Raw genomic sequence first — 55,817 nt, forward strand, 5'->3', positions numbered from 1 at the left:
CCGAGGCGAGGGTCGGAGTAGAGGAGGTGGGCGGAGCGGTGCAGCGCGACGACGGTCTTCCCCGTACCCGGGCCGCCGTCGACGACGAGCGCGCCGCGGGAACCCGCGCGGATGATGGCGTCCTGGTCGGCCTGGATGGTGCCGAGCACATCGCGCATCCGGGACGACCGGTTGCCGCCCAGGCTGGCGACGAAGGCGGACTGGTCGTCGAGCGCGGCATGTCCCTCGAGCCCGCCGGTGAACACGTCGGTGAACACCTCGTCCCAGTAGTCGCTGATCCGGCCGCCGGTCCAGCGATATCTGCGGCGGCTCGCAAGCCCCATCGGGTTGCCGTGGGTGGCCCCGAAGAACGGCTCGGCCGCGGGCGAGCGCCAGTCGAGCAGCAGCCGACGGCCCGCGCTGTCCGTGAGGCCGAGGCGGCCGATGTAGACGGGCTCGGGGTCGTCCGCGCTGACTATGCGCCCCAGGCACAGATCCAGACCGAAGCGGCGCAGGGTGCGCAGCCGCGCGCTCAGCCGGTGCACCTCGATGTCCCGGTCCATGGCCTCCTGGCCCGTACCGCCGGGTGCCTTGAGCTCGGCGTCGAGGCGGTCGGACAGTTCGGCGATGGTCTGCTCGAGGCACTCCGCGATGGCCGCGAAGTGCTGCTCGTCCCGGTCGATCAGCGCCGGGTCGGCCTTGGCGGCGAGGCGGTCGGGCAGGTCAAAAGCGCTGGTGGTGCTGGTGGTGCTGGTGGTGCTGGTGGTCAGGGAAGTCCGGGAAGTCAAGCCATCATCTCCGTTTCTCGGCCGGCTGTGCCGACCATGTCCAGCAGCAGCTTCGCGGCCACCGCCGCCCCGTCGGTGCGGATCGTTCCGGCCACGGCGGTCGCTCGTGCGCGGGTCTCGCGGGTCAGGGCCGTGCCGAGCGCGGCCGACAGGGACGCGAAGGTCGGCGTCGGGCCGTCGTGCGCCGCGCCGATGCCCAACTCGGCCACGCGGCCCGCCCAGTACGGCTGGTCCGCCAGCTGGGGCACCACCACCTGAGGCGCACCGGCCCGGGCGGCCGTCGTCGTGGTGCCCGCGCCACCGTGGTGCACGACGGCGGCAACGCGGCCGAACAGCGCCTGCTGGTTGACCTCGCCGACCACGAAGCAGTCGTCCCGGTCGTCGATCAGGTCCAGGTCGGCCCAGCCGCGGGCGACGACCGCGCGGCGGCCCTGCGCGCGGACCGCCTCGATGGCCACTTGTGCGGGGTCCGTCGACGTATGCATGGGCATGCTGCCGAAGCCCACGTACACCGGTGGTGTTCCGGCGTCCAGGAACGCCAACAGCTCGTCCGGGAGCGGCCGTTCATCGGGCAGGATCCACGCGCCGGTCTGCACGACATCGAGCTCCGCCGGTTCCCGCCACGGGTCGAGGACCGGGTCCGTCGCCAGCCACGGCCGGTCCCCGAAGACGTAGTCACGGACGTGCTCCACCGGCGGCAGTCCGGCCGACGCCCGGTTGGTGTTGAGCGCCTCGCCGAACAGCGCGTCGATGCTCTCGGCGTCCAGGTCCCAGAGCGCCCGGTTGTCGGTCACCTCCGGCGGGAACGGGCGGCCCGGATACGGAATCGGCGCGTGGTACGGCGACGGCAGGGTGACCTGCTGGAAGGTCACGGACACGGACGGGATGCCCAGCTTCTCGGCCACCGACCGGGCGCCCGCCGCGGCCGGCATCATGCCGGTCGCCACCAGGACGTCGCATCCCTCGGCCGCCGCGGTGACCGCTTCGAACTGCGCGGCGATCAATTCGGCCGCGCGCTGGGGCAGCCCAGCCGCGGGCGGCGGCGCCCCGGCCGCCAGGGCGCGCGCCGACCGGCCGACCGGCACCAGCGGCACACCGACCCCGGCCAACCGCTGCGCGAAGTCCTCATCCGGCGGCGCGCACACCCGTACGTCCGCGCCCAGGGCCCGCAGCTCCACCGCGAGCCCCACCAGTGGTTCAACGTCCCCCCGGGACCCATACGTTGACAACACAACACGCACTTCGCGAATCTCCCCATTTCCGCAGCTTTTTGGCGTCGGCCGGCAATTCTGCGGTATGAGGGGGGCCTTGCCGCAAGGCCCCCAGTGCGCTATACGTTGAGAGTGGCAAGGAGAAGAACTCCTTGCCGTTTCGCTTTTTCAGGGCGCCTTCCAGCCTCAGTCCCGAGGCCGCATCGCCCCACGGGCCAGCCCGAACAGTCCCTGCGCCACGAGCACCGCCCCCGCCACCACCCACCCGGCACTCCGCCGTCGTACGCCCCAGACCGTCAGCGGCAGACCGGCCGCGAGCTGGGCCATGGCGAAGCCCCGGGGCTGGACCGCGCCCCCGCGCGGTCCGAGCGGCCGGGCCCCCACCGCGCCCAGCTCCGCGCGTACCGCCTCCCGCCAGCCCGTCCACTCGACCTGCCGCACCTCCGGCCGACCGCGGAGCGCCGCGCACAGCTGGTCCGCGGGCGCGCCCGGCGTGAGGCCGTCGGGCAGGGCGAGGCCGGTGCGGGCCAGGACCGCGAGCAGGCCGAGCAGCCGCGCGCGGGCGTCGGACCCGGCGGCCGCGCCCGACGTGCGGGTCAGGTCCTCCAGGGCCTGTACGTCGAGCACGGGGTCGAGGCCGAGCCGCGCGGCGAGCGTGACCATCGCCTCCAGCTCGCCGACCGGGGTGCCGTCGGCCAGCCACTCGTACCCGACCGTGCGGCGGAAGCCGGATGCCAGGGTGCATCCGGCGTGGTCGGCGTCCCACCACAGGGCGAGCACCGGCCAGGCCGTGCCGACGGCCAGGGCGGCGGTCCAGCCGTTGAGCACGCGGTCGACCGGGGCCTGCCCCAGGAGCCACGGCCGCCCCTCGGGCACGAGCACGCTCCAGTCCGGTCCGGCCGGGGCAAGCAGGAGCCGTTCACGCAGCAGTTGGGCCATGGGCCCGACGGCCGCGGGCTCGGCCCGGCAGAGCAGCAGCGCGCCGACGGGCTCGGGCGGCGTTGGAGCCTGATTCGATGAGGGCGGCGAGGGCGACGACGTGGACGACACAGCCCCACGCTAGGGCACTTTGTCCCGGTTGGCCCGGGTACGGCCGTTCGCGATAGCCGCCGACTCGGCGACGGTCCCGCGGCGGTCCGGCGGCGGCTCGACGGCGACCCGGCCGTCGGCGACTTGACTTCCCGTATCCGCGATATAGCGTGTATCGCGGAGGACGCGATATGGCGCGTTCAGTCGGGACCCAGGAGGTCAGCACCATGACAGAGCCGCCGGAGACGTCCTGGCAGGTCGCCGAGCCACGCACGCTCACCTTCGAACGGCCGCCCGCCCTGGTCAGCGTCCGCGTCGCCAATGGCGCGGTGAACGTCGTGGGTACCGACGACACCACCGCCCGCCTGGAGATCTCCGAGGTCGTCGGCACCCCCCTGACCGTCACGCACGAGGGCGCCACGCTCACCGTGGCGTATGACGACCTGCCCTGGAAGGGCTTCCTCAAGTGGCTCGCCCCCAAGGGCTGGCGGCGCAGCGCCGTCGTCTCGCTGGCCGTCCCGGCGGGCACCGCGGTCGAGGTCGGCGTGGTCAGCGCGCACGCCGTGGTCTCCGGCATCACCGGCCGCACCTCGGTGAAGGGCGTCAACGGCGACACCACGCTCGTCGGGCTCTCCGGCGACGTACGCGCGGAGACCGTCAGCGGCTCCATCGAGACCCAGGGGACCGCGGGCGAGCTGCGCTTCAACACGGTGTCGGGCGGCCTGACCATGCTGGACACGGCGGGGGCCGCGGTCCGGGCCGAGTCGGTCAGCGGCCCCATGGTCGTCGACTTCGCGCCGCGGGTACCGGCCGCGGACGTGCGCCTGCACACCGTCTCCGGCGAGATCGCGGTACGGCTTCCGGACCCGGTGGACACGATCGTCGAGGCGGACTCGGCGAGCGGCCGGATCTCCAGCGCGTTCCCGGAGCTGCACTCCGGGCGCGGTGGCGAATGGGGCACGTCGTGGCGGCTGTCCGGGCGGCTCGGCGAGGGCACCGGACTCCTTCACGCGTCCACCGTCTCCGGCTCGATCGCGCTGCTCCGCCGCCCGGACGACGACGATGACGCCCCGGCCGACGGTGACACCTCGGCCGACGGCGGCGCCACGACCGGGAAGGTGCTCTGACATGGCCCCCGTCTTCGCCCACGGCCGACTCCGCCTCTACCTCCTCAAGCTGCTCGACGAGGCGCCGCGGCACGGCTACGAAGTGATCCGGCTTCTGGAGGAGCGCTTCCAGGGCCTGTACGCGCCGTCCGCGGGCACGGTCTATCCGCGCCTGGCGAAGCTGGAGGCCGAGGGCCTGGTCACGCACACCACCGAGGGCGGCCGCAAGGTCTACTCGATCACCGACGCGGGCCGCGCCGAACTGGCCGCGCGCAGCGGCGAGTTGGCCGATCTGGAACTGGAGATCCGGGAGTCGGTGGCCGAACTGGCCGCCGAGATCCGGGACGACGTGCGCGGCGCCGCGGGCCATCTGCGCCGCGAGGTGCGGGCGGCGGCGCACGAGACCCGACGGCGCGGCGGTCCGCGGGCCGCCGCGGGCTCCTCCGCCTCGGACCAGGAGAACTGGCGTACGGCGAAGGAGGAGCTGCGCCGCGCCAAGGAGGAGTGGAAGGAGCAGACCCGCCGCGCCAAGGACGAGTCGCGGCGGGCCCGCGAGGAGGCCAGGGAGGCGCACCGGCTCGCGAAGGAGGCGCAGGACGAGGCCCGCCAGGAGGTGCAGCGGATCGCCCGCCGGGTCCAGGAGCAGGTACAGGACCATTTCGCGCGCGGCGACTGGCCGACGGGCCTGCGCGAGGGTCTCTCGGAAATCTCCCGCGAGTTCGCCCGCTTCGGCGGCCGCACGGAGACGACCGCACCCGCGGACACCGCGGGCGCGGCCACCGAAGGCTCCGCCACACCGGACGAGCCCACCTGGGCCCACGAGCCCCCGACCGGAAACCCGGCCCGCGACCTGGACCGCCTGCTCGACCGCTTCCGCGACGACATCCGCGACGCGGCCCGCGACCACGGCGTGACGGAGGACCAACTCCGCGACACCCGCCGCCATTTGTCGGCGGCGGCGGCCCACATCGGCGCCATTCTGCGGAGCTGACCTCTCCCCTGCCAGGCCCTGGACCGTCACACGGTCAGCACGATCTTGCCGAACTGGCCGCCCGACTCCATCCGTTCGAAGCCCTCGCGGGCGCGGTCGAGCGGCAGGATCTCGTCGATGACGGGGCGTACGCCGGTGGCGGCGCAGAAGGAGAGCAGGTCCTCCAGTTCGTCCTTGGAGCCCATGGTCGAGCCGACCACCTTCAGCTCCAGGAAGAAGATCCGGGTCAGTTCGGCGTGCGAGGGCTTGTCGCCGCTGGTCGCGCCGGAGATCACCAGGGTGCCGCCGGGGCGCAGGGACTTGATCGAGTGCGACCAGGTGGCCGCGCCGACCGTCTCGATGACGGCGTCCACGCGCTGCGGCAGCCGGGCGCCGGTCTCCACGGCCTCGACGGCGCCGAGTTCCAGCGCCCGCTTGCGCTTGGCCTCGTCGCGGCTGGTGGCGAAGACCTTCAGACCGGCCGCCTTGCCGAGGACGATCGCGGCCGTGGCGACGCCGCCGCCCGCGCCCTGCACCAGGACGGAATCACCGGGGCGTACGCCCGCGTTGGTGAAGAGCATCCGGTACGCCGTCAGCCAGGCGGTCGGCAGACAGGCGGCCTCGGCGAAGCTCAGCTCCTTCGGCTTGGGCAGCACGTTCCAGGTGGGCACGGAGACCTGCTCGGCGAAGGTGCCCTGGTAACGCTCGGTGAGGATGGAGCGGGGTTCGTCCGGGCCGACGCCGTGGCCCGACTGGCCGATCACGGAGTGCAGGACGACTTCGTTCCCGTCGGCGTCGACACCCGCGGCGTCACAGCCGAGGATCATCGGCAGCTTGTCCTCGGCGAGGCCGACGCCGCGCAGGGACCAGAGGTCGTGGTGGTTGAGCGAGGCGGCCTTGACGTCGATGGTGCTCCAGGCGGGACGCTCCTCGGGGGCCGGGCGCTCCCCCAACTCGAGGCCACTGAGCGGCTGGTCACGGTCGATACGGGCGGCGTATGCAGCGAACATGGCCCGACGATAGGGCGCGGGCGCGGCTTTGCGGAACAGGCACCCGGTGTGACGCCGACTGCACCGGGTGCCGCTCCCGAACCCGTGCTGTTAATCCCTCCGGTACTGCGCGGGCGACCCCTTGGTCGCCTCGTCCTCGTACGACCCGACCTTGCCCCGGTCCACGTGGAACGTCGTCAGCGTCGACACCGGTGACTTCGGGTCCCGCCGGTCCTCGATCACCCGCATATGCGCGCTGAACCGTTCCGGCGTGACCTCGTACACGTCGTAGCCGTACCGGTTGCCCTCGAAGTACTTCAGATGCGGGTTGGCCTTGCCCATCAGCGGGCCGTTCGTCTCGTTCCAGCTCGCGCTGTACGCGCCCGACGTCACCGAGTGCGCCGTGAACTCCGTACCCACCAAAGGAGAATCGGTGTCGTCGAAGTCCACGCGCACGTCGTCCACGAACGCAGAGTGCCAGTCACCCGTCAGGACCACCAGGTCCTCCAGACCGGCCTGGTGGACGTGCCCGAGGACCTCCTTGCGCTCCGCGAGGAAGCCGTCCCACTGGTCGGTGAACATGTACGAGCCGCCGGGCTTGCCGCGCAGCTGGCTGAGCATGATCGAGTTGGCCCAGACGTGCCACGCGTCGGGAGCCTCGCTCACGCCCTTCTTCAGCCAGGACTTCTGCTCGGTGCCGAGGATCGTGCCGTCCGGGAGGTTCTGTGCGGAGCGGTACGAGCGCAGGTCGAGGACGGTGAGTTCGAGCAGGTCGCCCCAGCGGCGGACGCGGTGGATCTCCGGGTCCGGAAGGGCCGAGCCGCCGAAGCTGTCGCGGTGCGGCATGTGCTCGAACCACGCCTGGTACGCGGCCGCGCGCCGCTGCAGGAACGGCGCCCCGCCGCCCGTACCGCTGTAGTCGTTGTAGACCTCGTGGTCGTCCCAGGTGAGGAACCAGGGGTGGGCGGCGTGCGCCTCGCGCAGCGATGGGTCGCCCTTGTAGAGGGCGTAGCGCTTGCGGTAGTCGGCGAGGGTGAGGGTCTCCGGGCCGTCGTGGTCGCGGACGTGGTCCTCGGGGACGCCGCCGACCTGGCCGTGCTCGTAGATGTAGTCGCCGAGGTGGATGACGAAGTCGACGTTCTCGCGGGCGATGCCGCGGTGGGCGGCGTAGTAGCCGTCGTGGAACGCCTGGCAGTTGGCGGTGGCGAAGCGGACGGTGGCGAGCTTGCCGACAGCGGCCGTCTTCGTACGACCGACGCGTGAGGTCTTCCCCAGGGCCTTGAACGCGTACCAGTAGTGGCGGCCCGCGGTGAGCCCGCCGACGGGGATGTGCACACTGTGGCCGAGCGTGGCGGATGCGGGGGCGGTGCCCTTGGCGACCACATCGCGCAGTTGCTCGTCGCGGGCGACGACCCACTCGACCTCGACGATCTCGGGCAGCTCCTGTTCGGCGGCGAACGGCTCGGGGGCGAGCTTGGTCCAGAGCACCACGCTGGTGGGCTGCGGGTCGCCCGAGGCGACGCCGAGCGTGAACGGCGCCGGGTCGTACGTGGCGCCGAGCGCCTCGGCGGCGGTACGGGCCTGCGCGGGCGAGAGGCCGACGCTCAGCGGCCAGGCGGCGCCGAGGGCTCCGGCGGCGCCCGCGGCCTTCAGCAGATCGCGGCGGTTGAGGGTCATCGGCGGGCTCCGGTGGCAGTCGCGGCGGTGGCGGTGGCGGTCAGGGTGAGAGAGAGGGCGTCGGCGTAACCGTCGTTGGAGGTTCCGCTTCCGGTCCGGGTGAGGACGAGGAGGACGCGGGCGGTGCGCGCGCCGGGCGGCACCGCGGCCTCGGCGGTCCGCTTCACCATCCCCGTGGCGCCGGACCGTTCAGCGGCGGTGACGGGGCCGAGCACGCTCAGCGCGACCGGGGTGCCCTTGGCGTCCCGGAACTCCACGGAGAGCCGGGCCCCGTCCTCCTGCCCCGCGTAACCGCCGAGCCAGCCGGTGACCGCGTAGCGCACCTTGCCCGCGTCGACGGCGGCCCGACCGGTGGCGCCGTCCTTGGGCAGCTCGATGTCCTGGAGCAGGGCGGTACGCGGGGAGTTCCCGCCGGAGAAGAACCGGCTGCCGCGCCGGTCCGGGCCCGGGTCGGACGGGCTCGGGTAGCCCCCGCCGAAGCTGTAGTCGATCAGGGCGGGCGCACCCTGCACGACCTGCCAGCCGGTCACCGAGCCGACCGGGTCCGCGGTGCCGCCCGGACCGCTCTCGGCGTCTCCGTTCACGACGAGATTCACGCACGCCTCCTGGTGCAGAGAGGGAAGTTGGCGCGTGGCATCACATCAGCACCAGGTGAACCCGGGGAAGAGCTTCCGCGAATCTTTCGCATTCAGTTGTACAGACAAGTTGCCCTGCGGGCGGAGGTTCCGGACACACAAAGGGGCCCTGCCATCAGGCAGGGCCCCTCAGCGGCTATACGGCTTCTACGCTCAGCGGCGCGCAACGCCCTCCGCCCGCGCCGCCGCGGCCACGGCCGCCGTCACGGCCGGAGCCACCCGCTCGTCGAACGGCGACGGGATGACGTACTCCGCGGACAGGTCGTCACCGACGACCTCCGCCAGCGCCTCGGCCGCCGCGATCTTCATGCCCTCGGTGATCCGGGAGGCACGGACCTGGAGCGCGCCCGCGAAGATGCCGGGGAACGCGAGCACGTTGTTGATCTGGTTCGGGTAGTCCGAGCGCCCGGTGGCGACCACGGCCGCGTACTTGTGCGCGACGTCCGGGTGGACCTCGGGGGTCGGGTTGGCCATGGCGAACACGAAGGAGTTCGGCGCCATCGAGGCGACGGCCGGCTCCGGGACCGTACCGCCGGAGACACCGATGAACACATCGGCGCCGTCCAGGGCGGCCTCCAGGGAGCCGGACAGGCCCGCCTTGTTGGTGAGCTCGGCGAGCTCCCGCTTGACCGGGGTGAGGTCGTCCCGGTCGGCGCTGACGATGCCCTTGCGGTCCGCGACCGCCACGTCCCCGATGCCCGCTTCGAGCAGGAACTTGGCGATGGCGACGCCCGCCGCACCGGCGCCGGAGATGACCGCGCGCAGTTCGCCGAGGGTCCGGTCGGTGAGCTTGGCCGCGTTGCGCAGCGCCGCGAGCGTCACGACCGCCGTGCCGTGCTGGTCGTCGTGGAAGACCGGGATGTCCAGCTCCTCCTGGAGCCGCTTCTCGATCTCGAAGCACCGCGGTGCCGAGATGTCCTCCAGGTTGACGCCGCCGAAGGAGGGCGCCATCCGGACCACGGTCTCGACGATCTCGTCCACGCTGGTCGTCTGCAGCGCGATCGGCACCGCGTCCACGCCGCCGAACTGCTTGAACAGAATGGCCTTGCCCTCCATCACCGGGAGGGAGGCGGACGGACCGATGTCGCCGAGGCCGAGCACGGCCGTGCCGTCGGTGACGACCGCCACCACGTTCGAGGTCCACGTGTAGTCGTGGACGAGCTCCGGCTGCTCGGCGATGGCGCTGCACACCTTGGCAACGCCGGGTGTGTACGCGAGGGACAAGTCGTCCTTGTCACGGACCGGCACGGTGGCCTGCACGGCCATCTTGCCGCCGCGGTGCAGCGCAAAGGCCGGGTCGAAGGGCTCGTCCGCGCCCTCCGTCCCGCCGGCCTCGCTGCGAGGATTGACGATCTCCGCTGCCACTTTTCTCTGACCCCTTAAGTCTTATTCATTGAGGGTGTCCACTCCTGGTTGAGAGTGGGCGGGCACCGCGTCCGTGCCTTGTATCGGCGGTTGGCCCGCCTCCACAAGGGGAGGTACGGACGCGCGGGCGCGCCGCACACGCGCCCTGAGCCCCTGATGAGGGGTGTAACCGTCTTTTCTACAGGATGGTCCAGGTCACCGACGAGCCGGATTCGGCTCCGCTCTAGGCCGACCCTAGGCCGAATGCCCGGATTTACCGAAAAGTTCGGACGCTCTGTCCGCATAGCGAGATGCGCCGTCTTTGCGGCGAAAAGAATTGGTTTGCCGGTTACCGTGCGGTATCCGGAATGATCCGTTCCACACGCTCCGACCAGCGCCCGTTATCCGATTTTGACATAGCGGGCCCCCTGATTCGGGCCGTCCGAATGGCAAGATGCGGTCCACACGAGGGCGCTTCACCCAAAGGCGCGTGCCCCACCCTCCACTCAGTACGACGTCCCCTTCACCTGCGGAGGAACCCACCATGACCGCAAGCACCACCCGCCGACCGGCCACCAAGAGGTCCCGAATAGCCGCGGTCGGCGCTGTCGCGGTCGCGGGCGCCCTGCTGCTCTCGGGCTGCGGGGACCAGACCAAGGACGCCAACGGCAGCGACAAGGTGAACAACGCCCCGCTCGCCGACAAGCTCCCCAAGGACATCCGGAACGCCGGAGTCATCAAGGTTGGATCGGACATCGCCTACCCGCCGGTGGAGTACAAGGACAAGTCGGGCAAGGTCGTGGGTATCGACCTGGACCTGGCCGAGGCCATGGGCAAGCAGCTCGGCGTGGAGTTCAAGTTCGAGAACGGCACCTTCGACACCCTCCTGGGCGGCCTGCGCTCCAACCGCTACGACATCGCTATGTCGGCCATGACCGACACCAAGGAGCGCCAGGAGGGCATCGACCCGGACAAGGGCAAGAAGGTCGGCGAGGGCGTCGACTTCGTCGACTACTTCTCGGCCGGCGTCTCGATCTACACCCGCAAGGGCGAGACCCACGGCATCGAGTCCTGGTCCGACCTGTGCGGCAAGAAGATCGTGGTACAGCGCGGCACCGTCTCGCACGACCTCGCCAAGGACGAGTCCAAGAAGTGCGAGAAGGACGACAAGAAGAAGATCAAGATCGAGACGTACGACAACGACCAGCAGGCCCAGACCCGGCTGCGCTCGAAGGGCGCGGACGCCGGCTCTTCGGACTTCCCGGTCGCCGCGTTCGCCGTGAAGACCTCCGGCGGCGGCAAGGACTTCCAGCTCGTCGGCGAGCAGGTGCAGGCCGCTCCGTACGGCATCGCGGTCCCGAAGTCGAAGACCGAGCTGCGGGACGCCCTCAAGGCCGCTCTCGACGCGATCATCAAGAACGGCGAGTACGAAAAGATCATCGCCAAGTGGGGCGTCGAGGACGGCATGATCGAGAAGGCCGAGATCAACGGCGGCAAGTAAGCGAATTCGCTCAGTAAGCGCACATTCGCTCACGCGCACTGTTCGCTGTTGAAAGGCACTACCCGTGACTGTTGACACCAGCAAGACGGACGCCGCGGAGACCCCTGCGGCCGCGCCCGTCCCCATCAAGGCCATCCCCGTCCGGCACTACGGCCGCTATCTCTCGGCCGTCATCGCCCTGGGCTTGCTGGCCGCGATCGTCCTCGCCTTCGCCAGGGGCAAGGTCAACTGGGCGATCCTGCCCGACTACTTCTTCGACAGCCGGATCCTGCACGGTGTGCAGGAGACGCTGATCCTCACCGCGCTCGCCATGGCGATCGGGGTGGTCGGCGGCATCATCCTCTCGGTGATGCGGATGTCGAAGAACCCGGTCACCTCGTCGATCGCCTGGTTCTACGTCTGGTTCTTCCGGGGCACCCCGGTCCTGGTCCAGCTCATGGTCTGGTTCAACCTGGGCTTCGTCTTCGAGTACATGAACCTCGGGCCGATCTACAAGGACGAGTGGTCCGACTTCATGACGCCGTTCCTGACGGCGCTGCTCGGCTTCGGCCTCAACGAGGCCGCGTACATGGCCGAGATCTGCCGGGCCGGCCTGGTCTCGGTCGACCAGGGCCAGACCGAGGCGGCCAACGCCCTGGGCATGAGCCACGCCAAGACGCTGCGCCGGATCGTGATCCCGCAGGCGATGCGGATGATCGTGCCGCCCACCGGCAACGAGGTCATCAACATGCTGAAGACGACCTCGCTCGTCTCCGCGGTGCAGTATTACGAGCTCCTCAAGGAGTCCACGGACATCGGCCAGAGCTCCGGCGCCCCGGTCGAGATGATGTTCCTGGCCGCCGCCTGGTACCTCATCATGACCACGGTCTTCAGCATCGGCCAGTACTACCTGGAGCGGTACTACGCCCGGGGCTCCACGCACGCCCTGCCGCCGACGCCGCTGCAGAAGCTCAAGGCCAACCTGTTCTCCTTCTCCACTCGCTCGCCGGAGGCCCGCCGATGAACGCCATGGTGAAGGCCGAGGGCGTCCACAAGTCCTACGGCCATGTAGAGGTCCTCAAGGGCATCGACCTTGAGGTGGACCCGCGCTCGGTGTTCTGCCTCGTCGGCCCGTCCGGCTCCGGCAAGTCGACGTTCCTGCGGTGCATCAACCACCTGGAACAGATCAACGCCGGTCGGCTCTACGTCGACGGGGAGCTGGTCGGCTACCGGCAGAAGGGCGACAAGCTCTACGAGCTCAGGGACAGCGAGGTCGCGCTCCAGCGCCGGGACATCGGCATGGTCTTCCAGCGCTTCAACCTGTTCCCGCACATGACGGCCCTTGAGAACGTCATGGAGGCACCGGTCCAGGTCAAGAAGGAGACCAAGGCGACCGCGCGGGAGCGCGCCGAGCGGCTGCTCGACCGGGTCGGCCTCGGCGACAAGGCGGGCAACTACCCGTCCCAGCTCTCCGGCGGCCAGCAGCAGCGGGTGGCCATCGCCCGCGCCCTGGCCATGGAGCCGAAGCTGATGCTCTTCGACGAGCCCACCTCGGCGCTCGACCCGGAGCTGGTCGGCGAGGTCCTGGACGTGATGGGCGACCTCGCGGAGTCCGGCATGACGATGATCGTCGTCACGCACGAGATGGGCTTCGCCCGGGAGGTCGGCGACAACCTGGTCTTCATGGACCAGGGCGTCGTGGTCGAGTCCGGTCACCCCAGGGACGTACTGACGAACCCTCAGCACGAGCGCACCAAGGGGTTCCTCTCCAAGGTTCTCTGACGGACGTGTCCAAGGTCCCCTGGGGGACGTGGAAACAGGGCGGCCCGATCATCGTTGCGGCGGTGAACGGGCCGCCCCGCCGGTGCGGCCAGCCCGCTACTTCAGCGCAAGCACCAGCGCGTCCGACGGCGAGGCCCACACCGTGCGGGCCTCCGCGAAGCCCTGCTCGCGCAGTACGCGCGCGTGCCACTCGGCGGGCGGGGTGTCGCCGTCCGCGTGCTCGCCGTAGATCTCGAACCGCCGCGCGGTCGGCTCCGCGAGCACCGGGTCCTTGGCGGCCACCTGCCACCACTCGGCCCAGTCCAGGGCGCCCTCGGCCTTGGCCGCTGCCTGCCGCGCGTGCCGCTGGGTGCGGTCCGCGGCGTTGATCCGCGGGGTGGCCGGGTCGGGCATATGGTCGGCGTTCATGAAGACCCCGCCGTCCCGTACGAGTCCGGCCAGCTGCCCGTAGAGCACCTCGAGGTCGGTACTGTGCAGCCAGTGCAGCGCGGTCGCCGTGAGGATCGCGTCATAGCGGTCGTACGGCAGCTTCGCCGGCCAGTCGGGGTCCTTCAGATCGGCCGTGACGAAGGTGACCCGGTCGTCCCCGGCGAAGGTGCCCTCGGCGATGGCGAGCAACGCCGGGTCGAGGTCGACCCCGGTGCTGCTCGCGTCCGGGAACCTCCGAAGGAGGCGGTCCGTAATACTCCCCGTACCGCAGGCAAGATCCAGAACCCTGGCCTCGGGCCCCACAAGGGCCTCGACCATGTCCAGCATCACGCGGAACCGTTCCTCGCGGTCCGGCATGTACCACTCCTGCTGCCGGTCCCAGCTGTCCTGCCAGGCCCGCCAGTCCGTTGCTCCGGCAGCGGTTCCGACGTTGTTTCCGGTCACGGGAGCCCCTCCACTGCGTAATACCCTGGTTAGATAGAAGCCCATTACAGGCTTGCCCCGACGATAGCCCGCACGCGTAAGGACTACAAGTGGAACTGGCCTATTACTCGGACTATGCCGTGCGCTTGGTCAACAGCGAGGAGCCGGCCCGTAACAAGGACGCCCTCACCTCGGTCGAGGCGGTCCGCGATCTCTTCGGCAAGGACTCGACGGGCGGCCGCCGCGCCACGGACTCGGACCTGACCCGGTTCCGTTCGGTGCGCGCCCGCCTGCGCGCGGTTTTCGAGGCGGCGGACAGCGGCGACGAGACCCGAGCCGTGGACCTGCTGAATTCATTGCTGCTCGAATTCCCGGTGAGCCCGCAGATCTCCGGGCACGACTACCGGGACGAGGACGGCCGCCCCCTGTGGCACATGCACCTGGCCGACCACCCGTCGAACGCGACGGCGGGCTACGCGGCCATCGCCTCCATGGGCCTGGCCTTCCATCTCACCGAGTACGGCGTCGACCGGCTCGGCCTGTGCCAGGCGGCCCCGTGCCGCAACGCGTACCTGGACACGTCCACGAACCGCTCCCGGCGCTACTGCTCGGACCGCTGCGCGACCCGCGCCAATGTGGCGGCCTACCGCGCCCGCAAGCGCGAGGAGGCGACCCAACGGGAGCGCCGCGACCGCCCGGACCGCCCGGACCGCCGGGAGAACACCGGCCGCACGGCGGAAAGCACCCAGAAGGCGGTACCGGCGAACGACCGCTGACCGGCCCCGCGCGGCCGGAACCGCCCAAGCACCCGAGCGAGCACGAACTCCTCGGGCACCACCCCGTAATCCGTACTGTCGCCCCCGGCATACGGGTTGTCCCCGAGCACCCACCACCCACCATCACGCCGCTCAACGGCCCGCTTGACGATGAGTAGATCCTGCTGAAAGGGATGCCGGAGCACGACCACGTCACCGGGACGCACCCGCGCGCCGTACCGGACGAGCAACTGATCGCCGTGGCGCAGCGTCGGCACCATCGACGGCCCGTGCACCTCGGCGATCCCCAGGGGCACCCGCGCCACTTGCTCCCGCATCAGCCCTACACATCCTCGCGTCCTCGTCCGGCGACAGGGCCTAGTGTGCCCGTCCCATCCTCCACCGGTCGCACTCTGCCCCTGGACTTTTGTCCTAAGCCCAAGGGGCCACTGGGAGAAACACCGCAATCACGGAGTAGGGTCCCGTCTTGAGAAGACGATCACGAGGAAGGATTGCTCCATGCTTTCCCGCCTGTTCGCCCCCAAGGTGAAGGTCAGCGCCCACTGCGACCTGCCCTGCGGCGTGTACGACCCGGCCCAGGCCCGCATCGAGGCGGAGTCCGTCAAGGCCGTCCAGGAGAAGATGGGGGCCAATGACGACCCCCACTTCCAGGCTCGCGCCACCACCATCAAGGAGCAGCGCGCCGAGCTCGCCAAGCACCACGTCTCGGTGCTGTGGAGTGACTACTTCAAGCCCCCGCACTTCGAGAAGTACCCGGAGCTGCACCAGCTGGTGAACGAGGCCCTGAAGGCCCTCTCGGCCGCCAAGGGCTCCACGGACCCGGCGACGGGCCAGAAGGCGCTGGACTACATCGCCCAGATCGACAAGATCTTCTGGGAGACCAAGAAGGCGTGAGCCTGCGCACCGCGCTTCCGCGCTGTGCGTCCTTACAACACCCGACAGCACCCGGCATCCGCGCGGAGCCGGGTGCTGTCGGCGTTCCTACGGCTTGCCGTGCCTGCTGGGCGTGCGTCCCGAGACCCGAGACCCGAGACCCGAGACCCGGGGAAGCAACTCACCGCCCGGGCACGGCGGCGCCGTCCTGTCTCATGTCTGCGGGCCGCCCGCCGCACGCGGCCGGAGACAGCAGGAACGAGAGTGTCATCAGTGCGGCGGCGACCAGGGGAAGGTACGGAACGCCGAGCGTGCCGATGACCGCACCGCCTGCCGCGGCCGCGATGCCCGTGCCCAGGTAGAGGCCGGAGATGTTCAGGGACAGTGCGGTCATTCCGGCGGCCGGACCGGCGGCGGCCAGGATGCTGCCCTGCACCGGAGGGGTGAGCGCCCAGGCGAAGACGGCCCAGCAGGCGATGACGGCGGTCAGCGCGTAACGGTTGGTCACGCCGCTGAAGACGAGCCCTGCGGCCAGGGCAAGCGTGATCGCATGCCCGGCGAGCACACGGCGCAGGCTCCGCTGCGGCCCCCACGCATCCGCCGCCCTGCCCGAGAGGAGCGCCCCTGCCAGTCCCGCGGCACCGACGAGGAGCAGAACGAACGACAGCAGTCCGTACGAGCCTCCCGCGACCTCGGCCGTGTACGCACCCAGGTAGGTGTAGAACATCAGCCCGCCACTCGCCGCCAGGAACGTCACCGTCACCAGGCGCAGCACGCCCCGGTCCCGCAGCGGCGCAAGACGCTCGCGCAGCGGCGCCGGTGCGCCGCCGGGTACGGCCGGGGCCGTGGCAAGCAGTCCCAGCGCCGCGACCGTCCCCACCGCGGCGATCAGCCAGAACGTCGCGCGCCAGCCGAACGCACCGCCCAGCCATGAGCCGAGCGGAACGCCGCTGAACAGCGCGGTGGTCATTCCGGCTGTCACCACACCCAGGTAGCGGCCTTGGGCGCCCTCGGGGGCTCCGGCCGCGGCGGTGGCGAAGGCCGCCGAGGCCACCACGGCCGCGCACAGCGCCGCGGCGACGCGTGCGGCAAGAAGGAACCAGTAGCCGGGCGCGACCGCCGCCGCCACATTGGCCAGGACGAACAGCAGAAGTCCGGCCACCAACACCGTCCGCTTCGGGAACCGTTCGCACACCACGGACAGCGTGGGGGCACCGACCGCGTACACGACGGCGAAGGCGGTCACCAACTGCCCGGCCGCGGAGACACTCACCTCCAGGTCGGCCGCAACGGCCGGGAGCACACCGGCGATGACGAACTCGTCGGTGGCCGTGGCCAGCAGGGTCAGGAACAGGACGTACAGCCAGCCCGGCAGAGACACACTTCTCATCAGACTTCTCATCGGTCTGCTACCTCCGTGGAACGGAACGCGATGCGTCCGCCGCACGCTAGGTAGTGACACCGGTGTCAAGGTCAAGCGCCGGTGCGCAGCAGCCGTTCGAAATCCTCCGCTCCAGTCGCACCGGCTCGGAGCGTGGCAATGCGCTCGACGAGTTCGGCACGGTGCCGCTGCAGTTCCGCGGACTTGGCCTCCACGGCGGCAAGCCGTTGCTCATACATGGCGACCACTTCGTCCGGACCGCCCTCACAGGCCAGGAATTCCTCGGTCTTCGTGTCCAGGCACGGCACCACGACACGGATGTCCTCCACCGTGAGCCCTGCCGCGAGCAGTTCCCGGACGTTCAGGACGCGATGGACGGCCCGCTCGTCGTACGCCCGCCAGCCCTTGCTGGTCCGCGCCGCTTCCAGCAGACCTTGCTGCTCGTAGTAACGAATCGAGCGACGGCTCGCGCCAGTGCGCTCGGACAGCTCACCAATCTGCATGGCCCTCCTTGCTGGTTTCCTTGCTGGTTTCCTTGCTGGTTTCCTTGCTGGTTTCCTTGCTGGTTTCCTTGCTGGTTTCCTTGCTGGTTCACTGCCCGAGCTTGCTGGTTCAGTGCCCGGGCTCGGCGTGCGCACCGTGGTCGCCCAGCTGCGCTTCGAACCAGTCGTGCAGCGCGCCGACCAGTGCGGAGTCCTTTGCGGTGTAGGTCAGGGTGGCCCCGTCGGCCCGTTCCTTGTAACGCACCTCGATACGGTCGTACCCGTCCCGCAGTTCGGCGAGGCCGGGCATGTCGGCGCCGTGGATCCGGGCGGGGTCGGCGAAGTCCCCTCGGCTGAACGCCTTGGCTTCCTTGCGCAGGTGAGCGCGTATCAGGTTGATCTGCTCGGTATCGCCGCGCTGATCGGCCACGACATCCTGGGTGCCGCCCGTCGCGGTGGGGGTGAACCGGTGGGCGGTCTCCTCCAGATCGAAGGGCATCACGGTTTCGCCGCGCTCGGCCACCGCCTCCTGCCGCTCGGTCCGGTCCTGACCGGGACCCTCCTGTGAGCCACCACCGACCACCAGGGCGACCGCCGTCACCGCACCGGCGGCCAACACCCCCGCGCCCGCCACCAGGACCCGGCGCTTGCCGCTACTCATCCAGTGCCTCCACCATCACCTCAAGGGCGTGCAGTACACCTGCTCTTTCATGGGCCGGGATCGCTTCCAGGAACCGGGAGAACCGCTCCCGTCGCGCCTCGGCCAGGTTCCGCGCCACGCGCCGCCCCGAAGGGGTGAGCCGTAGGACGACGCCGCGTCCGTCGTCGGGCGCTGGGGCGCGTTCCACCCAGGCACGGACGGACATCTGCCTGACCAGCCGACTCACGGTGCTCTTCTGCAGCCGCAGCCGCCGACCGAGTTCGACCTGCCGCAGTGCGGCTTCCTGCGCCAACTCGCTCAAGGCATGCGCCTCGGAGACGGAGATCGGCTGACCACAGGGGGTTGCATCCGGCTGGTGCAGCCCGAAAGCGCGAACGAAACTCCCCAGAGCCTCCTGAAGCACAGCCGGGTCATCGGCCCTGTGGTCCCTCGACTGATCCCTCGACTGATCCTTCGACTGACACCTCGACTGACCCTTCGACATGGTTCGACAGTACAACCAGAAGGTTCGACAGAACAACCAGTTTCGGGGTGGGGGGCGCGTTGGTGGCGTGGCGTCGAGCGGCCGTTTCGCACCAGTGCGGTCACGATCCCCGCCCCGGCTTTGGCACCCGTCACGCCCGTGGTGTGGGATGGCCGGAAGCAGCCGTAACGCTGCGCAGATCAAGAACGCAAGAGCAGCAGACCGACAACGCAAGAGCGGAAAGAGGGGGAAACGTGGCGCGAGCGCGGGCACAGAGCGTGCGGCGCATGGCCCAGGCCGTGGCCTCGGGGACCGACCCGCGGCAGGTGGCCGAGGAAGAGGTACGGCGGCGCGCCGGTCTCTCCGGTGGTCAGGGCCAGGGCGGCGATCCGGGGCAGCAGCGGCAACAAGGCGGTGACGGGCGGTACGAGGCGCAGGAAGACGGCATGGACCCGGCCGACTTCCCCGCCGCCCGGGAACAGGGCGGCTCCATCGCCACCGTCATGACGCAGAAGACCGTCTCGCTCGACGACGCGGGCGAGGCCCTCGGCCGCAGCGAGCAGCAGCGCGAGGGCGGCGAAAAGGTGCACTCCATCTGCCCGATGGTGCTGCCCAAGGGCCGCTCGTTCCTGAGCATGTTGCCGGTCCTTTCGCTGCTCGTGATCGGCGCGGTCGGCACCGCCGTGGTGTCCGCGACGGATGACGAGCCGCTCACCAACCCGCTCTTCGGCATCCACTACTGGGTGCTCGCGGTGCTCGCCGTCGCCTTCGTCTGGTGGCGCCAGGGCATGGTCATGGTGCCGGACGGCAGCCAGGCCCTGATCACCCGCTTCGGCAAGCTGGAGAAGATCGTCGGGCCCGGCCGGGTGGTGCTGCTCAGCCCGTGGAAGCGGGTCTCGTACATCGTCAATACGACGCGCGAGTACCCCTTCAACGCGCCGGTGCGGGAAGCCCCGACCAAGGGCGGCGTGAAGGCGTCGATCGACCTGTTCATCCAGTTCCGGATCAGTGATCCGACCGAGTTCGTATACACGCTCGGCGCGGTGCGCGGCTTCGAGGAGAAGCTCAGCAACGCCGTCAGCGAGACGATCCGTTCGCTCATCTACGAGCAGGAGGCGGCCGGGATCTACGACATGGTCGGCGAGGACACCGGGCGGCTCCTGGAGCAGCTGAACCAGCAGTTCCGCCCGGCGGTCGAGCTGACCAACGCCAACATCACGCACGCCGAGCCCGCCGACCGCAGCTACCGCATGGACCTGGCCGCCCCGGAGATGGTCCGGGTCGCCAAGGAGGCGTACACCCACGAGTACGCGCTTCAGCTGCGCAAGGAGCAGGACGAGGGTGACCTGAGCAAGGAGCTGGCGAGCAGCCAGGAGACGCTCTCCGCGATCCAGGCGGACATCGCCCAGTACCAGGCGCAGATGGACACGGCCGTGGAGCGCGAGACCAACCGTGCCGAGGCCCTGGCCCGGCAGCGGTACGTGCAGGCCGAGTCGGAGGCCAAGGCGAACGCGGCGCTCCTGGAGGCGCAGGCCCTGGACATCCGCGCGGTGACCGCGGCCGAGGCGCCGGAGATCCTGGAGTACCGCTACCAGCAGCAGGTCCTCGACACCCTGGAGCAGGTCGCCGACCACCTGCCGCGGCTCGTGCGGATCGGCGGCTCGCCGGACGGCGCGGACGGCACCCCCGGCGCCGCCGGGGTCGACTTCCTGCAGCTGGCCCGGGAGTTGGTGGGCGAGCGCGGCTCCGAGCTGTTCTCGGACGCGGACATGGCGGCGGTGCGGGCCCGGCTCGGCGAGGTCGCGGACCGGATCGCGGCGCGCGAGGCGGAGATCAGCGCGCTGCTCACGGCGGTGGAGTCGGACCGTCCGACGGTTCCGGCCGCGCGGGCGGAGGACACCGGCGTACCCGCTCAGGCCGATGTCGCCGCCGTACGTCCCGACGAGAACGACCCGTCCGAGGAGGCCGGAGCATGAGCAGCGCACGTACCCAGCACAGGTCGGTCATCTCGGAGACGGTGGCCTCCTGGGGCGATATCGCGCAGATCCTGCGCGGCGGCGAGGCGGGCACCCTCATCCCCGTGATCATCCCGCGGCACCGTCGCAAGCTGTGGTGGATGCTGCCGCTCTGGCTCGGCGTCTTCGCCCTGCTCACGGCCGTGATGCTGAGCCTGCGGGCGGGCGACGAGGGCAGTGTCTCGGATGTCGCGCACGACGCCCTCGCCACCGTCGGATACGTCGTCGGGGCGCTGTTCCTGCTGATCGGCGTGGCGTGGTGGTGGCGGTCCTCGATCGTCGAGATCGAGCAGGGCACCAACGGCGTCCTGACCCGGTACGGCGCCGTCACCCGCACCCTCGACGCGGGCCGTCACTACCTCTGGCACCCGTGGTCCCGGGTCGACTTCGTGGTCGACGTGGCGACGGAAATCCCGTACTCGGCGCCGGTGATGGCCTGCCCGACGCAGGAGAACGTGCCGCTCCGCTCGATCGAGTTCTTCCTGAAGTTCCGCATCACGGACGCCGTGCACTTCGTACGGACCATCGGCGCGGGCAACTTCGACCTGGTGCTCTCCAGCGCGGTGCAGGACGCGATCCGGCAGCGGGCCCGCCTGATCCGTACCGAGCGGGCGTACGACCTGCGCGGTTCGGACGTGGCGGACATGCAGGAGCTGCTCAACCGCCAGCTGTCCCGGTACGGCGTCCGCATCACGGGCAGCAACATCCCGGACGTCCAGCTCCCGTCCCAGTACCAGCAGCACCTGGCCACGCGTGAGCAGGTCGCCAAGGAGCGCACGGCGTACGAGCAGGAGTGGGGCCTGATCCGCAAGCGCCGGATCGACCAGCTCGGGATGGACATCGAGCGCGCCAAGAAGGTGCGGGACGCCCGCATCGTCGAGGTGAAGGCGGCGCTCAACAAGGCCCGCGAAGAGGTCGCCCAGCTGCTCGAGGAGCAGGAGACCAACGCCCAGCGGGTCCGCTTCGAGATCGAGACCCGGGGCCGCAGCGGCCTGATCGCGGCCGAGAACGAGGCCCGCGCCCAGCGCGCCCTGGCCAAGGCGTACCGCGACAACCGCGCGGTGCTCCAGTACGAACTGGCCCGCCGCCGCCTGGACGTGGGCGCCGAGCTGGCCACGAAGGCCCCGCAGCCGCTGGTCGTCCGCACCGACGGCGGCGGCGACACCTCGGCCCTCTCCACCCTCCTGACCGCCCAGCTGCTGCCCCGCCTGACCGGCTCCTCGGGCCCGGCGGCTTTGGACGCGGCGCGGGAGCGGTACGAGGGGCACGAGGGGTACGAGAGGTACGACGCCTCGGAGAACTGACCCACACCGTTACGCGGTTACGCGGTTACGCCCTGGGCCTCGCCGGCCGGACCTTCGGGTACGTCCAGCGGGGCCCGGGTCAGCCGGTTCGCCAGGGTCGACATCGTGTACGTGCCGATGCCCAGGACGACTTCGAGCGCCTGCTCCTCGGTGAACCCCTGGTCCAGAAACGCCCGCACCCCGGCGTCGTCCACGCCCCCGGCCGTGGCAAGCACCGCGAGCACGAACGTCCGTACCGCCTCCAGGCGCGGCTCGGCCAGCTCCCGCTGCTCGCGCAAGGCGCCGATGAGCCCTTCGTCAGCGCCGAGTTGCCGCAGCTTGGCGGTGTGCAGGGCGACGCACACATGGCACTCGTTCCGCGTCGCGACGGTCATCACGACGACCTCGCGGGCGAGCGGATCGAGGGTGGTCTGCTCGAAGATGCCGCTCAACCGCAGGAATCCGTCGAGGAGTTGGGGCGAGGAAGCGAGTCGGGCCACCGCCGACGGCAGAAACCCCATTCGCTGCGTCACCTGCTCCATCGCGCGGCGGGACGCCACGGGGGCGGAGTCAAGTGTGTGTTCCGCGAATATGGCAGGTACGGCAGGCACGGCGGTCATGGCAGCCCCTAACGGCAGACTAACGACGGACGTAGGATGGACAACGTGGTTGACGAAAAGAAGGTAAAGCAGGTTGTCGATCCCGGCAAGGGCTTCGAGCTGCCGCTCCTGCTCTTCAACGGCTTCCGCAAGATCATCGATGATCTGCACACCGAGCTGGCCCGCCAGGGCCACCCGGACATCCGCCCCGCCCACGGCTTCGCTCTCCAGGCCATCGGCTGGGACAACGACTCCGGCACCGGCACCGGCTCCGGCCCCGGCGGCACGAGCACCAGCGAGATCGGCCGCCGCCTCGGCGTCAGCAAGCAGGCCGCGGGCAAGACCGTCGACCGCCTGATCGAACTCGGCTACGCGGAACGGTCCGACGACCCCCAGGACGCACGCCGCAAACTCGTCCGCCTCACACCACACGGCCTCGACGCGCTGCGCCGCTCCGCCGCCATCCTCGACGACCTGCACGCCGAGTGGGCCACCCACCTCGGCAACCGCCGCTTGAGCGCCCTGGAGGACGCCCTACGCCACAGGGCCCCGTTGGACTCCTTCCGCCTCGACGCCTCCGCCTGGCTACGCGGCTGATCCGCGCAAGCCGTCAGGCCAGAGCCGCCGCGGCGAGTTCAGGGGTTCCGGGGAGCGGCACGTCGGCCTCGGGCAGCAGATAGGTCCGCGGAATCTCCAACTCCATCAGGAGCTGCCGCATCGTCGGCTCCGTACCGCGGATGAGGCCGGTCGCACTGCGGTGCAGGGCCTCGAGCTCGGTCGGGGGCAACCACCAGCCCGTCCGGCGTTTGCGGACGAGCGCGTTCAGCGCGATAAAGCGGGGGTCTGGGGGCCGCAGGCCCCCAGAAGACGGTCACCGAGCCGACGGCACCGACGCGTGATCCGCAAGGCAACCCTCGAAGCGCGCAGGCCGGTCGCTGTGCCCGTGGCCGAGCAGGTCGACCAGGAGCGAGCGGCGCCCGGCGAGCAGTGGATGCAGGGCGACCTCGGTGTAGTACGCGGGCGACGTGGCCCCCAGGCCATGCACATAGACCCGCGGCGGCTCCGCGGCCCCCGGCAGCTCGACCCAGCGGATCACATCGCCCTCAGGCGTCACGCTTGCCGCACGCACGCTCAGCGCACCTCGCCCTTGAGTACGTCCGCCGTCCAGGCGGCCACACGGCGGTCGAGCGGTTCGGTCCCGTCCAGGACGTGCCGCGTGAACGCGTCACGTTCGTGCGCGAGGATCGCCGCCTCCCATACGCAGGGCGAGAGCCCCACGCGCCCGGGGCGCAGTTCGTCCAGGCGTCCGCGCGGGCCCGTGAAGATGCCGAGGCTGGACATGTCGCCCTCGATCCAGCTGTGCACCAGGACGTAGTCGCCGTCGCCACCCGCGTGGACGATCAGCACTCCGAGACCCAACGAGCCCTGCTGGATGCCCAGTTGCGGCTCGGCCACGCGTATCGCCGTATCCACGTCCGGCGCGGTGATCGTGCGGCCCGGCGCCTCCAGGGCGTACGTCTTCACCAGGTGGCCGGCGATCTCGCGCGGACCCAACGGCCTTACCGCGCGGGCGTGATGGCCCTCGGAGAGGGCGAGCACAGCGGCGCGGTCGACCCCGGCGGGCAGATCATGTTCCGTCATGCCGCCATCTTGGCATCCCGCTCAGGGCGACTCGGGATGTTCAGTGAGGCTTGCGGTGCCTGGTGCGGTGACGCTGCGAGCGCGACTCACCGGCCGCCTCACCCTCCTCGGCGTGCGACGGGCAGTCCTCATGCCGACACGGTCCCGGGCCCCATACGGGAACGAAGGCGCCCAGCACCTTGCGACGGTGTACGACCGTTTCCACCGGGCGCTTGCAGGTCGGACAGACGTACTGTCGCTCCTGCGCGGGCTCGGTACGGCCCGTGTCCTTGGCCATGTATCCAGGGTATTCCCGCTGAGCGGCCCCGGCCAGATACGCGACGCCATGGGCTGGCTACGGTCTGCTGCTGCTTCCGCGAGTACGTGGTGATCATGGCGTGATTGCCTGGCTATTGCCTGGCAATTGTCGGGCGCATGCCCCGCACCGTGGTCCGTACGACCGTGTGCGGGGCAGCCCTTACTCAGGTCACCTCAGGTCTCCTCAGGTCTCAGACGTGCGGCCCTCCCCCCTTTCTTCTCTCAGTACGCCCGTCGCGTCACGAACTCCGCCAGGGCGAGGAGGCCGCCCGCCGCCTCCGGCTCCGGTACCGCGCGGGACAGCTGGGCCACCGCGCGGGACATCCGGTCGGCCGCGTGGGCCTGGGCCCAGTCGCGGCCGCCCGCGCGGTCGACGGCATCCGCCGCGCGCTCCGGGTCGGCGAGGGCCGATCCGGCGTACAGGGCGGCGAGTTCGGACCCGGCGGCCGTGCCCGAGGTGAGCGCGGCGACCACCGGCAGGGACTTCTTGCGCGCCGCGAGGTCGGCCCCGGCCGGTTTGCCGGTGCGGCGCGGGTCGCCCCAGATGCCGATCACGTCGTCGATCAGCTGGAAAGCGAGCCCGGCCTCGCGCCCGAAGGCGTCGAGCGCCTCCACCTCCTCCGCGCCCGCGCCCGCGTACAGCGCCCCGAGTGCGCAGGCGCAGCCGAGCAGCGCCCCCGTCTTGGCCTCGGCCATGGCCAGGCACTCCGTGAGCGTCACCTCGGCGGCGTCCCGCTCCTCCAGGGCGGTGTCCGCGTGCTGCCCCTCGCAGAGCTCCACGACACAGGCGGCGAGCCGGGAGGCCGCGGCCCGGGACGCCGGGTGCGCGTCGTCCGCGAGCACCCGAAGCGCCAGCGCCTGTAGCGCGTCCCCGGCCAGGATGGCGTCCGCGTCCCCGAAGACCGTCCACGCGGTGGGGCGGTGCCTTCGGGTGCGGTCCCGGTCGATGACGTCGTCGTGGAGCAGCGTGAAGTTGTGGGTCAGCTCCACGGCCGCCGCGGCCCGCACCGCCACAGCCGGCTCTCCGCCCAGGGCGCGTGCCGCGGCGAGCACGAGCCCCGGGCGGATGGCCTTGCCGCCGCCCCCGGCGGCCGGGCGGCCGTCGGCGTGCTCCCAGCCGAAGTGGTAGTTGGCGATCCGCCGCATCGAGCCGGGCAACGAGGCGACCGCGCGGCGGAGTTCGGGGTCGACGGCCTGCCGGGTGCGTTCCAGGAGGCCGACGGCCTCCTGGCCGTCCGTACTGACCTCGGCACTCAACGCCAGCGGCCGATCTCTACGTTCTCCAGGACGCCGAGCGCGTCGGGCACCAGGACGGCCGCCGAGTAGTAGGCCGTCACGAGATACGACATGATCGCCTGCTCGCTGATGCCCATGAAGCGGACGGACAGGCTCGGTTCGATCTCGTCCGGGATCCCGGCCTGGCGCAGGCCGATCACGCCCGCGTCGTCCTCGCCGGTACGCATGCAGATGATCGAGGTCGTACGGGCGTCGCTGATCGGAATCTTGTTGCACGGGAAGATCGGCACGCCGCGCCAGGCGGGCACGTGGTGGCCGTTGACCTCCACGGCGTCGGGGTAGAGGCCCCGCTTGTTGCACTCGCGGCCGAAGGCCGAGATGGCGCGCGGGTGGGCGAGGAACAGCTTCGATCCGCGCCTGCGGCTGAGGAGTTCGTCCATGTCGTCCGGGCTGGGCCCGCCGTCGTGGGGCTGGAGCCGCTGGTCGTACTCGCAGTTGTTCAGAAGGCCGAACTCGCGGTTGTTGATGAGCTCGTGCTCCTGGCGCTCCTTCAGGGCCTCGACGGTGAGCCGCAGCTGCTGCTCGGTCTGGTTCATCGGCTGGTTGTAGAGGTCCGCCACGCGCGTGTGGATGCGCAACACGGTCTGCGCGACGCTCAGTTCGTACTCGCGCGGAGACGATTCGTAGTCGACGAACGTGCCGGGGATCTCCGGTTCACCGACGTGCCCGGAGGCGAGGTCGATCAGCTTCTCGCCGTACTTGTTGGTGCGCTGACCCGGGACGGCACGCAGCCCTTCGAGATGGGTCTGCAGCGACTCGGCACGCTCACTGACCTGCTGGAAGGCGGTCCTGGGCAGCACGAGCACCGTGCAGGTCGTCACCGCACGCGCGCTGTACTCCCAGATGGCGTCCGGGTCGATCAGGCACTGGTCGCCGAAGTACGCGCCGTCCGCGAGCACCCCGAGTACCGAGTCGTCGTCGTACGGGCCGCTGCCCACCTTCTCGGCGCGGCCGTGCGCGAGCAGGAAGACGCCGTCGATCGGGCTCCCGAAGGAGGTCAGGGTCTCGCCGGGGGCGAACTCCCGCTGCTCGCACCGGCGGGCGAGCTCGCTCAGCACCTCTTGGTCCGCGTAGTTGCGCAGCGCGGGCAGCTCGCCCAGCTCCGCGGGGATGACCTGCACCTGGGACCCGGTCTTCACGAACGTCACCCGGCCGTCGCCGACCGAGTAACTCAGCCGCCGGTTCACGCGGTATGTGCCGCCCTGCACCTGGACCCAGGGCAGTTGGCGCAGCAGCCAGCGGGAGCTGATCTCCTGCATCTGCGGAGTCGACTTGGTGGTGGTGGCCAGGTTCCGCGCGGCACCCGTGGCCAGGCTCTTCTGCGGGGCCTGCTCCGTGCGGATCTCTTCGCCTACCGACATGTAAGTGCCCTCTCAGCAAAGCGACTTGGCGGGACGTACGACTCCTGCCGCCGTCCCGATTTTCCGTGCGTCGCCAGCCTTCCCTGCGGAAGGTGATCGCGTCATCACACAAACGAGCGGGAATGGATCAACGTGGCCGGGGAAGCGGGGCGGAATAACCCGTTCGAATCAACTCGCAAAGAGAACCCGGCGGGCCGGAACCCCAAGATCTGCCCATCCGTTCACACACCACGACCAACCGCACATCCGCAGCCCCGTGCGCTACGGGACCGCACCACGAACAGGAGAGACCAATGGCAGGCTTCCTGGACCGCGCCAAGGAGCAGGCGCAGAGCGCCCTGACGCAGGGCAAGCAGAAGGTCGACGACGTGCAGCAGCAGCGCGCCGGTAACGACCTGTTGAAGAAGCTGGGCGCCGCGTACTACGCGGAGCGGCGTGGCAGCGGCAGCCCCGATGCGACCCAGCAGGCCCTCTCGGCGCTTGAGGCCCACATCGCCACGCACGGTGACGGGTTCCTGCGCGGCTGACCACGCGGGCCCGGGGCGACCGGGCCCTGCCGGGCCGACCGGTTCGACTCGCACGCCACGTCGAAAGCGGACGAACTCCTGGATCAGGACCGCGCATTCGGGTACAAGCGGCATGAGAGGCGGCGGGCAGCCGGCCACCGCCGAATCCCGTTACGGAGGAGTCATGGCCGAGCCCATGTCTGCGGGAACGTTCCTTGCTGCCCTGAAGGACGAGGGCCTGACGGTCGTCGAAGTACGCGAGTGGCGCACCCACAACCGCAACCACGTGGGGCCGTGGGGCCCGGTGCACGGCGTGATGATCCACCACACCGTGACCCAGGGCAGCGAGGAGACGGTGAACCTCTGCTACGACGGCCACGCCTCGCTGCCCGGCCCGCTCTGCCACGGCGTCATCACCAAGGACGGCCGGGTCCACCTGGTCGGCAACGGCCGCGCCAACCACGCGGGCCTCGGCGACGACGACGTACTGCGCGCCGTCATCGCCGAAAAGCGCCTGCCACCGGACAACGAGGCGAACACCGACGGCAACCGCTACTTCTACGGTTTCGAGTGCGAGAACCTCGGCGACGGCGAGGACCCCTGGCCCGAGGCCCAGTTAGAGGCCATCGAGAAGGCGTCCGCGGCGATCTGCCGCCACTACGGCTGGAACGAGCGCTCGGTGATCGGCCACCTGGAATGGCAGCCGGGCAAGGCCGACCCACGCGGCTTCACCATGGACGCGATGCGCCAGCGCATCGCCGAACGCCTCAAGTAGCACCCCCGCCGCGCGCACCGCGGACAATGGGGGTGTGAACGGGATACATGGCGGTGTGAACGTACCCGACCTCGGCCTGCTGCGGCCCCGACTGCCCTCCCCGCTGCGGGAGGTCGAGGACGACCGCTTCGCCCGCCACGGGGTGCGGCTGCTGCTCAAGCGGGACGACCTCATACACCCGGACCTGCCCGGCAACAAGTGGCGCAAGCTCGCGCTCAACCTCCGGGCCGCCACGGGCCGCCCCGTGCTGACCTTCGGCGGCGCCTACTCCAACCATCTGCGCGCCACCGCCGCGGCGGGCCGCCTGCTCGGCTTCCCCACGGTCGGGGTCGTACGGGGCGACGAACTGGCCGACCGGCCCCTGAACCCCTCGCTCGCCCGATGCGCGGCCGACGGGATGCGGCTGCACTTCGTGACCCGCTCCACGTACCGCCGCAAGACCGAACCGGAAACCCTGGCCGACATCCTGACCACCATCGGCGCCGAGGACGCGTACGTCGTGCCCGAGGGCGGCAGCAACTCCCTTGCCGTACAAGGCTGCACGGCCCTCGGCGCAGAGCTCCGCGACACCACGGACATCGCCGCCGTGGCCTGCGGCACCGGCGGCACCCTGGCGGGCCTGGCGGCGGGGCTCGGCCCCGGGCAGCGCGCCCTCGGCGTCGCCGTACTGAAGGGCGGCTTCCTGGCCGCCGAGGTGGCCCGGCTACAGACCGCCGCGTTCGGCGGTCCGCGCGGCGACTGGCACCTGGCGGACCGTTTCCACTGCGGCGGCTACGCCCGTACGACCCCGGAACTGGACGCCTTCGCCGCCGACTTCGAGGACCGCCACGGCCTGCCCGTGGAACGCGTCTACGTCGCGAAGCTGCTGTACGCCCTGACCACCCTCACCGAGGAGGGCGCGTTCCCCCGAGGCACCCGCCTGACCGCCGTGATCACCGGTCGACCGGACGAACCCGACCGAACGGATCGACCCGACCGGCCGGCCGAATCGCCCTGACCGACCGGCCTACACGGACTCGTCCCGGTAAGCCGCCGCCTCCTCCAGATCCAGCCTGCGCTGGAGCGTGCGGAGCATCTCGTCGTCGATCCGCCGCTCGTCCCGGAGTCGTACGAAGACCTCGCGCTCGGCGGCGAGCGTCTCCCGGGACAGGCGCCGGTAGGTGTCGTCGGCGGACTCCCCGGTGACCGGATTCGCCGCCCCGAGCCGCTCCCACACGGAGTTCCGGCGCCGCTCAAGGACCGTGCGCAGGCGGTCGGCGAGCGGCTGCGGCAGCGCGTTGCGCTCGTCGGCGAGGAGCTCCTCAAGGCGGGCCTCCGCCGCCCCCGACGCCTCGCTCTGGGCCTGCGCCTCCACCAGCGTCTCGGTCTGCGCGTCCCGCCCGGCCACGGGCAGTACGCGGATGAGCCCGGGCAGCGTCAGGCCCTGCACCACCAGCGTGCCGATGACCGTGGTGAAGGTCAGGAAGAGCACCAGGTTCCGGCCCGGGAACGGAACGCCACCATCCACCACCTCCGGGATCGAGAAGGCGATGGCGAGCGAGACGACCCCGCGCATCCCCGCCCAGCTCACGATCAGCGGCCCCGTCCAGGCCGGCTCGGTCTCCCGCACCGCGCCCTCCGCGGAGCGGCGGAACAGCAGCCGCGGCAGAAACGTCGCCGGATAGACCCAGACGAACCGCGCCACGACCACCACCAGGAAGACGGCCACCGCGTACCAGACGGCGCGGACCCCCTCGTACTCCCCGAGATCGCGCAGCACAACGGGCAGTTGGAGCCCGATGAGCGCGAACACAGCGGACTCCAGGACGAACGCCACCATCCTCCAGACCGCCGCCTCCTGCAGCCGCGTCGCGAAGTCGACCTGCCAGGAGCGGTGCCCCAGATAGAGCGCGACGACCACCACCGCGAGCACCCCGGAGGCGTGCACCTCCTCGGCCGCGGCATAGGCCACGAAGGGAATGAGCAGCGAGAGCGTGTTCTGGAGCAGCGCCTCCTTGAGCCGGGTGCGCAGCCAGTGCAGCGGGACCATCAGAACGAGGCCGACCCCCACGCCGCCCACGGCCGCGACCAGGAACTCCGCGACCCCGCCCGACCAGCTGGCGCCCTCGCCGACCGCGGCGGCAAGCGCCACCTTGTACGCCGTGATCGCGGTCGCGTCGTTCACCAGGGACTCGCCCTGGAGGATCGTGACGAGCCGGGACGGAAGCCCCACCCGGCGAGCGATCGCCGTCGCCGCCACCGCGTCCGGCGGCGCCACCACCGCCCCCAGAACGAGCGCCGCGGTCAGCGGCAGATCCGGGACGATCAGGTGCACCGCCCACCCGACGGCAAGCGTTGCAAATAGCACATACCCGACGGAAAGCAGCGCCACAGGGCGCCAGTTGGCCCGTAGGTCCAGATACGAGCTCTCCACCCCGGCCGTATACAGAAGCGGCGGTAGCAGCAGCGGCAGGACGATATGAGGGTCGAGCTCGTACCCCGGAACGCCCGGCAGATAGCTGACGGCGAGGCCCGCGGCGACGAGCAGCAGCGGCGCCGGGACGGGCGTGCGGCGGGCGAGTCCGGCGACCGCGGCGCTGCCCGCGACCAGTGCAAGCAGTGGCAGGACATCCATCGGCTCGAGCCCGTCCCCTTGTTCGTGGTGCTGATAGATCGATGTGTCCACAGATCGACTGCCGTGGACCGTGGACCGGCAGTCGAGGGTGGTTGTCACAGGTGCGTCGTAATCTGGCAAGCATGAACGACGAGTGCGCCCACGTCTCGCTTCTTCCGCGCCCCGAGCCCAAGCCGCTGACCGGCACCTGCCCCGCGTGCGAGGCGGCCGGCAGCCACCCCGTGCAGCTGCGGCTCTGCCTGAGGTGCGGGCACGTGGGGTGCTGCGATTCCTCGCCGTTCCAGCACGCGACACAGCACTTCAAGGACACTGGACACCCGGTCATGCGAAGCTTTGAACCCGGTCAGAACTGGCGGTGGTGCTTTGTCGACGGTTCGATCGTCTGACGTCTGGGTACGTCAATCCGGCGCCCGCTCTTTCCAATTGGGACCCGCACAACCCTAGCCACTGTCCGTATCCTTAGTCTTACTATGAGTGACAGATGCGAGCCGGGGTCCCCGGGACACCGAACTTGGGAGCGCGATAGCGTCACCGCTGAACCACACAGCGCGTTTCCCGTGCGACGCTGTGCCGGGCCACCGCAGGGGCGGCGGGCCGGAACCCCGAATGGCTTGTACCACCTTGGAGGTGAGGGTGTCCCAGATCGCAGGCGAGCCCGGGACTCAGGACTTCGTAGAAGTCCGGCTGCCGGCTGCGGGTGCCTACCTGTCCGTGCTGCGGACGGCCACGGCCGGTCTCGCGGCACGCCTTGACTTCACTCTGGACGAGATCGAGGACCTGCGCATCGCGGTCGACGAGGCCTGCGCGATTCTGCTGCAGCAGGCCGTCGCCGGCTCCGTGCTCAGCTGCGTCTTCCGGCTCGTCGACGACTCGCTCGAGGTGACGGTCTCGGCACCGACGACCGACGGCCACGCCCCCGAGCGGGACACCTTTGCCTGGACGGTCCTGTCCGCCCTGGCGGGCAAGGTCGACTCCCATGTCGCGGACGACAAGACCGTCTCTATCAGCCTGTACAAACAGCGCGGCGCGGGTCCCGGGCCGGCGTGAGGAACGGGGACGGGCCGGTGCGGGACGAAGAGCGCAGCGCATGGGGTCTCCCCGCCGAGAGCACCGACGGCAGGGGCGAACCGGGCATGCCCGAGCCGGGGCGCACAGCCCCCGCGGATCCGGTGCTCGCACCGGGCATCCCCGAGCAACAGCCCCGACCACACCCGGAGGAAGCGGAACCGGACGCGCCGGTGCAGGACGCGCCGGATCCGGATCCGGCGGAGCAGGCACCACAGGGCGATGACAGGGGCGAGCGCCAGGTCGGCGGCGGGCGACGGGCGGGACACATGACAGAGCACGGGCACCACCACGATCCGCAGGACCGCAGCGGCGCGCGGGCGCTCTTCCTCGAGCTGCGCAAGCTGCCCTCCGGCAGCCCCGAGTACGCGGAGCTGCGCAATCAGCTCGTCCGCATGCATCTGCCGCTGGTCGAGCACCTCGCGCGCCGCTTCCGCAACCGCGGCGAGCCGCTCGACGACCTGACCCAGGTCGCCACCATCGGCCTGATCAAGTCGGTGGACCGCTTCGACCCGGAGCGCGGCGTCGAGTTCTCGACGTACGCCACCCCCACGGTCGTCGGCGAGATCAAGCGGCACTTCCGCGACAAGGGCTGGGCCGTGCGCGTCCCGCGCCGCCTACAGGAACTGCGTCTCTCCCTGACCACGGCGACGGCGGAGCTCTCCCAGCTGCACGGCCGCTCCCCCACGGTGCACGAGCTCGCCGAGAAGCTGGCGATCTCCGAGGAGGAGGTCCTGGAGGGCCTCGAGTCGGCCAATGCGTACTCCACGCTCTCCCTGGACGTCCCGGACACGGACGACGAGTCCCCGGCGGTCGCGGACACCCTGGGCGCGGAGGACGAGGCCCTTGAGGGCGTCGAGTACCGCGAGTCCCTCAAGCCGCTCCTGGAGGACCTGCCGCCCCGGGAGAAGCGCATCCTGCTGCTCCGGTTCTTCGGGAACATGACGCAGTCGCAGATCGCCCAGGAGGTCGGCATCTCCCAGATGCACGTCTCCCGGCTGCTCGCCCGCACGCTGGCGCAACTCCGCGAGAAGTTGCTCGTCGAGGAGTAACCAAACCAGCCCGTCCGGCGTTTGAGGACGAGCGGGCCCACCCGTCTCCAGACGCGCCCTGGACCTACACGTCCCGGGGCCCGATCCCCAGCGCCTCCGTCGTGGCCGGGTTCACCAGAAGCACCAGGGCCGTGACCGCGACGACCGCGAGCGCGATCCCGGCCGGGATGGCCACGCTGTCCGCCTGGAGCAGCTGCCAGGCCACCGGAAGGGCCAGGATCTGCGTGATGATCGCCGGTCCCCGGCTCCAGCGGCGCAGCTTGAGCAGCCCGCGCGCGGCGAGCAGCGGAATCGCCGCGAGCACGATCATGGTCACGCCGCCGGTCACCGCCTGCTCGACGCTGTCCGCCTTGCCCGCGAACCCCTGAAGCGACATGGCCACGCCGCCGACGACGAGCGCGATGCCCTCCAGGGCGGCGAGCGCCGCGGCGGCGGTCAGCCGCCCGGGACGCGGTTGTACGGGGCCGGATGTCTGCTCAGCACTGCTCACCCCAGCAGGGTAGCCCGGCCCCGGCGGCGTACCCCGCCCGGTACGCAGACCTACGGGCCCTCGGTCTGGGCCACATAAAGGGCGGTAGGTACGCTGCTGCGCATGCGCGCACTCCTCGTGGTCAACCCGGCGGCAACCACCACCAGTGCCCGCACTCGCGACGTACTGATCCACGCCCTCGCGAGCGAGATGAAGCTCGAGGTGGTGACCACGGAGTACCGCGGCCACGCCCGCGACCTCGGCCGACAGGCGGCGGAGAGCAAGGCCGCCGGGGGCGAGGGCACCGAGCTGGTGGTCGCCCTCGGCGGCGACGGCACCGTCAACGAGGTCGTCAACGGCCTGCTGCACGACGGCCCCGACCCGGACGCTCTGCCCGGCCTCGCGGTCGTCCCCGGCGGCTCCACCAATGTCTTCGCCCGCGCGCTCGGCCTGCCCAACGACCCGGTCGAGTCGACCGGCGCTCTGCTCGACGCCCTGCGCAGCGGCAGCGCCCGCACGATCGGGCTCGGGCTCGCCTCCGGCACCCCGGGCAGCGAGGACGAGGGGGTCCCGGAGCGCTGGTTCACGTTCTGCGCGGGGCTCGGTTTCGACGCCAGCGTGATCGGCCGGGTCGAGCAGCAGCGGGAGCGCGGCAAGCGCTCGACCCATGCGCTCTACGTACGCCAGATGATGCGCCAGTTCCTGGACGAGCCGAACCGACGGCACGGCACGATCACCCTGGAGCGCCCCGGCCAGGACCCGGTCGACGACCTCGTCCTGTCGATAGTCTGCAACACCTCCCCCTGGACCTACCTGGGCAATCGCCCGGTCTACGCCTCGCCGCAGGCGTCCTTCGACGACGGCCTCGACCTGCTCGGTCTGAGCCGACTCTCGACTCCGGCGATGGCCCGCTACGCCACTCAGCTGCTCACGTCGACGCCCGAGCGCGGCCCGCACGGCAAGCACGCACTCTCGCTGCACGACCTCACGGACTTCACCTTGCATTCGAAGGCTCCACTTCCGTTCCAGATGGACGGTGACCATCTGGGGCTGCGTACGAGCGTGACGTTCACAGGCGTACGCCGTGCACTGCGTGTGATTGTGTGAGCGGAAGGCGCAAAACTCCTTTCAGTCGAACGTTTAGGCCAGGATCCACCCCATGGAAGTACGGCTGTGACCTAGTCGACACCGAGGAATCAAAAAAAACTTGCCGGAAGGGGTTGTATCCGCCGCCGAGGTTTGCGAATCTCTTCTTGGCGCTCACGGCGGCCCGCAACACCGGCCCCATAGAGAGCCCGAACCCCCTCCTCACGCACAGGACCTACACCAGGTAACTGGTGGTCGGCCCTTCCCTTGCGGAGGGATTCGTGAAAGCGTTCACATTCACAAGCAACTTGCACGTAATACCAAGGAGAGGTAGCAGCCATGGACTGGCGTCACAACGCCGTTTGCCGCGAGGAAGACCCCGAGCTGTTCTTCCCCATCGGCAACACCGGTCCTGCGCTGCTGCAGATCGAGGAAGCCAAGGCCGTCTGCCGCCGCTGCCCCGTTGTGGAGCAGTGCCTGCAGTGGGCGCTCGAGTCCGGCCAGGACTCCGGCGTCTGGGGTGGCCTCAGCGAGGATGAGCGTCGCGCAATGAAGCGCCGCGCCGCCCGCAACCGGGCCCGCCAGGCCAGCGCCTGACACCCACGCCCCGTACGAGCCTGAGCCCGGCGGCGCGTACAGCGAGTACGCATCTCCCGCCCCCGAGCCGCAGCGCGCAGTACCCCCCGATGCGCTCAGCAACGTGAGCTCTGAGCCCCGGACCGCACCTAGGTCCGGGGCTCATTGCTGTGCGCGCGCAGGCCGATGCCGTCGTACGCGCTACTTCTCGGCGCGGACCGGGATGTCCAGGAGGACCTGGGTGCCGCGCTCGGGGGCCGGGACCATGTCGAACGTGCCGCCCAACTCGCCCTCCACCAGGGTGCGGACGATCTGCAGGCCGAGGTTGCCGGCGCGGTGCGGGTCGAAGTCCGGGGGCAGGCCGATGCCGTCGTCCTGGACGGTGATGAGGAGGCGGGCGTCCTTGGTGGTGCCGCCGCGGACGGCGGAGACCTCGACCGTGCCGTGCTCGCCCTCGCGGAAGCCGTGCTCCAGGGCGTTCTGCAGCACCTCGGTGAGGACCATGGACAGCGGGGTCGCGACCTCGGCGTCCAGGATGCCGAAGCGGCCGGTGCGGCGGCCGGTGACCTTGCCCGGGGAGATCTCCGCGACCATCGAGAGGACCCGGTCGGCGATCTCGTCGAACTCGACCCGCTCGTCCAGGTTCTGCGAGAGCGTCTCGTGCACGATCGCGATCGAGCCGACCCGGCGCACCGCCTCCTCCAGGGCCGCGCGGCCGCGCTCGGATTCGATCCGGCGGGCCTGGAGGCGGAGCAGGGCGGCGACGGTCTGGAGGTTGTTCTTCACCCGGTGGTGGATCTCCCGGATGGTGGCGTCCTTGGTGATCAACTCGCGCTCGCGGCGGCGCAGTTCGGTCACATCGCGCAGCAGGACGAGGGAGCCGATCCGGGTGCCCTTGGGCTTCAGCGGGATGGCGCGGAGCTGGATCACGCCGTCCTCGCCCTCGACCTCGGTCTCGCGCGGCGCCCAGCCGCTGGCCAGCTTCTCCAGGGCCTCGTCCACCGGGCCGCGGGACGGCGCGAGGTCGGCGGTGGCGCGGCCGAGGTGGTGGCCGACGAGGTCGGCGGCGAGGCCCAAGCGGTGGTACGCGGACAGCGCGTTCGGCGAGGCGTACTGCACGACGCCCTCCGCGTCCAGGCGGATCAGGCCGTCGCCGACGCGCGGCGAGGCGTCCATGTCGACCTGCTGCCCGGGGAACGGGAAGGACCCGGCGGCGATCATCTGGGCCAGGTCGGAGGCGCTCTGGAGGTAGGTCAGCTCCAGGCGGGACGGGGTGCGGACGGTGAGCAGGTTGGTGTTCCGCGCGATGACGCCGAGGACGCGGCCCTCACGGCGTACGGGAATGGACTCGACCCGGACCGGGACCTCCTCGCGCCACTCCGGGTCGCCCTCGCGCACGATGCGGCCCTCGTCGAGCGCGGCGTCGAGCAGCGGGCGGCGGCCGCGTGGAACGAGGTGGCCGACCATGTCGTCCTGATAGGAGGTGGGGCCGGTGTTCGGCCGCATCTGGGCGACCGAGACATAGCGGGTGCCGTCGCGGGTCGGGACCCACAGAACCAGGTCGGCGAAGGAGAGGTCGGAGAGCAGCTGCCACTCCGAGACCAGCAGGTGCAGCCACTCGAGATCGGTGTCACCGAGGGCTGTGTGCTGGCGTACGAGCTCGTTCATGGAGGGCACGCTGCGAGCGTACCTTTCGGCTCTGACAGGCAGGGGTTCGCCTTCGGCGAGCGGCAGACGGGAGAAGCGCGCGGCAGACGCGAGAAGAAAGAAGAAGTAACCTCGGTCGACGCATGGACATCCGAGAATGGTCTAGTCCACAATGCAGAGGTAAACACAGATGACAGCTTCCGTCCTTCCCGCACAGAAGGGCGGATCGAGGCCCCCGGCGCTCTCTGCCCTGACTGCGCCGGAGCCTCACGGCCGACCGGGACCGCACAGCCCGCCGGCCGGAATTGCTCCGGGCTGCGGTGCCGAGAGGGTTGAGGGTCCCTCTCAGGCGCCGCGGCCCGCGGGTGTTTCCGGGGCCGGGTTCGGTGCCGAGCCCGAGCCCGAGTCCGGGGCCTTCGGCCAGACCTCCATCGCGAGCCGGGCCACCTCCTCCAACTCCCCCGCCGTGGCGCCGTCCCGCGCCTGTGCGGACATGCCCTGGAAGACGGCGGCGGTGCAGCGCGCGAGGGCCGCGGCGTCGGTTCCGGGCGGGAGCTCGCCCGCCGCGACGTCCGCGCCGATCCGGTGCTCCAGGGCGGCGGTCGCGGCCACGCGCTGCGCGCGCAGTGACTCTTCCACCTCGGCGGTCGCGCAGTTGGTCGCGGCGTGCACGACCAGGCAGCCGCGCGGCCGTCCCGGCGCGGTGAACTCGGCTGCGGCCTCGCGCAGCATCCGCGCGGCCGCGGCGCGGGCGGTGGGCTCCTCGGCCAGGGCCCGGCAGGCGAAGGCGCCGTAACTCGCCCCGTACGCCGCCACGACCTCGCCGAAGAGGGACTGCTTGTCGCCGAACGCGGCGTAGAGGCTGGGCGGGCTGATGCCCATGGCGTGTGTCAGGTCCGCGACCGACGTGGCCTCGTACCCGTACTCCCAGAACGTGCGCAGCGCGCTCTCCAGGGCGGCGTCCCGGTCGAAGGAGCGGGGGCGGCCGCGGCGGTTGCGCGGGCGCTGCCCTGGCAGCTCCGCCTGCTCCGCCTGCTCCGGCCGCTCCGGCTCCGGCTCCGGCTCCGGCTCCAGCTGTGGCTCCGACTTCGGCTCCGGTCGCTTTGTCGCCATGGCGGCGGATTCTAGAGCGAGCGCTAGGAAATCGACCCAGGCAGGTCTCGGTGGCGTACCGCTCGCGGGCGGGGCGTACTGGTGACATACCCCTCGCCGGAGAGGGCGGATCTGTTAGATTGGTCTATACCACATGCGCGGCATGCGGTCCCCAACCCGCCCCTATCCAGATCGGCAGGCCCAGCGTGGAAGTTGTCATCGTCAAGGACGCCAAGGCAGGCGGAGAGCTGATCGCGGGGGCCATCGCGGACCTCCTCGCCCGCAAGCCCGACGCGCTGCTCGGCGTGGCCACGGGCTCGACCCCGCTGCCCATCTACGACGCGCTGACCGCCAAGGTCCGCTCCGGCGAAGTGGACGCCTCGCGCGCCCGCGTCTGCCAGCTCGACGAATACGTCGGGCTTCCGGCCGGGCACCCCGAGTCCTACCGGGCCACCGTGCTGCGGCAGGTCGTGGCGCCGCTCGGGCTCGACGAGAGTGCGTTCATGGGGCCGGACGGTTCGGCCGAGGACGTGCGGGCGGCCTGTGCGGCGTACGACCGGGCGCTCGCCGAGGCCGGTGGGGTGGATCTGCAGATCCTCGGGATCGGCACGGACGGGCACATCGGGTTCAACGAGCCGTGCTCGTCGCTCGCTTCGCGCACCCGGATCAAGACGCTGACCGAGCAGACGCGGGTGGACAACGCGCGGTTCTTCGACGACGACATCGACCAGGTGCCGCACCACGTGATCACGCAGGGCATCGGGACGATCCTGGACGCCCGGCACCTGGTGCTGCTCGCCACCGGGGAGGGCAAGGCGGAGGCCGTGGCCCAGACGGTGGAGGGTCCGGTGGCGTCGCTCGTACCGGCGTCGGCGCTGCAGTTGCATCGGCATGCGACGGTGGTGGTGGACGAGGCGGCCGCGTCGAAGCTGAAGCTAGCGGACTACTTCCGCCACACCTACGCGAACAAGCCGTCTTGGCAGGGGATTTGAGGGGTGCGGCGCCGCTCGGGTTGGCGTTGTTTTTCCCCTGTCCCGCCCCTTCCCGTAACTGGGGGCTTCCGCCCCCAGACCCCCCTGTTGTCGCGCTGAAGGCGCTCGTCCTCAAACGCCGGACGGGCTGATGGTGCCCGTCGCGCTGATAGTGGCGCCCACGATGGCCTCTGCCGCTGCCGTTCCGCAGACCCTTGCCGCTCCGTGGGTTGCGATGTGGAGGGCGCCGCGCGGGGGCGACTGGGGGACACCCATCTCCACCACCACCGTGTCGGGGCACTCCGCCAGCAGGGCGTCCAGGGCCATTGACATCCACGGGTGGCGGTGGGCGTCGCGGACGACGGCGACCACGCGGCGGGGGCCCGCTGCCGCGAGGATCTCGGGGACCGTCGAGTCCACGGTGTACGTGCCCGTCTCCGTGCCAGGAAGCAGGCGGGCCAGTTCGGCGGCCACGCCCCAGGGGGTCTCGTCGCCGACCGCGATATTGGCCAGGGGCGTGAAGGCGGCGACGTACGCGGGTTCCGTGAGCGGGGCGCGGTCGTCGCCCGTCACGCGGAGCGCGCGGCGGGCCGCGGTCAGGCCGATGGCGCCACCGCTCGTGTCCGCGCCGCGCTCCGCCCGTACCGCCGTGCCCGTCCACTCCCCCAACGCGCGCACCCGGGCGGCGGCCTCGGCCAGGCGCTCCTCGGGGAGTTCGCCGGAGCGGACCGCGGTGACCAGGGCGTCGCGCAGCCGTAGCACCGTCTCCTCGTCGGCGAGGCCGCCGCCCACGCAGATCGCGTCCGCACCGGCGGCGATGGCGAGGACGCTGCCGCGCTCGATGCCGTACGTCGCCGAGATCGCCTGCATTTCCATGCCGTCGGTGACCACCAGGCCCTCGTAGCCGAGTTCCTCGCGGAGCAGTCCGGTCAGGATGCGCCGGGACAGGGTCGCCGGGTGGTCCGGGTCCAGGGCGGGGAGCAGGATGTGGGCGCTCATCACCGCCTTCGTACCGGCCTCGATGGCCGCGCGGAACGGCGCCAGCTCCCGCTCCCGCAGCACCTCCAGGGCGGCGTCGATGCGCGGAAGGGCGTGATGCGAGTCGACCGCGGTGTCCCCGTGCCCGGGGAAGTGCTTGGCGCAGGCCGCGACTCCGGCTGACTGCAGGCCGGTCACGTACGCGGCGCTGTGGCGGGAGACCAGGTCCCGGTCGGCGCCGAAGGAGCGTACGCCGATGACCGGGTTGTCCGGGTTGGAGTTGACGTCCGCGGACGGCGCCCAGTTGAGGTTGACGCCGCAGGCCGCGAGGCGGCGGCCGAGTTCGGCGGCCACGTCGTGGGTGAGGTCCGGGTCGTCCACGGCGCCGAGGGCGTGGTTGCCCGGGAAGGACGAGCCCGAACGCACCTCCAAGCGGGTTACGTCGCCGCCCTCCTCGTCGATGGCGACCAGAACGTCACCGCGCTCCGCCCGCAACTGGGCGGTCAAATCAGCCAGTTGGTCCGGCGAGTCGATATTGCGGCCGAAGAGGCCGACCGAGTGGAGGCCCTCGCCGAGCCGCCTGAGCAGCCAGTCCGGCGCGGAGGTGCCGACGAAGCCGGGCTGGAGCACGGCGAGGGCGTCGCGGGTCAGGGTGTCGGTGCCTCGGGTGAGTGTCGTCATGGGGCGGGTTATCCCTTCACGGCGCCGGAGGTGAGGCCCGTGGCCATCTTCTTCTGAATGACCATGAAGAAGATCACCACCGGGATTGCGATCAGCGTGGAGGCGGCCATCAGGGCGCCGTAGTCGGTCCCCTGCTCGGTGGTGAACGTCATCAGCCACACGTTCAGTGTGTACTTGTCGTTGTCGTTCATCAGGATGTACGCGAACAAGTACTCGTTCCACGCGTTCACCAGGGCGAAGATCGACGCCGCGGCCAGGCCGGGCGCGAGCAGCGGGAAGATGACCCGGCGGAAGGCCCCCATCCGGGTGCAGCCGTCGACCATCGCGGACTCCTCGAGCTCCACCGGGATGTTGACCACGAAGCCGCGGATCATCACCACCGCGAACGGAAGCGTCGAGACCAGATAGACGACGATCAGGCCCCAGTACTCGTTGAGTCCGCCCATGGCGTTGAGCTGGGTGTAGATCGGGATGAGCATCGCGGTCGGCGGCAGCATCTGGACCAGGATGAGGACCATCAGGAGCGGCTTGCGGCCGAAGAAGCGGAACCGTCCGATGGCGAGCGCCGCCAGGGTGGCGATCACCATGCCGCCGAGCACCGCCGAGATCGCCACGATGAGGCTGGACTGGATCGCGGTGGTGAAGTTGGGCTGGTTCACGGCCCGTTGGAAGTTGTCGAAGGTGATCGAGGACGGCCACAGGGTCTGGTCGTACGAGCGGATCTCGTGGTTGGGGCGCAGTGCGCTGACCACCAGCCAGTAGACCGGGAAGGCCATCACGACGGTGACGGCGAGGCCGAGGATGTTGTAACCGAGCCGGTTCTTCCTGGTGGCCCTGGTGGCGCTCACTCTGGTGGCCCTGGTGGCGCTCACTCGACCTCTCCTGTCTTGATCAGCTGACGCAGGTAGTACACGGCCACACCGGAGAGCAGCAGGACGGTGATGAGGGCGATGGCGGTGCCCTGGCTGAAGGAGGTGGACTCGAACGCCTTGGAGAAGGAGTAGAGGCCGAGGGTCTCGTACTCCGGCTCCGGCTTGTTGCCGCGGAGCAGCCAGATCTGGCCGAAGACGTTGAAGTCCCAGATCACCGAGAGCGTGGCGACCATGGTGAAGACGGGCTTGATGACCGGCCAGGTCACGTACCGGTAGACGCCGTAGGCCGAGGCCCCGTCGAGCGCGGCCGCTTCCTCCAGTTCGCGGGGGACCTGGGTGAGCGCGGCGTACAGCGTGATGACGACGAACGGAATGGCGCCCCAGACGACCAGGGCGGTGATCACGCCGAAGCCCTGCCACGGGTCGAGGAACCAGTTGTGCCCGAGGAAGTCCTCCCCGGCCACCTTGGCGATCAGGGTGTTGATCAGGCCGTAGTCGGAGTCGGAGAGCCAGCGGAAGATGGAGGAGGCGACGAGCAGCGGCAGTGACCAGGCGGCGATCAGGGTCGCCGTGAGGGCGAGCCGCACCCCGGTGGCCACCCGCTGCATCAGCAGGGCGATGAGCAGGCCCGCACCCATGGTCAGTACGACGCAGACGGCCATGAAGCCGACGGTGCGGGCGGTGACCGACCAGAACTCGGGGTCGCCGAGGATGTGGGTGAACTGCTCAAGCCCTACCCAGGGCGCGGGCTCGCCGGTCCACAACTCCCGTCTGCCCATGTCCTGGAACGACATGATCACGGTCTTGACCAGCGGATAGGCGTAGACCGCGGCGATCGCCACGAGGGCCGGCAGGATCAGGAGGTACGGCAGGAGCGCGCCCTTCTTCCGCCGCCGCGCGCCGCCGGAACCGGCGCTTCCGGACGGCGACGCGGTCCCCCGGGTCGGCTCTTTCCCGGTGGCCTCCGGGGCGCGCGGCGCGGGGAGCCGCGCGCCGGAGGACCGGGTGTCGGCGGCGCTCACGTGCTCAGGACTCCTTGTTGATCAGCTCGTTGATCTTCGCGTCGGCCTTCTTGGTGGCCGCGTCGACCGAGTCGCCCTTGAGGATGTCGAGGAGCATGTTCTCCAGGACCTCCTCCTTCTCGATCGAGGTCCAGCCGGGGGCGATCGGGGTGAACCAGGCGTTCGGCACCGCGTTGGCGATGGGGGCCGTCTCGGGCTTCTTCTTCAGCGGTTCGAGCTGCTTGGTGTTGTTCGGCAGGATGTCCTTGGAAGCCAGGACTTCCTGGGACTTGGCGCTGGTGAAGAGGGAGATCCACTCCTCGCCCAGGTCGGCCACCTGGGACTTGCTGGTGACCGCGAGGTCGCTGCCGCCGATGAAGGAGGGCAGTGTCTTGCCGTTCGGGCCCGGCATGGCGGCGACGCCGATCTTGTCCTTGAGCTTGGGGTTGCCCTTGCCGCTCTTGGCGTCGGTGACGACGCTCGCTTCCCAGCCGTTGCCGTAGATGAGTCCGGCCTTCTCGTTGGCCATGACGTTGGCGTGGTCGAGCTCGTCCTTGGTCACGTCGCCGTTGTTGTACTTCTTGACCAGGTCGGTGAAGTGCTTGATGCCCTTCTTCGCCGCGGGCGTGGAGAGCGCGGCCTTCCATTCCTTGGCGTTCTCGTCGTACGTGGCGATCTCGCCGCCGTACGCGGTGACGTACGACATGGCGGCGTACCAGTAGCGGCCGGGCAGATAGAGCGACGAGAAGCGTTTGTCCTTGGCGCCGTACTCGGCCTGGACCTTGTCCATCGCCTTGAGCAACTCGGCCTCGGTGGAGGGGAGTTCGTCGCTGCCGGTGCCCTTCTTGAGCATGTCCTTGTTGTAGACGGCGACGCGGGCGCCGGCGTAGTAGGGCACGCAGTACTGCTTGCCCTCGAAGGTGCAGGTGTCCTTGAGGCCCTGGATCCAGGTGTCGGAGTTGTCGTACTTCTTGGGGTCGATCTCGGCGAGCGCCCCGTTGAGGATGTACTGCTGGGTCTCGGTGTTGCCGAGCTCCACGACGTCGGGGAACTTGTCGCCGCCGAGCGCGGTGTCCAGCTTCTTGGCCTTGTCGGCCCACTGCTGGTACTGCACCTTGACGGTGACCTTGGGGTATTTCTTCTTGAACTGGGCGTTGACGTCCTTGACCAGCTCCGGCCAGCTGGTCTGGGCGTCCACCATCAGCCAGACCGTGAGTGTGTCGTCGCGGTCCTTCGGGTCCTTGGCGGAGTTGTCGCTCCCCCCACCCCCGCACGCCGTGACCATCGCCATCGCGGCGGCGACTCCGACGGCCGCTATGAGCTTGCGCTTCATGTCACCCCTCCTCGACCTGGCCACTAATGGTCTGGACCAGTACGGGGAGCTTGGCCTAGACCTTTAGGGCTGTCAAGGGAACCGTGACGGGGTCGCCCGGATCCGTTATCCGAACGACATCTCCCCGCAGAGGCGGCAGTTGGGCCTCCTGAACGGAGTAGGAACGCATCCGGAAGGAGCCTCGGCCGCGGTGGACTAGACCAGACTGGGGTCGCTCGGTGTATAAGAGACAGAGACCGAAGGAGCCGGTGACGGCAGCGACGCAAGAGCCGGGAAGGCGGAGCATGGGCACCGAAGCGGGCAGCACGGCCACCGAGACGGACGCCACCTCGACCGCCTCGCCCGACTCGCCGAGCACCGGCCGCACCGCGCGCGTGCCCAAGTACTACCGCCTGAAGAAGCACCTCCTCGACATGACGGAGACGCTGCCGCCGGGCACCCCGGTGCCGCCGGAGCGGACCCTCGCCGCCGAGTTCGACACCTCACGGACCACCGTGCGCCAGGCCCTCCAGGAGCTGGTCGTGGAGGGGCGCCTGGAGCGGATCCAGGGCAAGGGCACCTTCGTGGCCAAGCCCAAGGTCTCGCAGGCGCTCCAGCTCACCTCGTACACCGAGGACATGCGCGCCCAGGGCCTCGAGCCCACCTCGCAGCTGCTCGACATCGGGTACATCACCGCCGACGACCGGCTCGCCGGGCTCCTGGACATCGCGACCGGCGGCCGGGTGCTGCGGATCGAGCGGCTCCGGCTCGCCAGCGGGGAGCCGATGGCGATCGAGACCACGCATCTGTCCGCCAAGCGATTCCCGGCGCTGCGCCGCAGCCTGGTCAAGTACAGCTCGCTCTACACCGCACTCGCCGAGGTGTACGACGTCCGGCTCGCCGAGGCCGAGGAGACCATCGAGACATCCCTGGCCACGCCCCGGGAGGCGGGCCTGCTCGGCACCGACGTCGGCCTGCCGATGCTGATGCTCTCCCGGCACTCGCTGGACGCCGAGGGCGAGCCGGTGGAGTGGGTGCGGTCGGTGTACCGGGGCGACCGGTACAAGTTCGTGGCGCGGTTGCAGCGGCCCGAGGGCTGACGCTCCCTCAGTTGCCCTTGCTGTTTCCGTTATGCGGACAGGGGTTCCGTAGCCCGAGACTCTCGCTTAGATTTCCGGCCATTACATGTCGGATACGCGGAGCCCACGGGCCTGCGAGGGGATCGGAGCCGCCGCATGCCAGATGCGCCCGAAGTGAGCAGACCGGCGATCACGCCGGTTCGCGTGATCATCGCCTTCTGCCTGGTGGCGCCATTCGTGGCGATGCTCTGGGTGAGTTCGTACGCGAAGGCCGAGCCGGTGTTCATCGGCATCCCCTTCTTCTACTGGTACCAGATGCTGTGGGTCGTCATCTCCACGACGCTCACGATCATCGCGTACCAGCTGTGGCAGCGTGACCAGCGCGCCCGTAAGGCCGCGGCGGCCGAGGCACGGCAGGACCGAGTGGTACGGCAGGGCCGGGGGGACACAGACCGATGACCGAACTCGCAGCGGGAGGCGGCGGCGTGAACGTCGTCGCGCTCGCCGTCTTCGTCTTCTTCTTCGTCCTCGTCACGGTCATGGGCTTCATGGCCGCGCGCTGGCGCAAGGCCGAGAACGACCAGAGCCTGGACGAATGGGGCCTGGGCGGCCGGTCGTTCGGCACCTGGGTCACCTGGTTCCTGCTCGGCGGCGACCTGTACACCGCGTACACCTTCGTCGCCGTACCGGCAGCGATCTACGCGGCGGGCGCGGCCGGCTTCTTCGCGGTGCCGTACACGATCCTCGTCTACCCGCTGATCTTCACCTTCCTGCCCCGCCTGTGGTCCGTCTCGCACAAGCACGGATACGTGACGACCTCGGACTTCGTGCGCGGTCGGTTCGGCTCCAAGGGGCTCTCGCTCGCCGTCGCGGGCACCGGCATCCTCGCCACGATGCCGTACATCGCGCTCCAACTCGTCGGCATCCAGGCCGTCCTGGACGTCCTGGGCATCGGCGGCGGTGACGACACCAACTGGTTCATCAAGGACCTGCCGCTCCTGATCGCCTTCGCGGTGCTCGCCGCGTACACCTACTCCTCGGGGCTGCGCGCACCCGCGCTGATCGCGTTCGTCAAGGATGGCCTGATCTATCTGGTCATCGCCGTCGCGATCATCTACATCCCGATCAAGTTGGGCGGCTTCGACGACATCTTCGCCGCGGCGAGCGACAAGTTCAGCAAGTCGGGCAGCGGCGGGCTGATTCCCCCGGAGGGCAGTCATTGGGGCTACGCCACCCTGGCGTTCGGCTCGGCGCTCGCCCTGTTCATGTACCCGCACTCGATCACGGCGACGCTCTCATCGAGCAGCCGCAACGTGATCCGCCGCAACACCACGATTCTTCCGCTGTACTCGGTGATGCTGGGCCTGCTCGCGCTGCTCGGCTTCATGGCGATCGCGGCCGGAATCTCCGTCGAGAACGGCCAGTTGGCGATCCCGCAGCTGTTCGAGAACATGTTCCCGGACTGGTTCACGGGTGTGGCCTTCGCGGCGATCGGCATCGGCGCCCTGGTGCCTGCCGCGATCATGTCCATCGCGGCGGCCAACCTGTTCACGCGGAACATCTACAAGGACTTCCTCAAGCCGGACGCGACACCGGAGCAGGAGACCAAGGTCTCCAAGCTGGTCTCGCTCCTGGTGAAGGTGGGCGCGCTCGCCTTCGTCCTGACGATGGACAAGACCGTCGCGATCAACTTCCAGCTCCTGGGCGGCATCTGGATCCTGCAGACCTTCCCGGCCCTGGTCGGCGGCCTGTTCACCCGCTGGTTCCACCGCTGGGCGCTGCTCGGCGGCTGGGCGGTCGGCATGCTGTACGGCACGATCGCGGCGTACAACGTCGCCTCGCCGACGCAGAAGCACTTCGGCGGCTCCTCCGCCGCGATCCCCGGCATCGGCGAGATCGGCTACATCGGCCTGACCGCGTTCGTCCTGAACGCGGTGGTGGTGGTGGTCCTCACCTTCGTCCTGAAGGCCGTCAAGGCCCCCGAGGGCGTCGACGAGACGAAGCCGGAGGACTACACGGCCGACCGGGGCGACAAGGGCGTGGCGACCGAGCTGCCGAAGGTGGGTGTGGGGCACTAGGTCCTGCCGTACGCCAGGGCACCAGGACCTGCCGTGCACCGCAGCGTAAGTGACGGGCCGTCGGGAAATCCGGCGGCCCGTCGCCGTTGCCGCTGCCGGGCCGGGCCGCTTCCGGGCCGCTGCACGGCCGGGCTTCCGGTAAGGCGCCGACACAAGATGTGGGGGTGTCACCGGACGTCACCACAAGATGTATGCTCTACCTCGCTGTCACCGCAGGGGAATCCGGTGCGAATCCGGAACTGTCCCGCAACGGTATGTGTGTACGTAATTGCGCGTGCCCGCGAGTCCGATGACCTGCCGCAGCGCGCCCGTGCCGACCGGCCGGGTGCCGATGACGTCCGGGCCTCGCGGAATGGGCCGGTGGACGCGGAACGCCGCCTGCCCGGCCGCGTACAACCGTGACTGCCGCCCCCGCAAGGCCCCGAGCCGAGCGAGGGAGTGCTCCACGTGACCATCGCGCCAGCGGATCCCGTCTCACGACAGGCCGACCGGGCCTCTGAGAACCGGGCCGCCGAGGACCAGCCGGGAACCGCGTTGCTGCGGACCCTGACCGACCTCACCGCCGACCTCCCCGACACCGACCCCGGCCGGGTCGCCGCCGCCGCGCTGCGCGGCCGCCATGCCGGGTCGGACGAGGCCGAACTGCGCGACCTGGCCACCGAGGCGGCCGCGGGCCTGATCTCCGAGGACCCCGCGTACTCGCGGCTCGCCGCCCGGCTGCTGACCCGCTCCATCGCCGACGAGGCCGCGTCCCAGGGGGTCACCAGCTTCTCCGGCTCGGTCGCCGTCGGCCACCGCCAGGGCCTGATCGCCGACCGCACCGCCGAGTTCGTACGCCTGCACAGTGCCCGGCTCGACGACCTGATCGACCCCGCCGCCGACGACCGCTTCGGCTACTTCGGCCTGCGCACCCTGCACAGCCGCTATCTGCTTCGCCACCCGCACACCCGTAAGGTCATCGAGACCCCGCAGCACTTCCTGCTCCGCGTGGCCGCCGGGCTCGCCGCCGATGACAGCGGCCGGTCCGCCGACAGCACAGCTGAGGTCGCGGATCTGTACGGTCTGATGAGCCGCCTCGACTACCTGCCGTCCTCGCCGACGCTGTTCAACTCCGGTACCCGGCATCCGCAGATGTCCAGCTGCTACCTGCTCGACTCGCCGCTCGATGAGCTCGATTCCATTTACGACCGGTACCACCAAGTGGCCCGGCTCTCCAAGCACGCCGGTGGCATCGGACTCTCGTACTCCCGGATCCGGTCCCGGGGTTCGCTGATCCGCGGCACCAACGGGCACTCCAACGGCATCGTGCCGTTCTTGAAGACCCTCGACGCGTCGGTGGCGGCGGTCAATCAGGGCGGGCGGCGCAAGGGCGCGGCCGCCGTCTACCTGGAGACCTGGCACTCCGACATCGAGGAGTTCCTGGAGCTCCGGGACAACACCGGTGAGGACGCCCGGCGTACCCACAATCTGAACCTCGCGCACTGGATCCCGGACGAGTTCATGCGCCGCGTCGCCGCCGACCAGCACTGGTCGCTGTTCTCGCCCTCCGATGTGCCCGAACTCGTCGACCTGTGGGGCAAGGAGTTCGACGCCGCCTACCAGCGGGCCGAGGCCAAGGGGCTCGCCCGCAAGACCATCCCGGCCCGCGACCTGTACGGCCGGATGATGCGCACCCTCGCGCAGACCGGCAACGGCTGGATGACGTTCAAGGACGCCGCCAACCGCACCGCCAACCAGACCGCCGAGCCCGGCCACACGGTGCACTCGTCCAACCTCTGCACCGAGATCCTGGAGGTCACGGACGACGGCGAGACCGCGGTCTGCAATCTGGGGTCGGTCAATCTCGGTGCCTTCGTCGACGCGGAGGCCGCAGAGATCCACTGGGAGCGACTCGACGCCGCCGTACGCACCGCCGTGACGTTCCTCGACCGGGTCGTGGACATCAACTTCTACCCGACCGAGCAGGCCGGGCGCTCCAACTCCCGCTGGCGGCCGGTCGGTCTGGGCGCCATGGGCCTGCAGGACGTCTTCTTCAAGCTGCGGCTGCCCTTCGACTCTCCCGAGGCACGTGCGTTGTCGACCCGTATCGCGGAGCGCATCATGCTCGCCGCGTACGAGGCGTCCACCGAACTCGCCGAGCGCAACGGCCCGTTGCCCGCCTGGGAGAAGACCCGTACGGCCCGCGGCGTGCTGCACCCGGATCACTACGGTGTAGCGCCGCACTGGCCCGAGCGGTGGGCGGCGCTGCGGGAGCGGATCGCCGCGCACGGCATGCGTAACTCGCTGCTTCTCGCCATCGCGCCCACGGCCACCATCGCGTCCATCGCGGGCGCGTACGAATGCATCGAGCCGCAGGTCTCCAACCTCTTCAAGCGCGAGACGCTCAGCGGCGAGTTCCTCCAGGTCAACGCGTACCTGGTGGAGGAGCTCAAGCGGCTCGGCATGTGGGACGCGCGCACCCGCGAGGCGCTGCGCGAGGCCAATGGCTCGGTGCAGGGCCTGAGTTGGATCCCGGAGGAGGTCCGCGCGCTGTACCGCACGGCGTGGGAGATCCCGCAGCGCGGGCTCATCGACATGGCGGCGGCCCGCACCCCGTATCTGGACCAGGCGCAGTCCCTGAACCTGTTCCTGGAGACGCCCACCATCGGCAAGCTCTCGTCGATGTACGCGTACGCCTGGAAGCAGGGCCTGAAGACGACGTACTACCTGCGCTCGCGCCCGGCGACGCGCATCGCCCGTGCCGCCGGTTCCGGCTCAGGCTCCGGTACCGGTTCCGGCGCCACCGCCCCCGTACCGCCGCAGGCCGCGCCCGAAGAGGCCGTCGCCTGCTCCCTGGAAAACCCCGAGTCCTGCGAGGCCTGCCAGTAACCATGAGTGACACCACGACGAAGACTGTGACTTCCAAGACTGTGACTTCCAAAAACTTGCTCGACCCGGGCTTCGAGCTGACGCTGCGCCCCATGCGCTACCCGGACTTCTACGAGCGTTACCGGGACGCCATCAAGAACACCTGGACCGTCGAGGAGGTCGACCTCCACTCGGACGTCGCCGACCTCGCCAAGCTGTCGCCGAACGAGCAGCACCTCATCGGGCGCCTGGTCGCCTTCTTCGCGACCGGTGACTCGATCGTCGCGAACAACCTGGTCCTGACGCTGTACAAGCACATCAACTCCCCCGAGGCGCGGCTCTACTTGAGCCGTCAGCTCTTCGAGGAGGCCGTGCACGTGCAGTTCTATCTGACGCTGCTCGACACCTATCTGCCCGACCCGGAGGACCGCGCCGCCGCCTTCGCGGCCGTCGAGAACATTCCGTCGATCCGCGAGAAGGCCGAGTTCTGCTTCAAGTGGATGGATTCGGTCGAGGAGATCGACCGGCTCGAATCACAGGCGGACCGGCGGCGCTTCCTGCTGAATCTGATCTGCTTCGCCGCGTGCATCGAGGGCCTGTTCTTCTACGGGGCCTTCGCGTACGTCTACTGGTTCCGCTCCCGCGGCCTGCTGCACGGCCTGGCCACCGGAACGAACTGGGTGTTCCGCGACGAGACGATGCACATGAGCTTCGCCTTCGACGTCGTCGACACCGTGCGCAAGGAGGAGCCGGAGCTCTTCGACGACGCGCTCGAGCAGCAGGTCACCGACATGCTCAAGGAGGCCGTCGAGGCCGAGCTGCAGTTCGCCCGTGACCTGTGCGGCGACGGGCTGCCCGGCATGAACACCGAGTCGATGCGGCAGTACCTGGAGTGCGTCGCCGACCAGCGGCTGCAGCGGCTCGGGTTCGCGCCGGTGTACGGCTCCGAGAACCCGTTCTCCTTCATGGAGCTGCAGGGCGTGCAGGAGCTGACGAACTTCTTCGAGCGGCGGCCGTCGGCGTACCAGGTGGCGGTGGAGGGCTCGGTGTCGTTCGACGACGAGTTCTGACGTCGAGTCCTGACGTCGAGTTCTGAGCCCTCCCTCCCCGGAATCGGCTCAGTCGTTCTCGACGATCGGGTAGCGCGGGGTGCCCTCTGCCATCTGGCGGAGGGCGTCCTTGCGCTCCCGCTTGGAGAGCCGGTCGATGTACAGGTAGCCGTACAGGTGGTCCGTCTCGTGCTGAAGGCAGCGCGCGAAGTAGCCGGTGCCGCGGACCTTGATCGGGTTGCCCTTCTCGTCCTGCCCGTTGACCACCGCGTAGTCGGGGCGGGCGAGCGGGGCGTACGCCGTCGGGACGGACAGGCAGCCCTCGCCGGAGTCGTCGAGGCGGCGCTGCTCGGCGGGGAGCTCCTCGAGCACCGGGTTGCAGACCACGCCGACGTGCCGGACGCCCTGGTCGTCCAGGCAGTCGTAGACGAAGACCTTCAGGTCGACGCCGATCTGGTTGGCGGCCAGGCCCACGCCCTCGGCGGTGCGCTGACTGGCGAACATGTCGTCCACCAGCGCGGCCAGCTCGTCGCCGAACTCCGTGACGTCCTTGCACTCCTTGTGCAGGACCGGGTTGCCGACGACGGTGACCGGCCGGGAAGTGCCGCGCTCGCGGTACGCCGTCTCACGCGCCTCACAGTCCTCGGTGTCGATGACGAAACCCTCGTCATCGACCGGCAGTACCGCCGAAAGCTCCGCTGCCTGCTGCTCAGTGTCCTGCTGCGCCATGTCCGCCGTATGCCTTCCTCAACATGCAAGTGTTGGCGTACAGCCTACGGGGCAGCGCTGACAGGCCGCCCGGCCCGGTGAAAGGCCGCCGGGCCCGGGAACCGGCTCAGCACACCTCTTCGAGATCCCGCCAGTCCCGCGAGTCCGGACTATCGGCCACCCACCCATCGAGCAGCCCCCGCACAAGCCCCGCGGGCGCGGCGATCCCGCACTCCCGCTCCGGCACCCACAGCGCACCCGGGCTCCGGTGCCCGAGCGGCCCGGGGTGGCCCGGCTCACTGTGATCGTGCGGGTCGAGGTGTTCGCCGTCGCCCTCGTCGCTGGGCATCCGGCTCTCGGAGCACATCCGGCAGAGCAGCCGTACGGACGACGACCAGTCCTCGGCGGCGAAGCCCGCGTCCGCGGCCAGCTGCTCCAGGGCGTCCCGGTCGTCCTCGGTCGCGGCTTCCAGGAGCACCACCCAGGTCGGCACCGGCGAGGGCGCCCAGAGCTCGATCTCGTCGAAGACGGGGTACGACTGGCCGTCCGCCGTGGTCCGTTCGCCGTGCGGCACGCCGTCGTGCAGCACGACCTCGCCCCAGCGGCGCCCGGAGGACGGCAGCGGGATGGACAGGAGCTCGATCCGGGCCGGGTCGAGCCGGCGGCCCCACACCACCTCGGCCTCGCCTTCCGGCGAAAGGCGTACCGCGGCGCTGCCGAGCTCCATGCCGAGCGGCGGCTCCGTGGCGGCCGCGGTGCCGCCCGGCACCCGCAGGCCGTACGCCTGCCAGGCGCGGCGGGCGAGCGGCCAGTCCTGCAGGGCGGTGGCCGCGATGCCGACGTTCCACCAGTCCGGGGCGCCCGTCTCGCGGTCGAGCAGGGCGACGGCGCGCAGGCCCGCGGCGCGCGCCTGCTCCCAGTCGTGCCGGAATTTGTGCAGGAGCGCGAGGTTGAACCAGGACTCGGACAGCCAGGGTTCGAGGTCGGCCGCGCGTGTCAGGAGCGCGCCCGCGTCCTCGTACCGGCCGTCTCCGATGAGCGTGAACGCCCGGTCGGTCGCCTGCCGCCATGAGGCGGAGGGCCGGTGCCGTCCCTTGCCGAAGATCCTCACGATTCCCGCCTGCGATCCCAAACTGTGCGACCGGCCAAATTCCGTCGTGGTGCGTCGTTCGTACGTCTTACTTCGCATCCAACCATGCCTGGTTGGACGCCCGCTCATTACCCATGGGTTACCCAAGCGGGACAAGGGGGACGCCCCAGTTCCTGCCCGGTTTCGGTCACGGTCCGACCGTGGCGAGCCCGCCTCGGGACAGGACCCGGGCGAGCGCCTCGACGACCTCGGGCTGGTAGTCGTGCCCGGTGCCGAGGCGGAGCCGCTCCAGGGCGGTGAGCGGCCCGCCCGGGCCTTCTCCCCGCGCCATCTCGTCGTATGCGTTCGCGGTACGCACAATGCGCGCCGGAAGCGGCTGGTCACGGTACGGATCGGCCTGCCGCTCCACGACCACGGCGACGTCCGGCGGCACCCCGGTCTGCCGCACCACGGCGCCGCCGAGCAGGGCGATCCGCCGCTGCTCGGCGGCGGGCAGCGTGGCGGTGGCGCCCGCGGGCACCGGGTCCACGAGGGAGAGCTGCCCGATGTCGTGCATCAGCGCGGCGTACTCCAGAACGTCCAGGTCGGGCTCGGCCAGGCCCAGGTCACGGCCGACGGCGCGGCTGAGCGCGGCGACCCGGCGGGCGTGACCGGGCGGCGTGTACCCGGCGATCTCGGTGGCCCGGGCCAGCGAGGTGATGGTCTGCCGGTAGGTCGTCCGCACGGTCCCGTACCGCCGGAAGGACAGCTGCGTGAGCAGCAGCGGCAGCGAGAAGACCGGCAGCGCCCACAGCCCGGCCACGGCCACCGCGAGCGCCATCACGGCCCCGGTCGCGCCGACGGCGGAGCCGATGCCGCGCATGGCCCGCAGCTCGTCGCGGAGCAGCGGCCCGAACGGCCAGCCGGTGCGGGCCCGCACCGTGGCGGCGGCGAGCACGGCGTCGCAGAGCGCGGTGAGGGCGAGCACGATGACGAGCCACAGCGCGTAGTACGGGCCGTGGCCCACCCATTCGCCCAACGTGCCGGAGTTGTACAGGGGTTGGAAGCAGACGGCGGCGAATCCGACGGTCAGGGCCCGGCGGGCCGGGGCATCGAGCCCGGGCGCCCGGCCGAGCGCGACGTGGGGCACCGAACCGACCAGGATCCCGGCGACGGTGACGGCGACGACCTGGAGCACGCCGTGGTGGGTCGCGTGCCCGGCGTTCTCACCGAGCAGCGCGTACGCGAGCGCCCCGGCGGCGGCAAGCGGCGCGGGCTCGCGCTCCCCGCTTCCCGCGGAGCCGCGGGCACCCCAACGGGCGAGCTCTCCGAGGGCGATGAGCAGCCCGAAGGCCAAGGCGACGGAACGCTCCGCCAGGCCGTACCAGAGGGTGTGGCCGAGAGCCGCGGCGACGAGGAGTCCGGCGCTGCCGTGGATCACGAAGAGGGTTGCTGTGCCTGACCTACGCGTCATGAGCTGCGCCCGTCACCAAATCAAGCCCGTCCGGCGATGGAGGACGAGCCCGCAGGGCGATCTTCGGCGCCCGAGCCGACGGTCGGTGATGAGGGAGCAGCCGCCGGAGGCGTGACGTTTCCGCGAACCTCCGCCACCGGCACCCCCTCGTCCGCCGTAACCGCCGGATGCCACCCTTGGCGGTCAAGCGCCCGGACGAGCGCCCGCACCATCTGCGGATCGAACTGCCGCCCCGCACACTTCTTCAGCTCCGCGAGCGCCACCTCGACCGGCCGGGCGCGGCGGTACGAGCGGGTCGAGGTCATCGCGTCGAAGGCGTCGGCGACCGCGACGACGCGGGCGAACTCGGGGATCTGCCGCCCCGCGAGCCCGTACGGATAGCCGCTGCCGTCGAGCCGCTCGTGGTGGTGCAGGATCGCGGATCTGGCCTCGCCGAGGAAGCCGATGCCGCGCACCATCTCGTGGCCGTACTCGGGGTGCAGCTCGATGACCCGGCGTTCCTCGGGGGTGAGCGGCCCGTCCTTGCGCAGCAGCCTGGTGGGGACGCCGAGTTTGCCGACGTCGTGCAGGATCCCGGCGAACCGGAGTACCTCCACGCGCTCGTCCGGCATGCCCAGTTCGCGGGCGATGAGCACGGACGCCTTACCGACGCGTTCGCTGTGGCCGCGGGTGTACTCGTCCTTGATGTCGACGGCCTGGACGAGGGCGCGGATGGTGGCCTGGTGGGCGGCGCGCTCCCGGTGGTACTGGGCGAAGACCCAGCACGAGATGTACATCGGAAGGAGCACGAGGAGCGCCGCGAACGGCCCGTACGGGCTGCGCCACAGGACGGCCATCATGAGCCCGGCGAGCCCGTGCACCAGGGTCGGCGCGAGCGAGCGAAGGAGCAGGCCGCGCCAGGCGGTCCGTACCGGCACCCGTTCGGCGGCGACGAGTATGCAGCCGTCGAGCACCGCGAGCGTCAGGCAGAAGACGAGTATCGCGGCCCCGGCGGGCACCAGGGCGTACGGAAAGTCCGGCACCGGCGGCGTGCCCGCGCGCAGCAACTCGCGGCCGCCGAACCGGTGATGGACGGTGGCCGCGACCCAGCAGGCCACCGCGAGCTGGGCGGCCCGCCACACGCGGCGTGGCGCGACCGGCCGCCGCTCCACGCGGGCGAGCGCGGCCCCGGGCACGGCCACGAGCGCGGCGGCCGCGGGCGGCAGCAGGAACACCCCGGCGAGCAGCACCGGGAAGAAGGTGACCATGCCGCGCGGGGCTTTGGCGCCGAGGTAGCGGCAGCGGGTGAGCTGCTCGCACCCGGCGTAGAGCACGGCGAGCAGGGCGACCGCCGCCCAGGGCGTGGGCGGGTCGGACCGGGTGAACGCGGGCAGCGCACAGGCAGCGGCGCCGAGCGTGACACCGGCGATACAGCCGACGGCCCACGGGGGAACCGACCGCATGGACCTCTCCTCCCCCGGATTCCGACGCTCTGTTGTCCTGCGCAGCCGTTCGTGTGGCCGTACAGGCTCCGGACAATAGAGCGGCCGTCCGGGGCGGGTGAGGGGATCGGCGGATTCGGTGGCCTCCGCGGGCGCGGATTAGCACCTTCGGGTGAAGTTAGCTTTCCTTGCCGGAAGCCGGGACGTCCGCGGGTGCGGCGGTGACGTCGTGATCGGGAACGGCCTGACCGGAGCGGATCAGGTCGATCCGGCCCATCACCTTGGACCGCAGGTCCGCCGGCACGTCATCGTGCCCGCAGCACCGCTTGACCAGCTTCTTGACCGCCTGCTCGAGTCCGTACTTCTCCAGGCAGGGAGAGCACTCCTCGAAGTGGTGCTCGAACTTGGTGCAGTCGCTGTCGGGC

Annotated in this window: 53 protein-coding genes, 2 pseudogenes and 1 riboswitch (2 of these 56 cut by a window edge); of the genes and pseudogenes, 24 read left to right on the forward strand and 31 right to left on the reverse strand. The window is 70.4% G+C overall.

Translation table 11 applies throughout. The features are described from left to right. From helR to ACWD10_RS10495, 3 genes are all read right to left on the reverse strand, one after another. On the reverse strand, positions 1 to 749 hold the beginning of the coding sequence (gene helR, locus ACWD10_RS10485; RefSeq protein ID WP_451089275.1) for an RNA polymerase recycling motor ATPase HelR. It extends 1,474 nt beyond the left edge of the window; the window shows 749 of its 2,223 coding nt (coding positions 1-749); the start codon lies at positions 747 to 749; its stop codon lies off the left edge, out of view. Positions 750 to 763: 14 nt separating this feature from the next. After that, complete coding sequence (locus ACWD10_RS10490; protein WP_451089115.1) at positions 764 to 2,008, reverse strand: glycosyltransferase; 1,245 nt, start codon at positions 2,006 to 2,008, stop codon at positions 764 to 766. Positions 2,009 to 2,164: 156 nt separating this feature from the next. Beyond that, positions 2,165 to 3,028, reverse strand: a complete 864-nt coding sequence (locus ACWD10_RS10495) for a hypothetical protein (RefSeq protein WP_451089117.1) — start codon at positions 3,026 to 3,028, stop codon at positions 2,165 to 2,167. Positions 3,029 to 3,234: 206 nt separating this feature from the next. Here ACWD10_RS10495 and ACWD10_RS10500 point away from each other — a divergent pair, with 206 nt between their 5' ends. Together ACWD10_RS10500 and ACWD10_RS10505 are read left to right on the forward strand one after the other, a co-directional pair. Further along, positions 3,235 to 4,134 (forward strand): DUF4097 family beta strand repeat-containing protein, encoded by a 900-nt coding sequence (locus ACWD10_RS10500; RefSeq protein WP_451089119.1) that lies wholly within the window; start codon positions 3,235 to 3,237, stop codon positions 4,132 to 4,134. A 1-nt stretch (position 4,135) separates the two neighbouring features. Then, a complete protein-coding gene (locus tag ACWD10_RS10505) occupies positions 4,136 to 5,104 on the forward strand; it encodes a helix-turn-helix transcriptional regulator (RefSeq protein ID WP_451089121.1) in 969 nt (322 codons plus the stop codon). A gap of 26 nt (positions 5,105 to 5,130) precedes the next feature. Here the strand turns inward: ACWD10_RS10505 and ACWD10_RS10510 are convergent, their stop codons facing one another. The 4 genes from ACWD10_RS10510 to ACWD10_RS10525 all read right to left on the reverse strand — a co-directional run bounded on the left by ACWD10_RS10510 (position 5,131) and on the right by ACWD10_RS10525 (position 9,749). Further along, positions 5,131 to 6,093: a zinc-binding dehydrogenase gene (locus tag ACWD10_RS10510; RefSeq protein ID WP_451089123.1), complete on the reverse strand. Its 963-nt coding sequence runs from the start codon at positions 6,091 to 6,093 to the stop codon at positions 5,131 to 5,133. A gap of 90 nt (positions 6,094 to 6,183) precedes the next feature. Further along, a complete protein-coding gene (locus ACWD10_RS10515) occupies positions 6,184 to 7,749 on the reverse strand; it encodes an alkaline phosphatase D family protein (RefSeq protein WP_451089125.1) in 1,566 nt (521 codons plus the stop codon). Continuing rightward, positions 7,746 to 8,345 (reverse strand): phosphoesterase, encoded by a 600-nt coding sequence (locus ACWD10_RS10520; protein ID WP_451089127.1) that lies wholly within the window; start codon positions 8,343 to 8,345, stop codon positions 7,746 to 7,748. Before ACWD10_RS10520 ends, ACWD10_RS10515 begins: the two co-directional genes overlap by 4 nt. A 192-nt stretch (positions 8,346 to 8,537) precedes the next feature. Then, complete coding sequence (locus ACWD10_RS10525) at positions 8,538 to 9,749, reverse strand: NAD(P)-dependent malic enzyme (protein ID WP_451089129.1); 1,212 nt, start codon at positions 9,747 to 9,749, stop codon at positions 8,538 to 8,540. A 523-nt stretch (positions 9,750 to 10,272) separates the two neighbouring features. Between ACWD10_RS10525 and ACWD10_RS10530 the strand changes: the two genes are divergently transcribed. The 3 genes from ACWD10_RS10530 to ACWD10_RS10540 all read left to right on the forward strand — a co-directional run bounded on the left by ACWD10_RS10530 (position 10,273) and on the right by ACWD10_RS10540 (position 12,990). Continuing rightward, complete coding sequence (locus tag ACWD10_RS10530; RefSeq protein WP_451089130.1) at positions 10,273 to 11,229, forward strand: ABC transporter substrate-binding protein; 957 nt, start codon at positions 10,273 to 10,275, stop codon at positions 11,227 to 11,229. A 64-nt stretch (positions 11,230 to 11,293) separates the two neighbouring features. Beyond that, the gene (locus ACWD10_RS10535; RefSeq protein WP_451089132.1) at positions 11,294 to 12,232 is read left to right on the forward strand and encodes an amino acid ABC transporter permease; all 939 of its coding nucleotides are present in this window, start codon (positions 11,294 to 11,296) and stop codon (positions 12,230 to 12,232) included. Continuing rightward, positions 12,229 to 12,990, forward strand: a complete 762-nt coding sequence (locus tag ACWD10_RS10540; protein ID WP_451089134.1) for an amino acid ABC transporter ATP-binding protein — start codon at positions 12,229 to 12,231, stop codon at positions 12,988 to 12,990. Before ACWD10_RS10535 ends, ACWD10_RS10540 begins: the two co-directional genes overlap by 4 nt. Before the next feature lie 96 nt (positions 12,991 to 13,086). On the opposite strand, the gene ACWD10_RS10545 is transcribed toward ACWD10_RS10540, so the two are convergent. Further along, positions 13,087 to 13,863, reverse strand: a complete 777-nt coding sequence (locus tag ACWD10_RS10545; RefSeq protein ID WP_451089136.1) for a class I SAM-dependent methyltransferase — start codon at positions 13,861 to 13,863, stop codon at positions 13,087 to 13,089. 89 nt (positions 13,864 to 13,952) lie between these two features. Here ACWD10_RS10545 and ACWD10_RS10550 point away from each other — a divergent pair, with 89 nt between their 5' ends. Then, complete coding sequence (locus ACWD10_RS10550) at positions 13,953 to 14,618, forward strand: CGNR zinc finger domain-containing protein (RefSeq protein WP_451089138.1); 666 nt, start codon at positions 13,953 to 13,955, stop codon at positions 14,616 to 14,618. Positions 14,619 to 14,704: 86 nt separating this feature from the next. On the opposite strand, the pseudogene sodX reads toward ACWD10_RS10550, so the two are convergent. Next, positions 14,705 to 14,935: pseudogene (sodX, locus tag ACWD10_RS10555) on the reverse strand (nickel-type superoxide dismutase maturation protease); the annotation flags it as partial. Positions 14,936 to 15,116: 181 nt separating this feature from the next. Between sodX and sodN the strand changes: the two are divergent. Further along, the gene (gene sodN / locus ACWD10_RS10560) at positions 15,117 to 15,512 is read left to right on the forward strand and encodes a superoxide dismutase, Ni (protein ID WP_451089140.1); all 396 of its coding nucleotides are present in this window, start codon (positions 15,117 to 15,119) and stop codon (positions 15,510 to 15,512) included. A gap of 160 nt (positions 15,513 to 15,672) precedes the next feature. Here sodN and ACWD10_RS10565 read toward each other — a convergent pair whose 3' ends face one another. From ACWD10_RS10565 to ACWD10_RS10580, 4 genes are all read right to left on the reverse strand, one after another. Then, a complete protein-coding gene (locus tag ACWD10_RS10565) occupies positions 15,673 to 16,881 on the reverse strand; it encodes an MFS transporter (RefSeq protein ID WP_451089142.1) in 1,209 nt (402 codons plus the stop codon). Positions 16,882 to 16,964: 83 nt separating this feature from the next. Then, complete coding sequence (locus ACWD10_RS10570; protein WP_451089144.1) at positions 16,965 to 17,375, reverse strand: MerR family transcriptional regulator; 411 nt, start codon at positions 17,373 to 17,375, stop codon at positions 16,965 to 16,967. Positions 17,376 to 17,484: 109 nt separating this feature from the next. After that, entirely contained in the window at positions 17,485 to 18,015 is a 531-nt protein-coding gene (locus tag ACWD10_RS10575; RefSeq protein WP_451089146.1) for an aspartate carbamoyltransferase, read from the reverse strand. Further along, the gene (locus ACWD10_RS10580; RefSeq protein WP_451089148.1) at positions 18,008 to 18,499 is read right to left on the reverse strand and encodes a MarR family winged helix-turn-helix transcriptional regulator; all 492 of its coding nucleotides are present in this window, start codon (positions 18,497 to 18,499) and stop codon (positions 18,008 to 18,010) included. Before ACWD10_RS10580 ends, ACWD10_RS10575 begins: the two co-directional genes overlap by 8 nt. 233 nt (positions 18,500 to 18,732) lie before the next feature. Here ACWD10_RS10580 and ACWD10_RS10585 point away from each other — a divergent pair, with 233 nt between their 5' ends. Further along, complete coding sequence (locus ACWD10_RS10585) at positions 18,733 to 20,454, forward strand: SPFH domain-containing protein (RefSeq protein ID WP_451089150.1); 1,722 nt, start codon at positions 18,733 to 18,735, stop codon at positions 20,452 to 20,454. Then, on the forward strand, positions 20,451 to 21,797 hold the full coding sequence (locus ACWD10_RS10590; protein WP_451089152.1) for an SPFH domain-containing protein: 1,347 nt from the start codon (positions 20,451 to 20,453) through the stop codon (positions 21,795 to 21,797). Before ACWD10_RS10585 ends, ACWD10_RS10590 begins: the two co-directional genes overlap by 4 nt. 17 nt (positions 21,798 to 21,814) lie before the next feature. Here the strand turns inward: ACWD10_RS10590 and ACWD10_RS10595 are convergent, their stop codons facing one another. Next, positions 21,815 to 22,396, reverse strand: a complete 582-nt coding sequence (locus ACWD10_RS10595; protein WP_451089154.1) for a carboxymuconolactone decarboxylase family protein — start codon at positions 22,394 to 22,396, stop codon at positions 21,815 to 21,817. A gap of 36 nt (positions 22,397 to 22,432) precedes the next feature. On the opposite strand from ACWD10_RS10595, the gene ACWD10_RS10600 reads away from it, so the two are divergent. Next, positions 22,433 to 22,972, forward strand: a complete 540-nt coding sequence (locus ACWD10_RS10600; RefSeq protein ID WP_451089156.1) for a MarR family winged helix-turn-helix transcriptional regulator — start codon at positions 22,433 to 22,435, stop codon at positions 22,970 to 22,972. Positions 22,973 to 22,988: 16 nt separating this feature from the next. On the opposite strand, the pseudogene ACWD10_RS10605 reads toward ACWD10_RS10600, so the two are convergent. The 4 genes and pseudogenes from ACWD10_RS10605 to ACWD10_RS10620 form a co-directional block, all read right to left on the reverse strand. Then, positions 22,989 to 23,504, reverse strand: a pseudogene (locus tag ACWD10_RS10605) (alpha/beta fold hydrolase); the annotation flags it as partial. Between the two features lie 2 nt (positions 23,505 to 23,506). Continuing rightward, positions 23,507 to 24,016, reverse strand: a complete 510-nt coding sequence (locus tag ACWD10_RS10610; RefSeq protein ID WP_451089158.1) for a hypothetical protein — start codon at positions 24,014 to 24,016, stop codon at positions 23,507 to 23,509. Positions 24,017 to 24,535: 519 nt separating this feature from the next. Next, on the reverse strand, positions 24,536 to 25,576 hold the full coding sequence (locus tag ACWD10_RS10615; protein WP_451089277.1) for a family 2 encapsulin nanocompartment cargo protein polyprenyl transferase: 1,041 nt from the start codon (positions 25,574 to 25,576) through the stop codon (positions 24,536 to 24,538). Then, entirely contained in the window at positions 25,567 to 26,970 is a 1,404-nt protein-coding gene (locus tag ACWD10_RS10620; RefSeq protein ID WP_451089160.1) for a family 2B encapsulin nanocompartment shell protein, read from the reverse strand. The genes ACWD10_RS10615 and ACWD10_RS10620 overlap by 10 nt, the downstream gene beginning before the upstream one ends. Positions 26,971 to 27,263: 293 nt before the next feature. Here ACWD10_RS10620 and ACWD10_RS10625 point away from each other — a divergent pair, with 293 nt between their 5' ends. From ACWD10_RS10625 to ACWD10_RS10635, 3 genes are all read left to right on the forward strand, one after another. Continuing rightward, positions 27,264 to 27,497, forward strand: coding sequence for a hypothetical protein (locus ACWD10_RS10625; RefSeq protein ID WP_451089162.1), 234 nt, complete (start codon positions 27,264 to 27,266; stop codon positions 27,495 to 27,497). 163 nt (positions 27,498 to 27,660) lie between these two features. Beyond that, positions 27,661 to 28,251, forward strand: a complete 591-nt coding sequence (locus tag ACWD10_RS10630) for an N-acetylmuramoyl-L-alanine amidase (protein WP_451089164.1) — start codon at positions 27,661 to 27,663, stop codon at positions 28,249 to 28,251. Positions 28,252 to 28,285: 34 nt separating this feature from the next. Then, entirely contained in the window at positions 28,286 to 29,248 is a 963-nt protein-coding gene (locus ACWD10_RS10635; protein ID WP_451089166.1) for a 1-aminocyclopropane-1-carboxylate deaminase/D-cysteine desulfhydrase, read from the forward strand. Between the two features lie 9 nt (positions 29,249 to 29,257). On the opposite strand, the gene ACWD10_RS10640 is transcribed toward ACWD10_RS10635, so the two are convergent. Further along, complete coding sequence (locus ACWD10_RS10640) at positions 29,258 to 30,865, reverse strand: Na+/H+ antiporter (RefSeq protein WP_451089279.1); 1,608 nt, start codon at positions 30,863 to 30,865, stop codon at positions 29,258 to 29,260. Between the two features lie 122 nt (positions 30,866 to 30,987). Here ACWD10_RS10640 and ACWD10_RS10645 point away from each other — a divergent pair, with 122 nt between their 5' ends. The 3 genes from ACWD10_RS10645 (at position 30,988) to ACWD10_RS10655 (ending at position 32,982) form a co-directional block, all read left to right on the forward strand. Next, positions 30,988 to 31,251 (forward strand): UBP-type zinc finger domain-containing protein, encoded by a 264-nt coding sequence (locus ACWD10_RS10645; RefSeq protein WP_451089168.1) that lies wholly within the window; start codon positions 30,988 to 30,990, stop codon positions 31,249 to 31,251. Positions 31,252 to 31,498: 247 nt separating this feature from the next. After that, on the forward strand, positions 31,499 to 31,912 hold the full coding sequence (locus ACWD10_RS10650) for an anti-sigma regulatory factor (RefSeq protein ID WP_451089170.1): 414 nt from the start codon (positions 31,499 to 31,501) through the stop codon (positions 31,910 to 31,912). Further along, positions 31,909 to 32,982, forward strand: coding sequence for a SigB/SigF/SigG family RNA polymerase sigma factor (locus ACWD10_RS10655; RefSeq protein WP_451089172.1), 1,074 nt, complete (start codon positions 31,909 to 31,911; stop codon positions 32,980 to 32,982). Before ACWD10_RS10650 ends, ACWD10_RS10655 begins: the two co-directional genes overlap by 4 nt. A gap of 64 nt (positions 32,983 to 33,046) precedes the next feature. Here the strand turns inward: ACWD10_RS10655 and ACWD10_RS10660 are convergent, their stop codons facing one another. Further along, a complete protein-coding gene (locus ACWD10_RS10660; protein WP_451089174.1) occupies positions 33,047 to 33,472 on the reverse strand; it encodes a hypothetical protein in 426 nt (141 codons plus the stop codon). A 102-nt stretch (positions 33,473 to 33,574) separates the two neighbouring features. On the opposite strand from ACWD10_RS10660, the gene ACWD10_RS10665 reads away from it, so the two are divergent. Both ACWD10_RS10665 and ACWD10_RS10670 read left to right on the forward strand, forming a co-directional pair. Then, positions 33,575 to 34,558, forward strand: a complete 984-nt coding sequence (locus ACWD10_RS10665) for a diacylglycerol/lipid kinase family protein (protein ID WP_451089176.1) — start codon at positions 33,575 to 33,577, stop codon at positions 34,556 to 34,558. Positions 34,559 to 34,876: 318 nt separating this feature from the next. Continuing rightward, entirely contained in the window at positions 34,877 to 35,134 is a 258-nt protein-coding gene (locus ACWD10_RS10670) for a WhiB family transcriptional regulator (RefSeq protein ID WP_040248489.1), read from the forward strand. Between the two features lie 180 nt (positions 35,135 to 35,314). Here the strand turns inward: ACWD10_RS10670 and ACWD10_RS10675 are convergent, their stop codons facing one another. Further along, the gene (locus ACWD10_RS10675) at positions 35,315 to 36,781 is read right to left on the reverse strand and encodes a sensor histidine kinase (protein ID WP_451089281.1); all 1,467 of its coding nucleotides are present in this window, start codon (positions 36,779 to 36,781) and stop codon (positions 35,315 to 35,317) included. A gap of 324 nt (positions 36,782 to 37,105) precedes the next feature. Further along, positions 37,106 to 37,873 (reverse strand): TetR/AcrR family transcriptional regulator, encoded by a 768-nt coding sequence (locus tag ACWD10_RS10680; RefSeq protein WP_451089178.1) that lies wholly within the window; start codon positions 37,871 to 37,873, stop codon positions 37,106 to 37,108. Positions 37,874 to 38,058: 185 nt separating this feature from the next. On the opposite strand from ACWD10_RS10680, the gene nagB reads away from it, so the two are divergent. Then, positions 38,059 to 38,844 (forward strand): glucosamine-6-phosphate deaminase, encoded by a 786-nt coding sequence (nagB, locus tag ACWD10_RS10685; RefSeq protein ID WP_451089180.1) that lies wholly within the window; start codon positions 38,059 to 38,061, stop codon positions 38,842 to 38,844. Between the two features lie 111 nt (positions 38,845 to 38,955). Here the strand turns inward: nagB and ACWD10_RS10690 are convergent, their stop codons facing one another. Genes ACWD10_RS10690 through ACWD10_RS10705 form a run of 4 tightly spaced genes read right to left on the reverse strand, consistent with a single transcriptional unit; the run spans position 38,956 to position 43,688 of the window. After that, positions 38,956 to 40,482: a glycoside hydrolase family 3 protein gene (locus tag ACWD10_RS10690; protein ID WP_451089182.1), complete on the reverse strand. Its 1,527-nt coding sequence runs from the start codon at positions 40,480 to 40,482 to the stop codon at positions 38,956 to 38,958. Positions 40,483 to 40,490: 8 nt separating this feature from the next. Beyond that, positions 40,491 to 41,354: a carbohydrate ABC transporter permease gene (locus tag ACWD10_RS10695; RefSeq protein ID WP_451089184.1), complete on the reverse strand. Its 864-nt coding sequence runs from the start codon at positions 41,352 to 41,354 to the stop codon at positions 40,491 to 40,493. Further along, positions 41,351 to 42,376: a carbohydrate ABC transporter permease gene (locus ACWD10_RS10700; protein ID WP_451089186.1), complete on the reverse strand. Its 1,026-nt coding sequence runs from the start codon at positions 42,374 to 42,376 to the stop codon at positions 41,351 to 41,353. The genes ACWD10_RS10695 and ACWD10_RS10700 overlap by 4 nt, the downstream gene beginning before the upstream one ends. Positions 42,377 to 42,380: 4 nt before the next feature. Continuing rightward, positions 42,381 to 43,688 (reverse strand): sugar ABC transporter substrate-binding protein, encoded by a 1,308-nt coding sequence (locus tag ACWD10_RS10705; RefSeq protein WP_451089188.1) that lies wholly within the window; start codon positions 43,686 to 43,688, stop codon positions 42,381 to 42,383. Positions 43,689 to 43,972: 284 nt separating this feature from the next. On the opposite strand from ACWD10_RS10705, the gene ACWD10_RS10710 reads away from it, so the two are divergent. From ACWD10_RS10710 to ACWD10_RS10730, 5 genes are all read left to right on the forward strand, one after another. Continuing rightward, on the forward strand, positions 43,973 to 44,767 hold the full coding sequence (locus ACWD10_RS10710; protein ID WP_451089190.1) for a GntR family transcriptional regulator: 795 nt from the start codon (positions 43,973 to 43,975) through the stop codon (positions 44,765 to 44,767). Positions 44,768 to 44,902: 135 nt separating this feature from the next. After that, positions 44,903 to 45,205, forward strand: a complete 303-nt coding sequence (locus ACWD10_RS10715) for a DUF3311 domain-containing protein (RefSeq protein ID WP_451089192.1) — start codon at positions 44,903 to 44,905, stop codon at positions 45,203 to 45,205. Next, positions 45,202 to 46,824, forward strand: a complete 1,623-nt coding sequence (mctP, locus tag ACWD10_RS10720) for a monocarboxylate uptake permease MctP (protein ID WP_451089194.1) — start codon at positions 45,202 to 45,204, stop codon at positions 46,822 to 46,824. Before ACWD10_RS10715 ends, mctP begins: the two co-directional genes overlap by 4 nt. Before the next feature lie 216 nt (positions 46,825 to 47,040). Next, a riboswitch (cobalamin riboswitch) is annotated at positions 47,041 to 47,119 on the forward strand. Between the two features lie 152 nt (positions 47,120 to 47,271). Then, positions 47,272 to 49,692 carry a ribonucleoside-diphosphate reductase subunit alpha gene (locus ACWD10_RS10725; protein ID WP_451089196.1) on the forward strand — a complete coding sequence of 807 codons (2,421 nt, stop codon included), beginning with the start codon at positions 47,272 to 47,274 and terminating at the stop codon, positions 49,690 to 49,692. Positions 49,693 to 49,694: 2 nt separating this feature from the next. Beyond that, positions 49,695 to 50,741, forward strand: a complete 1,047-nt coding sequence (locus ACWD10_RS10730) for a ribonucleotide-diphosphate reductase subunit beta (protein WP_451089198.1) — start codon at positions 49,695 to 49,697, stop codon at positions 50,739 to 50,741. A 48-nt stretch (positions 50,742 to 50,789) separates the two neighbouring features. Here the strand turns inward: ACWD10_RS10730 and def are convergent, their stop codons facing one another. The 5 genes from def to rsrA form a co-directional block, all read right to left on the reverse strand. Then, positions 50,790 to 51,449, reverse strand: a complete 660-nt coding sequence (gene def, locus ACWD10_RS10735) for a peptide deformylase (protein ID WP_451089200.1) — start codon at positions 51,447 to 51,449, stop codon at positions 50,790 to 50,792. A gap of 106 nt (positions 51,450 to 51,555) precedes the next feature. Then, positions 51,556 to 52,539 carry a tetratricopeptide repeat protein gene (locus ACWD10_RS10740; protein WP_451089202.1) on the reverse strand — a complete coding sequence of 328 codons (984 nt, stop codon included), beginning with the start codon at positions 52,537 to 52,539 and terminating at the stop codon, positions 51,556 to 51,558. 166 nt (positions 52,540 to 52,705) lie between these two features. Further along, positions 52,706 to 53,971, reverse strand: coding sequence for an HD-GYP domain-containing protein (locus tag ACWD10_RS10745; RefSeq protein ID WP_451089204.1), 1,266 nt, complete (start codon positions 53,969 to 53,971; stop codon positions 52,706 to 52,708). A gap of 20 nt (positions 53,972 to 53,991) precedes the next feature. Beyond that, entirely contained in the window at positions 53,992 to 55,413 is a 1,422-nt protein-coding gene (locus ACWD10_RS10750) for an HD-GYP domain-containing protein (protein WP_451089206.1), read from the reverse strand. 157 nt (positions 55,414 to 55,570) lie between these two features. Then, positions 55,571 to 55,817 carry the 3' portion of a mycothiol system anti-sigma-R factor gene (gene rsrA, locus ACWD10_RS10755; protein WP_451089208.1) on the reverse strand. The gene runs 77 nt beyond the window's last position, so the window shows 247 of its 324 coding nt (coding positions 78-324); its start codon lies off the right edge, out of view; its stop codon occupies positions 55,571 to 55,573.

Source organism: Streptomyces sp. NPDC002851 (assembly GCF_053591935.1).

Excerpts from the sequence above, each read along its gene's own strand:
- ACWD10_RS10500 (WP_451089119.1), top strand. The coding sequence starts at position 3,235 with ATGACAGAGCCGCCGGAGACGTCCTGGCAGGTCGCCGAGCCACGCACG.
- ACWD10_RS10505 (WP_451089121.1), top strand. The coding sequence starts at position 4,136 with ATGGCCCCCGTCTTCGCCCACGGCCGACTCCGCCTCTACCTCCTCAAG.
- ACWD10_RS10510 (WP_451089123.1), bottom strand. The coding sequence starts at position 6,093 with ATGTTCGCTGCATACGCCGCCCGTATCGACCGTGACCAGCCGCTCAGT.
- ACWD10_RS10515 (WP_451089125.1), bottom strand. The coding sequence starts at position 7,749 with ATGACCCTCAACCGCCGCGATCTGCTGAAGGCCGCGGGCGCCGCCGGA.
- ACWD10_RS10530 (WP_451089130.1), top strand. The coding sequence starts at position 10,273 with ATGACCGCAAGCACCACCCGCCGACCGGCCACCAAGAGGTCCCGAATA.
- ACWD10_RS10540 (WP_451089134.1), top strand. The coding sequence starts at position 12,229 with ATGAACGCCATGGTGAAGGCCGAGGGCGTCCACAAGTCCTACGGCCAT.
- sodN (WP_451089140.1), top strand. The coding sequence starts at position 15,117 with ATGCTTTCCCGCCTGTTCGCCCCCAAGGTGAAGGTCAGCGCCCACTGC.
- ACWD10_RS10565 (WP_451089142.1), bottom strand. The coding sequence starts at position 16,881 with ATGAGAAGTGTGTCTCTGCCGGGCTGGCTGTACGTCCTGTTCCTGACC.
- ACWD10_RS10570 (WP_451089144.1), bottom strand. The coding sequence starts at position 17,375 with ATGCAGATTGGTGAGCTGTCCGAGCGCACTGGCGCGAGCCGTCGCTCG.
- ACWD10_RS10575 (WP_451089146.1), bottom strand. The coding sequence starts at position 18,015 with ATGAGTAGCGGCAAGCGCCGGGTCCTGGTGGCGGGCGCGGGGGTGTTG.
- ACWD10_RS10580 (WP_451089148.1), bottom strand. The coding sequence starts at position 18,499 with ATGTCGAAGGGTCAGTCGAGGTGTCAGTCGAAGGATCAGTCGAGGGAT.
- ACWD10_RS10590 (WP_451089152.1), top strand. The coding sequence starts at position 20,451 with ATGAGCAGCGCACGTACCCAGCACAGGTCGGTCATCTCGGAGACGGTG.
- ACWD10_RS10595 (WP_451089154.1), bottom strand. The coding sequence starts at position 22,396 with ATGACCGCCGTGCCTGCCGTACCTGCCATATTCGCGGAACACACACTT.
- ACWD10_RS10600 (WP_451089156.1), top strand. The coding sequence starts at position 22,433 with ATGGACAACGTGGTTGACGAAAAGAAGGTAAAGCAGGTTGTCGATCCC.
- ACWD10_RS10610 (WP_451089158.1), bottom strand. The coding sequence starts at position 24,016 with ATGACGGAACATGATCTGCCCGCCGGGGTCGACCGCGCCGCTGTGCTC.
- ACWD10_RS10620 (WP_451089160.1), bottom strand. The coding sequence starts at position 26,970 with ATGTCGGTAGGCGAAGAGATCCGCACGGAGCAGGCCCCGCAGAAGAGC.
- ACWD10_RS10625 (WP_451089162.1), top strand. The coding sequence starts at position 27,264 with ATGGCAGGCTTCCTGGACCGCGCCAAGGAGCAGGCGCAGAGCGCCCTG.
- ACWD10_RS10630 (WP_451089164.1), top strand. The coding sequence starts at position 27,661 with ATGGCCGAGCCCATGTCTGCGGGAACGTTCCTTGCTGCCCTGAAGGAC.
- ACWD10_RS10640 (WP_451089279.1), bottom strand. The coding sequence starts at position 30,865 with ATGGATGTCCTGCCACTGCTTGCACTGGTCGCGGGCAGCGCCGCGGTC.
- ACWD10_RS10645 (WP_451089168.1), top strand. The coding sequence starts at position 30,988 with ATGAACGACGAGTGCGCCCACGTCTCGCTTCTTCCGCGCCCCGAGCCC.
- ACWD10_RS10665 (WP_451089176.1), top strand. The coding sequence starts at position 33,575 with ATGCGCGCACTCCTCGTGGTCAACCCGGCGGCAACCACCACCAGTGCC.
- ACWD10_RS10670 (WP_040248489.1), top strand. The coding sequence starts at position 34,877 with ATGGACTGGCGTCACAACGCCGTTTGCCGCGAGGAAGACCCCGAGCTG.
- ACWD10_RS10675 (WP_451089281.1), bottom strand. The coding sequence starts at position 36,781 with ATGAACGAGCTCGTACGCCAGCACACAGCCCTCGGTGACACCGATCTC.
- ACWD10_RS10680 (WP_451089178.1), bottom strand. The coding sequence starts at position 37,873 with ATGGCGACAAAGCGACCGGAGCCGAAGTCGGAGCCACAGCTGGAGCCG.
- ACWD10_RS10690 (WP_451089182.1), bottom strand. The coding sequence starts at position 40,482 with ATGACGACACTCACCCGAGGCACCGACACCCTGACCCGCGACGCCCTC.
- ACWD10_RS10705 (WP_451089188.1), bottom strand. The coding sequence starts at position 43,688 with ATGAAGCGCAAGCTCATAGCGGCCGTCGGAGTCGCCGCCGCGATGGCG.
- ACWD10_RS10710 (WP_451089190.1), top strand. The coding sequence starts at position 43,973 with ATGGGCACCGAAGCGGGCAGCACGGCCACCGAGACGGACGCCACCTCG.
- ACWD10_RS10715 (WP_451089192.1), top strand. The coding sequence starts at position 44,903 with ATGCCAGATGCGCCCGAAGTGAGCAGACCGGCGATCACGCCGGTTCGC.
- mctP (WP_451089194.1), top strand. The coding sequence starts at position 45,202 with ATGACCGAACTCGCAGCGGGAGGCGGCGGCGTGAACGTCGTCGCGCTC.
- ACWD10_RS10730 (WP_451089198.1), top strand. The coding sequence starts at position 49,695 with ATGAGTGACACCACGACGAAGACTGTGACTTCCAAGACTGTGACTTCC.
- def (WP_451089200.1), bottom strand. The coding sequence starts at position 51,449 with ATGGCGCAGCAGGACACTGAGCAGCAGGCAGCGGAGCTTTCGGCGGTA.
- ACWD10_RS10745 (WP_451089204.1), bottom strand. The coding sequence starts at position 53,971 with ATGACGCGTAGGTCAGGCACAGCAACCCTCTTCGTGATCCACGGCAGC.
- ACWD10_RS10750 (WP_451089206.1), bottom strand. The coding sequence starts at position 55,413 with ATGCGGTCGGTTCCCCCGTGGGCCGTCGGCTGTATCGCCGGTGTCACG.